This window comes from Burkholderia catarinensis, assembly GCF_001883705.2.
GTDB lineage: Bacteria > Pseudomonadota > Gammaproteobacteria > Burkholderiales > Burkholderiaceae > Burkholderia > Burkholderia catarinensis.
On the sequence record NZ_MDEQ02000005.1, the window covers coordinates 339,727 to 393,947 of the forward strand.

A 54,221-nucleotide genomic window follows, 5' to 3' on the forward strand; every position below is an offset into this window, starting at 1 on the left:
CGTCCGGGTATCGGCATTCGACGCATAGACCACGTCCCCCTTGCTGAAACGGTGCTGAGTCAGCGCGTCGGCAAGTACCGCGAGATCCGCGTCGTCGAGATTCGAGAACAGCTCGACCGCGCGCAGCAGGCGCTGCCGGTGCGATACCGACGGTCGAGCGACGAGCGGCGCCGCAAGCGGGCGCAACACGACGTCCGCCGCGGACAGGTGACGATGGACGAGATCATAGAGCTGGTTGCGCACGGACGTCTTTTTCTGAATCGCGTCGACATAGCAGATGAGCTCGTACTCGACTGAACTGGTCCGGAATGCCCGGACCGACGAGATGGGCGCGGGGTTCGCCAGCACGTCCTGCGACGTCGCGGCAGCGCGTTCGAGTGCATCGAGCACGACGGAGGGCCTGACTTCGGGGTCGATTTCGAGCACGAGCGTCACGCCGTGCGTGCTCGCCGGTTCGCTCAGGTTGACGATCGTCGCCTTGGCCGCAGCGCTGTTCGGCACGACGACCAGATTGCCGAGACCGTTGATCAATTTGGTCGCACGCCAGTTGCTCTCGATGACCCGCCCTTCCAGATCGCCGATGGCAACGGTGTCATTCAGGCGAAACGGCCGCGTGGTGTTGAGCACCAGGCCGGAAAACACGTCGTTCAGCGTGTTCTGGATGGCCAGGCCCAGTATCACGGCCATCGCACCGGAGGTGGCCATCAGACCGCTCAGGGGCAGGCCGAGCACATACCCCAGCGCCGCGATCCCTGCGGCGCCGAAGATCGCGCCGGCCGCGATGTCGTGAAAGAGCCGCTGCGTGCGCCACGATCGTGGCAGCAGCAGATGATCGAGCATCAGGCTGATGACGATCGCGCATTGCAGCCACCACGCGACGCAAATCGCCTGAATCGCGAGGCGCACGGGCAGTTCCTGCGCGACGGGAACGGCAACGGGGCTGACGCCGTTCGTGAACAGCACGTAGGTCAACGCCGCAAATGCGGTACACCGCCAGATCGTTCTGCCGATGGAACTGCCGCGCCCCAGCAAGCGCCACGCGACGACATCCGCCATGACGATGGGGGCACCGTAGAGCACTGCGTGAGAGAAAGTCAGCATGTTGGGCCGGTGCTGATGCAGGAATGGCAATCGGAGCGCATGCCGCCAATACCGCCTCGCCTAATCGCGGCGGCGGACGATGGCTGTCAGCGAATAACGGCCGGCACCTGCAATCGCGATCGTGCCGAACAGGATCAGCAGCATCCACGCGAACTGTGCTTCCCGAACGGGCCAGTCCGGATGGACGAACACCAGCGCGATCATCGTGACGATCATGATCGGCAGCGCGGCGAGGCGCGACCACAGGCCGACGATCATGAAGATCGGGCAGACGACTTCCGCGAATATCGCAAACAGGATGGACACCGTCCTGCCTATATGGAACGGATCCTCGATCGCCGCGGCTTCGGCCGCGTAATGTACGACTTTCGGTATGCCGTGAACGATCAGCACGAGCACGCTCGCGCCGACGCGCAGAAACAGCAAGCCGAGATCGGTCGCCTGGCCGAAACGGCTGGACTGAACGGTATTCATGATGTGCCTGATCGATCGACGATCCGAATGATTGTCCAGGGCGCAAGCCCTGCGCTCTCGCCAGCCGACGACCGGATTCCGGTTGCGTCGTGCGATCTCCAAGCCTCTACTGTAGGGTCGGGCTTGACGAATGTCCTGTCTGCCGCCTGAAATGTTCTTAATTCCGGCCGGAACAGGACCACCGTCCTTGCGACGATCCGGCGCCTCCCGATGGCATGCCGTGCAGGGCTCGACGTCGGCTATTCGTGGCCGCCCCCGCGGCTGTCGTCGCTGACTTCGAGCCCCAGAGCGTGGACGTCCGACCAAGCGTCGTGCGTGTCCTGATTCGGACCGGCGGTGTGCGCCAGCGCCGCCGCATAGGCGGCAAGCAATCTCACTCGGGTATCGGCCGAAATCGACGCCAGTTCCGGATCCTGCGTCGCATCGAGTGCGGCACGTGCCCGCTCGCGACATTCGTCGACCAGCGACAGGTCGAACAGGCACGGCACGGCGACAGCAGCAAGTGCAACGCCGATTCGCCGGTCGCCGCGTGGCGAAAATGCCCAATCGAGCGCAGCACGCAGATTGCCGAGCTCGCAGTGCACCGCGTCGAGACGGGTCAGCGGCCGGCCATCCGCTCCTCCGGCCGGCGCCTGCTTGAACAAGGTCAGGAAATAGTGTGCGTGGGCCAGCGCAGCGGCCTGGCATTCGCCATTGTTCTGGAGCTGTTGCAGCGCATACGCACGTGTGGTCGCGAGCAGGCGGTAGCGCGGCCCGCCGCTCGTATTTTCGAAGATGACGAGCGATTTCGACACGAGCCCGGCAATCGCATCGAGCAAGTCCAGGTCGGGCAGGTCTTCGGCATCGATGATGTCGCGAACGGCCTCGAGCGAGAAGCTGTCCCGAAACACACCTAGCCGGCGGAGCAGCAGGCGCTCCGCGTCGTCGAGCAGCCGATAGCTCCAGTCGTACATCGCCCGAAGCGTCTGGTGGCGCGGCAACGCGGTCCGGAACCCACCGGTCAGGAGCCGAAAATGGTCGTCGAGATTCGCGGCGAGCACTTCGAGGCCCAATACGGCTGCACGAGCCGCGGCAAGCTCGATCGCGAGCGGCAAGCCGTCGAGGTGACGACAGATCGACGCCGTCAGCGACAGGCTATGCGGATCGAGCGGAAAGCGCGGATCGGAGGCACGGGCGCGGGCGACGAACAGTTGCACCGAACTCGCATTCATGATGCCGCCGCACTCTTCGTCCTCGCTCGGCACATCGAGCGGCGGAATCGGGCGCAGTCGTTCTCCGTTGACGCGCAACGCCTCTCGACTGGTCGCCAGGACCGATATCCCTGCATTCGCGGCGGTCAACGCTTCGGCGATCTGCGCGCACGCCTCGATCAGGTGCTCGCAATTGTCGAGCACGACGAGCGACCGACGCCCTGCCAAGCGCGCGACCACGGTCTCGATCGTCAGCGATCCGGCAGCCTGCACGATGCCCAGCGCCGCGGCGAGCGTGTCGAGCACGAAACGCGGATCCGACACCGCCGCGAGTGAAACGAGCACAACGCCGTCAGGAAAACGTGCCGCTGCCTCGGCAGCGGCCTCGATCGCAACGCGCGTTTTACCGATCCCTCCCGCGCCGACGAGCGTAACCACGCGAGCACCATCAAGGGCGGCCAGTACATCGGCAACCGTGTGTTGTCGCCCGATCAACGCGTTCGGTGCGGTCGCGGCACGCAAGGACAACGCGTTTTCGCCGTGGACGGCCGGCGACACGGACGGCGCGACCTGCAAATCGTCGTCGCAGCCGCCGACGAGACGATAGCCGCGCCCGGGGACGGTCACGATCAGGTTGCGGTCGCCGGCGAGCGCCTTGCGCAGCGCGGCAATATGCACCTGAAGATTGTTTTCCTCGACCACCGTATGCGGCCAGACGCGCTGCATGATCTCGTTTTTCGATATCAATGCGCCGTCTGCCCGAATCAGCAGCTCGAGAATCTCGAATGCGCGACTACCGATGCGTACCGGTTTGCCATTCGAGCGAATTTCACGCCTGTCGAGGAAGACGTGAAGCGTTCCAATGCGAATCATGAGGGAGCGTAGTACTGATGCGATATATGGCGTCCGGCGCGAGGACCAGCACCGGTTCGGGCCAATGCTACGTCATTTTCCAAGCCCAATGATTTAAATAATCAGAAGCTATATGTCTGATTTTTTGAAGCGATTCCCCTATTGGGTCAACTGCTCGATTCCCCCGCGTGTCAAGCTTCGCGTCAGCACGTCTTATACGACGAAATTCAAAAGAAACTTTTACATATAAATTCCCGCCGAATCATCGACACGTCATTTTCGGCATGTTTCGAAGCAAATACCCGACAAGCAAATGAGCGGCTCGATGGTGCAATCTCGGGCGCAATCGCGGATGCAGGGAACCGACCCGCAAGACGTCGATCCGGCGTGTAGTCGTAGTACGCGCGTCGGTACCTGCCCGATCCCCTGCCTTTCAGAACGTTTCAGCCTCGGCTCAGGACATTCGGTCCACGATAGCGCGACGATCCAGGGTAACGACAGCGCGTAGACGCGCCACCATCGTCTCCTATCGCCTGCGGGATTTCACGAGAATCGCACATGACGACCATCACGAATGTCACAACCATCGCCAAACGCCGGCTCCGTTCCCGGCACATTGCGGCATCCGGCGATGCGCAACCTTTCGAAGCCGTCATGTCCGTGTCGTGAGGGACACATTCATGGACAACCGTATTGCCGGCGTCCGGATTCCGGACGGCCCGGTCGCTCGGGCAGCCGTCGCGACCGTGCTCGCCGAGATGCCAGAGATTTTGTATCGACATGCGATGCGCGTGTTCTTGTTCGCGTCGATCATCGGCCTGCGCCGCAAGCTCGTTTTCGACAGCGAACTGCTTTACGTCGCCGCGCTGTTCCATGACATGGGATTGACCGAGCGCTACCGGCATTCGCGCAAGCGTTTCGAGGTGGACGGAGCGAATGCCGTGCATACGTTTCTCGACGAAAGCGGCGTCTCGCCCGAGCATACCGCCGATGCCTGGCACGCGATTGCACTGCATACGACGCCCGGCATTCACCCGCACATGACGCCGCTGACGGCACTGCTCGGCGCCGGCGTCGAGACCGACTTGATGGGCCTGCACTTCCACGAAATCAGCCGCGCCGAGCGTGACGAGATCCTGCAAGCGTGGCCGCGCGGCGCAGGCTTCAAGGAACTGATCCTCGAAGCGCTTTCAAATGGCATTGCCGAACGCCCCGCGACGGCGTTCGGCAATGTATGCGCCGACGTGCTCGAGCGCTTCGACCCGAACTACTGCCGCACGAATTTCTGCGGCCTCGTGCTCGGCTCGAGCTGGAAGGACTGAAGCGCGCCGGCGCGCACTCATTCCCGCACGAAGGCCAGCAGATCATCGTTCAACCGATCTGCATGCGTCAGATAAAGGGCATGCGGGGCGCCCTCGTACACCTTCAGCGTCGCGTTTGGCACCCGCTTCGCCGCGGCGGCACCTGTCAGCGCGAGCGGCACGGTCTGGTCGTCGTCGCCGTGAATCACGAGCGTCGGTACGTCGAACCTGTCGAGGTCTGCCCGGAAATCCGTCTCCGAGAACGCGCGCACGCAGTCGAGCATCCCCTTCAGTCCAGCCTGCGACGCCATGATCGTCGTCCAGTCTAGCGCCGCCTGCGAGATCGTCGTGCCGGGACGATTCGAGCCCGTGAATAGCGGCCAGAATCCCTCGCAGAATGCCGCGCGATCGGCCGAGATACCCGCCCGGATACCGTCGAATACGGCGACATCGACGCCTTCCGGATGATCGTCGCGTCGCACGATCAATGGCGTGACGGAACCCAGCAGCACCGCCTTTGCGACACGCTTCGTGCCGTGCCGGCCGATGTAGCGCGCCACCTCGCCGCCGCCCATCGAAAAGCCGACGAGCGTCACATCGTGCAGGTCAAGCGCCTCGATCAAGTCCGCCAGATCGTCGGCGAGCGTGTCGTAGTCGTAGCCGCTCCACGGCTGATCGGAACGGCCGAACCCGCGGCGATCGTACGCAATGCATCGAAAGCCCTGCAGCGCCAGGTGGTGCATCTGCACATCCCACATGTCGGCACTCAGCGGCCAACCGTGAATGAAGACGACCGGGCGGCCGGCACCCCAGTCCTTGTAGTACATCGAAACACCGTCGCGAGTCTTGAACGTGCTCATGATTGTTTCCTGCGAATGACACATGAAAAGGTCGATCGACTGCGTGCGCACCACGTGTCACGCAAGCTCCATGCGGACGATGAAGCGCTCCATTTCGACGGCGAGAATCATCTCCGCACTGTTCGCCGGGCGTCGCTCCCCACGCCACTGCGGCTTGTAGATCGCATCGCCGGTATGAATGGCCTGCCCGGTCAGCGCACAGTTGCCGCTTCTGCGGCACTTCGCGCTGATCCACCGCTGCTCGTCGTATCGGCAGCGGGTCGGGTCGCTCCACGACACGAGCACCGAGGAATCGGTCTGCCGCTCGGCCGTGACGATGGACGATCGACGTCGCAGGCTCCCGCTCGACGGCACCGGGCCAGCATCGCGATGAGGTCGCGAAATACCGCCCGCCCCCCGGCCGGACGTGATCATCCGGAATCCCGCAGCGGGGGGGGCGCCAAGCAGCGTAATCATCTGTTCCCAACGATTGAATTCGTCCATGGCTGCAAGTCCTGGCAAATGATGCGGGTCCCGACGCAACGCCGGCATCGCCCCCAAACGGGAGTCGACGCCGCAACGGCTCGGGACGCGTCGAGAATGACGATAGCGCGAACCCACTGAAGAGTCTTGACGCCGCGCTTAAATTTCCTTGCATCGCGAACGGCACGCGCCAGCCCGGGACCGTTCAAAACAATTCAGCCCGATTTCAGTACGTGCCGCCCGGCTGGAAGGTAGGCTCCCTTCCGTGTTCGCCGGCATCACGCGTCACCCACGCATCACGGCGCGCGCCTGCCGGTCGTCGGCCGGTATCACTGCCGTACGACGGGCAGCCACAACAATCATTCGACGCGGCACCGTTCAGCCGCACGCACAAGGAGTCCCGATGCGTTCCGCATCCACTGATGCCGTTCCCTCGACCCGGCGACGCGAGATGCTGCTCGCCGGCGCTACCGCCGTTGCCGCTGCAGCACTTCCGAGCGCGGCGGCCAATGCCGCCGCGACGAAACACGTCACTGCCTCTTCTGCCCATCATGGAGCCCACGCGATGAACACGATCACCACGAAAGACGGCACGCAGATCTACTACAAGGACTGGGGCACCGGCCGTCCGGTCGTGTTTTCCCACGGCTGGCCGTTGTGCTCCGATGCGTGGGATCCCCAGATGCTCTTTCTCGTGCAGCACGGCTACCGCGTGATCGCGCATGACCGTCGCGGGCACGGCCGGTCGAGCCAGCCGTCGCAAGGCAACGACATGGACACCTATGCCGACGACCTCGCCGCGTTGATCGAGGCGATCGACCTGCGCGAGGCGACGCTGGTCGGCCATTCGACGGGGGGCGGCGAAGTGGCGCACTACATCGGCCGGCACGGCACGAAGCGTGTCGCAAAGGCGGTGCTGATCGGTGCGGTGCCGCCGCAAATGGTCAAGTCGCCCACCAATCCCGGCGGCCTGCCGATGGACGTGTTCGACGGCATCCGCAAGAACGTCGCCGAGAACCGGTCGCAGTTCTACAAGGATCTGGCCGTCCCGTTCTTCGGCTTCAACCGGCCGAATGCGAAGGTGTCGCAAGGCACGATCGACGCATTCTGGGCGCAGGGCATGATGGGCGGCGCCTACGGTCAGTACCTGTGCGTGAAGGAATTCTCGGAGGTCGACTATACGGAAGACCTGAAGAAGATCGACGTGCCGACGCTGATCCTGCACGGCGACGACGACCAGATCGTGCCGATCGACGATTCGGGCCGGTTGTCGGCAAAGATCGTGAAGCACGCGCAGCTCAAGGTGATCGAAGGCGGAGCGCACGGCATGTGCGTGGTCGACGCCGATCGGATCAACGCAGAGCTGCTCGCCTTCCTGAAGGCGTAAGCGCCCGCATCGAGCGCCGGATCAGCCGGCCCGGCGCTCGAACCGGCGCACCTCGGCGGCGCCCTGATTGCGCGCGCCGGCGTCGCTTTCCCGAAATTTCAGGAAAATTCAGGTCACCGCGATTCCCTTTCAAACGCCGACCGCCAATATCGACGGCGCGATTCGCGCCACGCCACCGCGCCGGCACTCATGCCGGACGCGGCGAGCGAAGCACCAGCCCGATCAGCGCACCCACGAGCGCGCACGCCATGGCCAGCCGGAAATTGTCGGCGAGCGCGAGCGTCGTCGCCTGCACGCGTACCGCTCGGTCGAGCAGCGCATAGGCGCCGGCATCGCCGGTCGCGAACGTCGCCCCATGCGCGACCAGCGACGCCGCGCCAGCCTGCAATCGCTCGAGCGTGGCCGGATCGGACATCGACACATGCAGACCGACGAGATTCGAATGGGTTGCTTCCATGACGCGCTGGACTACCGAGATCGACGTGGTGCCGAGTTGCCCGCTGAGCAAGCGGGTCGTTTGTACGACCGCACCGAACGTCAGCGCGTACTCGGCCGTCACGTGCTTGCCGAAGAAGAACACGACCGACGTGAGTGCCATGGTCTGCCCGAGCGCCTGGATCAGTTGCGACGGGATGAAATCGGGCTCGGCCCAGACGGACGTCAGGCGCGAGCCCAGCGCGAACGCAATCGCGATCATCACGAAACCGATCACGATCAGCCGCCGCGGATCGAATCGCTGCAGCAGCAGCGCGACGCAGGGGGCGAACAGCAACTGCGGCATGGCGATCCAGCGCAGCGTGTCGCCGATCTGCAGCGGACGCAACCCGTAGACGTTCGCGAGAAAGGCCGACGGAATGAAGCTCGTGTTGAGCACCGTGAAGCGCACGAGGCCGACGAGCAGGATCAGCAGCGCCACGTTCGGCCGCAGGAGATAGCCGAGATCCAGGCCCGCCTGCCTCGACGCGAGTTCGTGAATCAGGAAAGCCGCGATCATCAGGATACCCGCGCAAAACAGCGCGACGATCAGCGGCGACTGGAGCCAAAACAACCGTTCGCCCTGATCGAGCGCAATGCACAGGCACGTGAACCCGCCGGCGCCGAGCAGCATGCCGCGATAGTCGGTGCCGGACGCGAAGCGCTTGATCGGTTCGTCGGACAACGACATCAGCAGGCAGATGATGAACGGGAGGGTCAACAGTGCGTTCTGCCAGAACAGCCAGCGCCAGCTCAAATGCTCGCTGTACCAGCCTTCGAGCGTGGCCGACAGGTTCAGCGACATCTCGAGATTCATCGCGTACGCCGCGATGCCGAATGGAATGAGGCGCGGCGGAAGCGTACGGACGACAAAACCGACCGTCAGCGGCACGAACACGCCGGACGAGAGTCCCGCAATGCACTGGCAAATCATGAACGAGCCGAAGCCCCGGCAAAGCGGCAGAATGCTCTCCGCGGCGAGGAACACGACGGCGCCTGCCAGCAGCACGCGGCGCGTCCCGAACACGAAAGCGGCCGCGATCGCGAGCGGGCCGATGAACATCTGCGACGCGATAAACGCGGTATTGATCCACGCCCCGTCGTCGAAACCGATGCCGAGCGCACCGCGCACATCGGCCAGCCCGAGCGACGTGATGCGCGACGTGAGCGTCGCGATCATTGCGCCGAGCAACACGGCGACAATCGCCGCGATGGCGCGGAGCGGCGGCACATCCGTGGCTGGCGCCGCGCCGCCCGAAACGAGCATCGTGTTCATTATCGAACGACTCCCATGCATGAAAGTCGCGCAAGCATAACGCGATGTTCCGAAACCCGTCTGTTCGATGGAGTGCCCCGATCGTGACCCCGACGCCCCCGAATCAACCCTCACCGACCCCACCCAGGCGCTGGTTGCCGATCGCGCTGATCGCCGTATTCGCGGCCACGCTCGCGACCGTGCTGATCTACGAGTTCCAGGTACGCGATCTCAGCACGGACGACGCGTACGTCACCGGCCACCTGCACGTGATTTCGCCGCGCGTGACCGGCACGATCGAGCGCGTACTGGTGAACGACAACCAGTTCGTGCATGCGGGAGATCCGCTCGTCCTGCTCGACACGCGCGACTTCGACGTGCGCGTTGCGCTGCAGCGCTCGCGGGTCGCGCAAGCCCAGTCCGATACGAGCCGGGCCCAGGCGCTGCTCGAACAGGCCGGCGCGGCACTGGTTTCCGCACATGCCGACGCCGAGCGGGCCGAGCTCGACTACGCACGTGCCAGCGAGCTGACGCGGGAAACGCCAAGGGGATTGTCGAAACAGGAGTTCGATGCGGCCGACGCGGCGCGCAAGTCTGCACGCGCCCGCGTCGTCGCGGCGCAAGCCCAGCAACGCAGCGCACTGGCCGCGACCACGGCGGCCGATGCCGTGTCGCGGCAGAACGACACGGAACTGCACGATGCGCTGCTGCAGCTCGGCTACACGACGGTCATCGCGCCGTCGGACGGCCGGGTCGGCAAAAAGACCGTCGAGACCGGCGAGCATGTCGCACCGGGCCAGGCGCTGCTCACGATCGTCGAACCGCATCCGTGGATCGTCGCGAACTTTCGCGAAACCCAGCTCAAACACGTACGCGTCGGCGACAAGGTGCAGCTGCATTTCGATGCGCTGCCCGACGTGGCCTATCAAGGGCACGTCGACAGCCTGTCGCCGGCCACGGGTTCCCAGTTCGCGCTGCTGCCGCCCGACAACGCGACCGGCAATTTCACGAAAGTCACGCAGCGGGTGCCGGTCAAGATCCTGCTGGACAATGCGGCCGCCACCGAACCGCGTATCCGGCCCGGGTTGTCGGTCGTCGTCACGCTGCAACGCGAGCCATCATGAAGTGCGCCCCGCTCCTGATCGTGCTGTGCGGCTTGACCGCATGCACGATCGCCCCTCAGCCGATCGCGCCGGTGCCGGTCGGGCAGGATGCCTTTCGTCATGCGGACGCGCTTGCAGCGCGTCCCGCCCCGTTAGCCGGATGGCCGTCGCTGTTCGGCGACCCGGGGCTCGAAGCGCTGGTGGATGCGGCACTCGCGCACAACCACGAAATTCGCGCCGCCGTCGCACGCATCGACCAGGCGCAGGCGCTGCTGGGTGTGCGCGAGGCCGCGCTGCTGCCGACGGTCGGAATCGATCCGTCGTTCAGCCGCGCCCGTGTGTCGGGTACCGTCGACAACGCATTGCCGAAGCGCACGATGCATAACTGGTCGATGCCGGTGAATGCCAGTTACGAAATCGACCTGTGGGGGCGCCTGCGCGGCGACACGGCGATCGGCAAACAAAGCGTGCTGCAGGCGGTCGCGGAGCGCGACACGATCCGTCTGCGCGTCGCGACGGAAGTCGCGAGCGATTATCTGACACTCCATTACGTCGACGAGGATCTTGCCGCCCTGGCCAGCGCGATCGACCTGCGACGCACTGCGCTCGACGTGATCGCATCGCGTGTCCGGGCCGGCGCGGCGAGCGATCTCGACGCATTGCGCGCGGCCGCCGATCTCGATACCGCCCGAGCCGATCATGCGGAAAGCGTGCGACTGCGCGAGAATCTCGTCGACGCAATCGCCGTCCTGACCGGCGCGTCTCCGACGACGATCGACATCGCGCCCGCATCGGCCGCCCTTCGCGTGCCGGACATACCGGCCGGCCTGCCCTCGACGCTGCTCAACCATCGCCCCGACGTCTTTGCCGCGGAACGCCGGGTCGATATCGCGTCGCTGCAACTGGGCATCGCGCATACCGCGTGGCTGCCGACCCTGACGCTGACCGCGCAAGGCGGCTTCGCCAGCCGCGATCTGCACACGTTCCTCGATCGCAACAGTTCGCTGTGGAGTCTCGGGCTCAGCGTCGCCGAAACCGTTTTCGACGGCGGCAAACGCGATGCTGCGGTGGCCGCGGCTCAAGCTGGTGTCGTTGCCGCGAATGCGAACTATCGCGAGGTCGCCATCGGCGCATTACGCGAGGTGCAGGACGCGCTCAACGACATCGTCGCGCAGAAGGAGCGGATCGTGCGCTTCGACAGCGCAACCCGCGCGACCGATGCCGCGGCACGGCTATCGCTGAGCCGATATGCGCACGGCTACGTGAGTTATCTCGAGGTGATCGACGCCGATCGGGACGCACTCAATACGCGGCGTCAGCTGATTCACAGCCGCCAGGCGTATGCGATCGCGACCGTCAGCCTGGTCCGCGCGCTGGGCGGCGGCTGGACTGCAGCCGCGTCGCCGCTCGACGCGGGCCGCGTAAATTGACGTTAATTCGGAATCGCTCGACGACGAATCCGAGCCCGTCCGGGCGCATCGCCGCATCCGGCGCCGGACGGTCCGCCCCCCGTTTCGAGGGTTAACACCGCGCTTCCCACCCTTGCCGCCGCGTCCGTTTCCGCTACAATTTATCGAACGATAACTTATCTTTCGATAAATAGCGAGGCGCACCTGATGCCTGTCACCCGACTTGCCCACTACTCGATACGTACGCTCGATCTCGAGAAATCATGCCGGTTCTACGAACGCGTCCTCGGCTTCAGGCGCGGCTACCGGCCGCCGTTCGATTTTCCCGGCGCATGGCTCTACAAGGGCGACGACGAAGCCGATTTCGGAACCGTTCACATCATCGGCATCGACCCGGACAACCCCGAGGGCCTCGCCGCCTATCTCGGCGACAAGGACCTGCCGGCGGCCGGCACCGGCACGGTCGACCACATCGCGTTCCTGGCGACCGGCGTCGAGGCGATGTGGCGCACGCTGCGCGCCGAGCACATCGCATGGCGCGATCGCACCGTGCCGAGCCTCGGACTGCACCAGGTCTTCATCGAGGATCCGTCCGGCGTCACGATCGAACTCAATTACCCGGCCGCGGAGGTTGCTCACCTGAGCGCCCCTGAAGCAGCAGCGGCGCGCGGCATCGAAAAACAGGAAGGCTGACATGCACACCCGCACTTCGACGAACCGGAAAGCCGCCATCATCGGCGGTTCGCTGGGCGGACTCTTTGCCGCCAATCTCCTGCTGCGCAACGGCTGGGACGTGGACGTCTTCGAACGCGTTCCCGAAGAACTGTCCGGCCGCGGCGCGGGCATCGTCACCCACCCCGAGTTGTTCGAAGTGCTGCTCGCCGCGGGCGTTCGCATCGACGAATCGATCGGCGTGAAAGTCGAATCGCGCATCACGCTCGCGCAGGATGGCTCGGTCGCCTCCGAGCGCCGTTTGCCGCAGACGCTGACCGCGTGGAGCAAGATGTATCACGTACTGCGTTCCGCACTGCCGAGCCAGCACTATCACGCCGGCGCGATCGTCACCGATGTAACCGACGGGCCGCAGCGCGCCGCAGTCACGCTGTCCGACGGCTCGGTCGTGCATGCCGACCTGGTCATCGCCGCGGACGGATTCCGTTCGGCGGTGCGCGAGAAGCTGCTGCCGGAAGCCGGTCTGCAGTATGCGGGTTACGTGGCATGGCGCGGCCTCGTCGACGAAGCCGATCTGTCGGCGGCGACGCACGCGGCGCTCTTCGAGCATTTCGCGTTCGGCCTGCCGCCTCGCGAACAAATCCTCGGCTACCCCGTCGCGGGCCAGGGCAACAGCACGAAGCGCGGCGAGCGGCGCTACAACTTCGTGTGGTATCGGGCCACCAGCGCCGATACCGACCTGCCGAACCTGTTGACCGACGCCACCGGCAAGCAATGGAACGGCGGCATCCCGCCCGCGCTGATCCGGCGCGACGTGCTCGCCGACGTCGAAGAGGCCGCGGACGCACTGCTCGCGCCGCAGTTCGCCGAGGTCGTGTCGCGGGCAAACCAGCCGCTGTTCCAGCCGATCTACGATCTCGAAGTTCCACGGATGGCGTTCGGCCGGATCGCACTGCTCGGCGACGCCGCGTTCGTGGCGCGTCCGCACTGCGGGATGGGCGTCACCAAGGCAGCCGGCGATGCGATGGCACTCGTGTCGGCGCTCGCGACACGCAGCGACACGCTCGACGCGCTATCGGAATACAGCGAAGTGCGCACGCAATTCGGAACGGCCATTGTCCGGCATGCGCGCCACCTCGGCGCTTACATGCAGGCGCAACTCAAGAACGACACCGAGCGCGAGATGGCCGAGCGCTACCGGACGCCGGAAGTCGTCATGCGCGAAACCGCCGTTCCGCCCAGCTTCTGATCGCGCCCCGGGGAGTGCCGGCCGTCGCTCCCGCGCGCCATCCGCACACCTCGACATCAAGGAGACATCGTGAACCATTCGATCCCGGCCGCCGCCGGCGCCGCCATGAACATGGAAACGCCGGCTGCCTCGACGCACCCGCTGCTGAGCGACCCGCGTTTCCGCCATCTGGTCAGAAAACGCCGCGCGTTCGCGTGGCTGCTGACGACCGTGATGCTCGGCATCTATTTCGCCTTCATCCTCACGCTCGCGTTCTCGCCGCGGCTGCTCGGCGAACCGATCGTCCAGGGCCGGCCGACTACCTGGGGCATCCCCGTCGGCTTCGGCATGTTCGCCGTCACGTTCGCGCTGGTCGCCGTCTATGTGTTCCGGGCCAACACCGTGCACGATGCAGGCGTCGCGGCGATTCGCCAGGGAGATCAGCCATGAAGCGCCTGTTTCCCGGGGCCGCAGCCGCACTCGCGGCGTTCCCGGCCGTCGCAGCCGGTCCGGCATCGGCCGTGCATGGACACAACCCGATCGCGATCGGCATGTTTCTGCTGTTCGTCGCGTCGACGCTCGTCATCACGCGCTGGGCCGCGCGCAAGAACCACAGCGTGGCCGACCACTATGCCGCCGGAGGCAAGATCACCGCGTTCCAGAACGGCTGGGCGATCGCCGGCGACTACATGTCGGCCGCTTCGCTGCTCGGCATCTCCGCGCTCGTCTTCACCAGCGGCTACGACGGCCTGATCTACTCCATCGGCTTTCTCGCGAGCTGGCCGATCATCCTGTTTCTCATCGCCGAACCGCTGCGCAACCTCGGCAAATACACGCTGGCGGACGTCGTGTCCTACCGCCTTCGGCAGCGACCGATCCGCGCGTTCGCGGCGTCGAGCTCGGTCGTCATCGTGCTCCTGTACCTCGTGTCCCAGATGGTCGGCGCGGGCAAGCTGGTCGAGTTGCTGTTCGGCCTGAACTACACGGTCGCGGTGCTGATCGTCGGCTTGCTGATGGTCGTCTATGTGTTCTTCGGCGGCATGCTGGCGACCACCTGGATACAGATCGTCAAGGCGGTCCTGCTGCTCGCGGGGGCCGCGTTCATGGCGCTGATGGTGTTGAACCATTTCGGCTTCAGCCTGAACGCGCTTTTTTCCCAGGCCATTCTCGAACACCCGAAACACGCGGCCATCATGCGGCCGGGCGGCCTCGTTTCGGACCCGGTCTCCGCCGTGTCGCTCGGCCTCGCGCTGATTTTCGGCACCGCCGGCCTGCCCCACATCCTGATGCGCTTCTTCACGGTCGGCGACGTCAAGGCCGCGCGCAAGAGCATCCTCTACGCAACCGGCATCGTCGGCGTCGGCTATGCGTTGATCATCGTCATCGGTTTCGGAACGATCGCGCTGGTCACGTCGGATCCGCAGTATCACGACGCGTCGGGCGCCGTCATCGGCGGCGTCAACATGGTGGCGATCCATCTCGCGCACGCGGTTGGCGGCAACCTCTTCCTCGGCTTCATCTGCGCGGTGGCGTTCTCGACCATACTCGCGGTGGTCGCCGGCCTGACGCTGGCCGGCTCGTCGGCGATTTCGCACGATCTCTATGCGAATGTCCTGCGCCGCGGCCACGCGTCCGATCGCGACGAAATGCGCGTCGCACGCATGACCACGCTCGTGCTCGGCGTGCTGGCGGTCGTGCTCGGCATCGCCTTCGAAAAGCAGAACATCGCATTCATCGTCAGTCTCACGTTCTCGATCGCCGCGAGTTCGAACTTCCCGGTGTTGCTGCTTTCGGTCTATTGGCGCGGCCTGACGACACGGGGCGCCGTCGCCGGCGGGCTGCTCGGTCTCGCCACCGCCGTCACGCTGACGATCCTGAGCCCGACGGTCTGGGTGCAGGTTCTGGGTCATCCGCATGCGCTTTATCCGTACGAATACCCCGCGCTGTTCTCGATGGCGGTTGCGTTCGCCGGAATCTTCGTGTTCTCCGTCACGGACCGCTCGGCCCGTGCCAGGCACGAACGCACGATGTTCGATACGCAACTCGTCGAGTGCGAAATGGGCATGACACAGCGCGGCTGAATCGACCAGGAGAAAAACATGAAAACACGTGGAGACACCACGATGCAGTGCGCCTGTTGCCTGTCGCCTGCCCGCCGCCGGCTGCTCGGTGCGTTCGCCGCGATGGCGGGTGCGGCGGTTGCCGCGCGCCCGTCCGCAGCGGTCGAGCCCGAGCGCCCGGCGACGGTTCTTGCGCCGCATCGCACTCGATCGATCGACATTCACGCGCACTACTACCCCGAAAGCTTCTGCGACCTGGTGGGCGGCGAGGGAAAGCCGTTCGGCGGATCGTTCACGTGCGACGACACGTCGTTCACGTTCCGGACACCGGCGGGCGGTCTCGGCCCGTTGCCGATGAAGTTCATCCATGTCGACGAACGACTGAAGGACATGGATGCGTCGGGCGTGGATATCCAGGCGCTGTCGCTGAGCGTGCCGATGGCGTACTGGGGCGACCGCAAATTCAACGCCAGGCTCGCGCGCGACTGGAACACGGCGGCGTCAAGCGTCTACCGCCAGCATCCGGCCCGCTTCGTCGTGCTCGCGACCCTGCCGATGCTGAACGCGACCGACGCCATCGACGAACTCGAACGCGCGTCGCAGCTACCGGGCGTTCGCGGGGTATACATGGGGACGAACATCGATAACCGCGACCTCGACGATCCGCTGTTCGCGCCCGTTTTCGCGCGCATCGAACAGCTGAATCTGCCCGTGTTTCTCCACCCGCAGCAAACGGTCGGCGGCTCGAGGCTGGGCGACTTCTACCTGAGCAACCTGCTCGGCAATCCGTTCGATACGGCGATTGCGGGATCGCACCTGATTCTCGGCGGAGTGCTCGACCGCCACCCGACCCTGCAGGTCACGCTGCCGCACGCGGGCGGCGCACTGCCGATCCTGGCCGGCCGCCTGGACGCGGGCTGGACCGCGCGGCCGGAAACGCGCCGGCTCGCGCAGAAACCGAGCAGCTACCTCCGACGGTTCAGCTACGACACGGTGTCGCATTCCGGCGCCGTCCTGAACTTCCTGATGGAGAACGTCGGCATCGACCGACTGGTACTGGGCAGCGATTACTGCTTCGACATGGGCTACGAACAACCCGTGCGTTTTCTCGACCGTCTCGATCTGACCGCTGAGCAACGCGCGATGATCCTCGGCGGCAACGCGAGCAAACTGCTGCGGGTCTAGTGCATGTCCGCGCGGTCACGGCAATCGAATCGACCGGGCGGATGCACGCTCGGCGCGAGATCGGACCGACAGTGGCAAGATCCGGTCGTTGATGCAGGCGCATTCCGAAGCGCCCCGAACCCGCAGATTCGCTCGCCCGCGCGCCGCCCCTCTTCGGCGGCCCTGCTTGCGCCCGAAAACGGCGACGTTCGTGCAACGTGCATTGCACCCGTCGACACCAGAGGACCACGATGAAAGTAGTCATTGCCGGCGGATCGATCGCCGGCCTCGCCACCGCCCTGACGCTGGACTGTATCGGCCACGACGTGGCGATCTACGAACGCTCGCCCACACCGTTACGCGGCCAGGGCGGCGGCGTGGCGGTCCTGCGCCGCATGATGGCGTTCCTGGAGCAGCACGGACACCACTGCCGCGACATGATCAGCGTGCCGACCCGTCGCCGGCGCTGGATCGATCGCGATGGCACCGTCATCCGCGACGAGCCGGAGATGCTGCCGTTCTCGTCATGGGATGCGGTCTATCGTTCGCTGTGCGGCACGCTGCCTCAAGGCCGCATTCATTACGGTCGTTCGGTCACGGGATTCGTGCAGGACGCCGAAGGCGTGGACGTTCACCTCGGCGATCAACGAATTCGCGCCGACGTGCTGATCGCCGCGGACGGTACCGGCTCGGGTCTTCGTGCACAAATCTTTCCCGGCCATGCGCCGTCGTTCGCCGGTTATGTCGCCTGGCGCGGCATCGTCGACGAAGCCGATTTCGATCCCGACGCCATCGCCGCGCTGGTCGAGAACATGACGCTTCACAAGGCGCCGGGCGAGCTGTTCATGGCCTTCCTGATCCCTGCCCTCGATGGCTCGCTCGAACCGGGGGCCAGGCGCTTCAACTGGCTCTGGTACCGCAACGAATTCGATGCAACGGCCCTGCGCAGCCATCTGACCGATCGGGACGGGACAATCCATCACGCATCGATACACCCCGGCCAGCTTTCCGATACGTCCGTTTCGACGCTCCGGCAGCTCGCCGGCGAACGACTGCCCGCGCTTCTCTCCCAACTCGTTCTGGCGACGCGCGCCCCGTTTGTCCAGGCCATCTACGATGCGTTGAGCCCGGATTTCGTGCAGGGTCGCGTCGCGCTCGTCGGCGATGCCGCCTGCACCGTGCGCCCGCATACGGCGTCGGGTACGTCGAAGGCCGCGGGCGACGCGGTCTCGCTCGCGGAATCCTTGCCCGCCAACACAATCGACGTCGCCCGGCAGTTGGCCCGATGGTCGAAGGATCGCCGCGCGGAAGTCACGTCACTGCTTCAGAAAGGACCTGAATTGGCCAACTCGTTCGGCCTCGGCAAATCGCTGTGAGGAGCCCTGACCACGCCGGCACCACAACCGCTGGCCAACTCGCCCACCCCGATTCAGCCTGAATTCGATGACGATCGAAACACGAATTCAGAACAATTCACTTACGGAAATCGAGCTCATCTTCATAGACTCGTCGTTACGGCAGACCTCTCCGTATCGAGTCCGGTCTGCCGAACACTGAGCGGCATCCCGTTACCGGGTGCCGTCAGCCTTACTTGAATGTCCAGTCGAGGTATCGAATCATGCGTAACCCGAATCTTGAAGTTTTGACGCCCAGCAACAGCCAGATCATTTTCATCGACTTCCAGCCGCAGATGGCGGCGGGCGTCCAGTCGATCGACCGTCAGACGCTGAAGAACAACGTCGTCGGGCTCGCCAAGGCCGCGAAGGTCTTCGACATCCCGACCACGATCACGACGGTCGAAACGGAAAGCTTCTCCGGCTACGCGTTTCCGGAACTCCTCGACGTGTTTCCGGATCATCCGCTGCTCGAGCGGACGTCGATGAACTCCTGGGACGACCAGAAGGTGCGCGACGCGCTGGCGAAGAACGGCCGCAAAAAGGTCATCGTGGCCGGCCTGTGGACGGAAGTCTGCAACAACACGTTCGCACTGTGCGCGATGCTCGAAGGCGACTACGAGATCTACATGGTCGCCGATGCATCGGGCGGCACGTCGAAGGATGCCCACGATTTCGCGATGCAGCGCATGATCCAGGCCGGTGTCGTTCCGGTGACCTGGCAGCAGGTGCTGCTCGAATGGCAGCGCGACTGGGCCCGCCGCGAGACCTACGATGCAGTCATGGCGATCGCCAAGGAGCACTCGGGGGCGTATGGGATGGGTGTCGACTATGCGTACACGATGCTCCACAAGGCACCGCAGCGCACGACGAACCAGCACGAGATTATCGCGCCGGTACCGGCGCCGATCTCCCAGAAGTAACATCGACGCAGAGATCGGGAGCGGTGCGGCCTGACACGCGACGGACATGTTTTCGTCGCATCCGGCCGCGCCGCTCCCCTCGCAGGTTCAGAACGTTTCAGAGAGACTTCAGGACTTTCGCGACGTGCCTGCCTAGACTGCCCGGATAAGCCGCCGCGCAGACCTTGCAGGTACGGCAACACAATGCAGGTCGCATTCCCGGGATCACCCACATGAGCTTCGCCGCCAATCGCTGCCGCCGCGCCCCGACTGTCGCCACGCGCGACCGGATCGACGCACGCGCGCGCCGGTCCGTCCGTTGCGACGATCGCATCAGCGGCGTGCGCTGCTCAATCGACGCGAGACCGGCATGACGCGTCGTGCATCGAATCGCCTGGAGCATGCATGAAACATAAACGACTCTGGTTCGGCGCCGCCGGGCTCGCGCTCGCCGGCCTCGCGATCGCCATCGGCATCATGTTCGAGCCGTCGATCGCACCGATCGAACCGCCACCGCAAGCCTCATTCGATCGCGAACAGGTTCGCGCCGGCGCGAAGGTCGTCGCGCTCGGGGATTGCGTCGTCTGTCACACGGCAAAGGACGGCAAGCCGTTCGCCGGCGGGCTGCCTCTCGCAACGCCGTTCGGCACCATCTATGCAACCAACATCACGCCCGACCCCGATACCGGCATCGGCCGCTGGTCGCAGGAGGCATTCGCCCGTGCGCTGCGCAGCGGGATCGCGCGCGACGGGCATCAGCTCTATCCGGCTTTTCCGTACGTCCACTTCACACGCATGTCCGATCAGGATATCGCCGCGGCCTACGCGTACTTGATGACCCGAGAGCCGGTTCATGCTTCCGCGCCCGCGAACGATCTGATCTTCCCGCTCAATTTCCGCCCGCCCGTCGCATTCTGGAACATCCTGTTCCTGAAACAGGGCGAGTACCGGCCCGATCCTGCGCAATCCACCGAATGGAACCGTGGCAAGCAACTGGTCGACGGCCTCGGCCATTGCGCGTCCTGTCACTCGCCGCTGAACGCGATTGGCGGGGAACAAACCGGAAAGGCGTTCGACGGCGGGATCGTCGACGGCTGGGAAGCGCCCCCGCTCAACACGCTCGGCCATGCGGCGCGCCCGTGGACCCGGGCGCAGCTCGTCACGTACCTGCGCACCGGCCGCGCGAGCGAACACGGCGCGGCGGCCGGCCCGATGCTGCCCGTCACGCGAGATCTCGCAACGGTGCCGGTCCAGGACGTCGAGGCCATCGCAACGTATCTTCTCTCGATCCAGAAACCGGCCGCCCGTCCCGCGCCCGTGGCCGTCGCCAACCACGCGACGTCGCCGGACGCGCAGCGCGGCGCGGTGCTGTTCCAGGCATCGTGCGCGCAATGCCACGGGCCCGCGTCGCCGATGCAGTCGATCGGCGAGCGGCCGACGCTCGCGTTCAGCACGGCCGTCAATGCCGACACGCCGCGCAACGCGATCCAGATGATGTTCAACGGAATCGGCTGGCACGGCGAGGACACGCTCAACTACATGCCGTCCTTCATCGACCAGTTCGACGATCGGCAAATCGCCGATCTGGCCGCGTACATCCGCGGCACGTATTCCGGGCACCCCGCATGGAACGACGTCGAAGCGATGGCGGCCAAGCTCAGAAAAGAGGACAGCGCGCGATGATTACGCTCACCGTCAATGGCGTCCGGCACTCGCTGGACATCGATCCCTCCACGCCCCTGCTCTACGTGCTGCGCAACGATCTTCACCTGCACGGCGCGAAGTTCGGCTGCGGTCTCGGACAATGCGGCGCCTGCACCGTCATCGTCGACGACAAACCGATGTTCTCGTGCCTGATTCCGGTCGCGTCGATCGGGCAGCGCGCGGTCAGAACCATCGAAAGCCTCGGCACCGCCGAGCATCCGGGGCGGCTGCAGCGGGCGTTCATGGATCACCAGGCCGCGCAGTGCGGTTATTGCATCGCCGGCATGATCATGCGCGCTCAGGCCCTGCTCGAACGCAACCCGAAACCGACCGAACGCGAGCTGCGCACCCACATGGAACCGAATCTGTGCCGCTGCGGCACCCATCTGCGGATCCTCGCGGCCGTGCGCCAGGTCGCCGGCCTGCCGGACCCCGAACCGGCCGACGCTCCGGTCATGATCAGAAAAGGCCTCTGATGAACCATCAAGACGACATCGATGAAAGCCGCCGTCACTTCATGGTGTCGGGGGCGTTGTTCGTCGCCTTCAGCCTCGCGCCGGCCGCTCGCGCACTCGCGGACGTCGTCATCGCCGACGAAGGCGCCGCGGTCCGTGTCGGGAAGGCAACCGAAACGCTCGCCGGCAGCCTGAAGACCAACCCGTTGCTCGATGCATGGATCAAGATCACGCCGGAAGGCAAGGTCACCGTGTTTACCGGCAAGGTCGAGCTCGGCACCGGTGTACGCACGGCGCTGCTGCAAGTCGCCGCCGAAGAACTCGACATGACGCCATCGCTGATCACCTTCCTGACGGCGGACACCGGCGCCTCGCCGGACGAAGGCCTGACGGCCGGCAGCCACACGATGGCCGACAGCGGCTCCGCGCTGCTGAACGCCGCGGCTCAGGTGCGCGGGCTGCTGGTCGACGCCGCCGCGAAGCAATTCGGCGTCGAAGCGCGCCTGTTGAGTGTCGCCGATGCCGTCATCAAGGCACCGGACGGGCGCACGATGCGCTATGGCGACGCGGTGCGGATGGTCGACCTGCATCGCAACGCGTCGCCGACATCGCCGTTGAAGGATCCCGCCACCTTCAAGGTGATCGGTACGTCGCTCCCGCGGGTCGACATTCCGAACAAGGTCACCGGCGGTGTCAGCTATGTGCAGGACATGGCGCTGCCGGGCATGCTGCATGCGCGGGTCGTCATGCCGCCCGTCTACGACGCGAAGCTGCAGTCGTTCGACGAGGCGACGATCCTGAAGATGCCGGGTGTCGTCAAGATCGTCCGCAACGGCAGCATGCTCGCGGTCGTCGCACGCGGCGAATGGCAGGCAGTCGTCGCGCAGCGCGCGCTCGCCGCCAGCAGCCAGTGGTCGGCAGGCCGCCCGCTGCCGGATCGCGCGACGGTTCATGAAGACCTGAAGCACATCGCCGTGCAGAACATCGAGATCGCGAATACGCACGCGTCTACCGCGCCGGCAACGAAGACGCTGACGGCGACCTTCCTGAAGAATTACCTGCTGCACGGCTCGATCGGGCCGTCCTGCTCGGTCGCGCTGCTCGACAAGGGCATCCTGACCGTCTGGACCCACTCTCAAGGCGTTTACCCGCTGCGCGATGCACTCGCCGAGATGCTGTCGATGCCGAAGCCGAACGTCCGCTGCATCCACACCGAAGGGTCCGGCTGCTACGGGCACAACGGCGCGGACGACGCGGCCGCGCACGCGGCGCTGATCGCCGCCGCGATGCCCGGCCAGCCGATCCGCGTTCAGTGGATGCGCGAACAGGAACACACGTGGGACCACTTCACGCCGGCAATGGTCACCGAAGTCAGTGCATCGCTCGACGCGACCGGTCATATCGTCGACTGGAAATACGCGCTGTGGAGCAGCTCGCATAACGAGCGGATCGTCAACGCCGGCCGCTTGCTGCCCGCGAGAATGATCGAGCCGCCGTTCGTGCCCGCGCCGTCGACGCCGATGCTGCAACCCGAGGGCGGCGGCGACCGCAACGCGATTCCGCTGTATGCGTTGCCGAACATGCACATCGTCAATCACTTCTCGCCGACGATGCCGCTGCAGACATCGGCGATGCGCTCGCTCGGCGCGCATACGAACGTGTGGGCAATCGAGAGCTTCATGGACGAGCTCGCACACGCCGCCGGCGTCGATCCGGTCGAATTCCGTCTGCGTCACATGCAGGATCACCGCGCGCAGCAGGTGATCCGGCTCGTCGCGTCTCACTTCGGATGGCCGCGGCCGCCTCGCGCACGCAACCGCGGTGTCGGGTTCGCGTTCGGCAAGTACAAGAACCTGATGGCCTATGTCGCGATGGCGGTTGAAATCACCGTCGTGCCGGAAACCGGACAGGTGATTCTCGATCGCGCGGAGGTCGCTGTCGATGCCGGTCAGGTTGTGTCACCGGACGGTATCCGCAACCAGATCGAGGGCGGCATCATCCAGGCCGCGAGCTGGACGCTGTACGAGGAGCTGAAATACGATACGCAGCGCATCCGCAGCTTCGACTGGAGCAGCTATCCGATCCTGCGTTTCTCGGCCGCGCCGGAAAGCCTGAAGGTCCACCTGATCAATCGCCCCGGCGCACCGTTTCTCGGTGCGGCCGAAGCGTCGATGGGACCGACCGCCGGCGCGCTCGCCAATGCGATCTTCGACGCGACCGGCCAGCGCATGCGCGAAATGCCGTTTGCCGGCGACAAGCTCAGGGCCCGTATCGACGCATAGACGGCCGGCGCAACGACACGCCGGCCACGACCGGCGCCGACGACTCACCAGAAGGAAACAGGCAACGCATGGATACACTTCTTTCGATGCGCGTATTCGCGCGGATTGTCGAAACGGGCAGCCTCACGCGGGCGTCCGATACGTCGGGACACACGGTGCCGCGGGTCTCCGCACTGCTGCGCGGGCTCGAACAGCACCTCGGCTGCCGCTTGCTGAACCGCACCACGCGCAGGCTCTCGCTGACCGAGGACGGGCGCCAGTACTACGAGCGCTGCGTCGCCGTGCTGCGCGAAATCGACGACATGGAGGCGTCGATGTCGCACTCGCGCAGCTCGCCGCGCGGGCGCATCCGGGTCAACCTGCCGCCGGCGATGGCAAAACAGGTCGTGGCACCCGTCCTGCCGGCGTTCCTTGAAGCCAACCCCGATATCTCGATCGAACTCGGTGCGACGGATCGCCAGATCGACCTCGTCGGCGAAGGCGTCGACTGCGTCGTACGGATCGGCGCGCTCGACGATTCCGGGATGATCGCGAAGCGGATCGGCAGCCTCACGACCTGCACGTGCGCATCCCCCGCCTACCTCGAACGCTACGGCGAGCCGGAAACGATCGACGATCTCACCCGACACGTCGCGGTCAGCCACGTGTCGGCCGATACCGGGCGGCCGCGCATGTGGGAATACATCGTGGACGGCGAAACGCAGGTGGTGCAGATGTGCGGCACCGTCGCCGTCAACGACGCCGACACGTACATCGCGTGTGGCGCCGCGGGCATCGGCCTGATCAAGACTTCGCTCTATCTGGTCGAGCCGTATCTTGCGGCCGGCCAGCTGCGCGAAGTCCTGGTCGCCTATAACTCGCCGCCCCGCCCGATTTCCGTGCTGTATCCGCCGAATCGCCACATGCCGGCGAAACTGAAGCTGTTCGTCGACTGGCTCGCCGATCTGTACGCTCAGATTCCCACGCTGCAGGGCAAGCGCTGTTGAACTGCCGGAACGGCGCGGCCAGCCGTCGCGCAAATGCGAACCGGCCGCCCCGCTCCCGTGCAGCTCAGTGATGCGGGTAGGCCGATCGCGCGACAGGCAAAGCCCGCACGCGCGCATACTGGAATGCCGGCATGGCCTTGATCGCTTCGCGCGTGCCGCCCGCGAGCGTCAGTTTCCCGTCGACGAAATCAAGCTGGCCGACCGGCACGGCGACGTCGTGCTGCGAAATCCCGGCGAACTGATGCGCCGCGACGATCACGAACGACGCCGACGCGTCCGGCGCGATGATGATGTCGTGCACGACACCGATCGTCTGGCCGCTGTCGTTGACGACGGGCTTGCCGAGAAACGACTTCTTGACGCTCCACCCGCGAACGATCAGTTCGGCTTCCGAAACGCTTATTCCTATCGGCTGCGCGCCCGCAATCTGTGCCGCCGCATGTAGCGGGACCCCGCTCAACGCAAAGGCAGCCAGCATCGCCGTCAGGACAGGTGTTCTGTTTCTCTTCATGATCAATTCCCGGTGGATGCGTCAAATTCGGTTCTTTGCCTGCCGAAAGCGTAGTCGATCGCACGAGCCATCGCGCTGAATCGTCGCTGAATCGTTCTGAACCGCGTTGCCGACGATCTATCAGGCCATGCAAGCAGGCAAATAGCGGGAATTAAGACCTCGCCTGGGACATTTCAGCCGCCACCCGACAGACTGGAACGCATCGGGCACCACGTTCATGGCGTCGAATCGACGGGTCAGGCGCCTGCGTTTCCTTCGCGTTGCGTCCGCCTATGACGTGGGAGCGTTCCGCCCCCTTTGCGTGACGCGCAATGCTCGATTGCGCGGTGCGGGTATTCCGATGTTATCGATCGATCAATAAGATTGTCGTCAATGCGGCAGGCATGTGCAGCGACGTCTTCCGCAACGCAACGCAATCGGAACGCCCGATACGACCGAGGTCCGGGCATTCCGGCATCAATCATTCCAGGAGTCGACCATGTCAGCAGATTCAACTTCGCTCGCGGCAAGCGGACACGCCGTGAAGCTCACGCAGGGGCTGATCCTGCTCTTCGCATTCAGTTGCGGCGCGATCGTCGCCAACCTGTACTACGCGCAACCGATCACCGAACTGATCGCCCCGCGCCTGCACATGTCCAGCGAAACGGCGAGTCTCATCGTCTCGCTGACGCAAATCGGCTACGCATTCGGCCTGTTCTTCATCGTGCCGCTCGGCGACTTGCTCGAGAACCGCAAGCTGATGATCACCACCGCCGTCATCTCGATCGCGAGCCTCGCGGCCGCAGCCTTCGTGCAGACGCCGGGCCTGTTCCTGGCGATTTCGCTGCTGATCGGCTTCAGCTCGGTCGCCGTCCAGATCCTGATCCCGCTCGCCGCCCATCTCGCACCGGATCATTCGCGTGGCCGCGTGGTCGGCACGATCATGAGCGGACTGCTGCTGGGGATCCTGCTGGCACGTCCGATCTCCAGCGTGGTCGCCGACGCGTTCGGCTGGCGCTTCGTGTTCGCCGGCGCCGCCGTGCTGATGACGCTCGTGACGGTCGTGCTCGCACTGACGATCCCGTCGCGCCAGCCCGAACACAAGGCGACCTATTTCGAACTGATCGGTTCGCTGCTGCATCTGGTTCGCACGATGCCGGTGCTGCGCCATCGCGCGCTCTATCAAGGCCTGATGTTCGCGTCGTTCAGCCTGTTCTGGACCGCCGTCCCGGTCGAGTTGACGCGCCACTTCGGGCTCTCGCAAACCGCTATCGGGCTGTTCGCCCTCGTCGGCGCGATCGGCGCGACGTCGGCGCCCGTGGCCGGCCGTCTGGCGGACGCCGGCCATACCGTCCGCGCGACGCTGATCGCGCTGGTCGCCGGCACGCTCTCGTATGCCGTGGCGTTGATCCATGGTGCGGGGCTGTATGGTCTCGTCGTCACCGGCATCGTGCTCGATTTCGCGGTGCAGATGAGCATGGTGCTCGGCCAGCGCGAAATCTACGCGCTGCATGCGGCGAGCCGCAACCGGCTCAATGCGCTCTACATGACGAGCATCTTCGTCGGCGGTGCGATCGGCTCGGCGCTGGCGAGCCCGTTGTACGAACGCGGCGGCTGGCCGCTCGTCGCCGCGGTCGCGGCGGTATTCCCGATCATCGCGCTCGCCCACTACCTCGCAATCGGACGCCCGCACGCCGAGCGTCACGCGCAGGCCTGAACCGGAGCCGGCAGCGCTTTGCGCGAAGCCTGCCGGCACCGCCCTTGCATCGTCTCGCGGCACTCACGATCGCCATCGCATGACGTCGAGGCGCTCGCCGCATGCGTCTGCCCAACCTGAAAGGAACGCCATCATGTCCACCTTGCTCAACGACTACGATCTTCGTGGCCTCTCGCTGTCAAACCGCGTCGTAATGGGGCCGATGACCCGCTCCCGCGCGCCACAACACGGCCTCCCGACCGACCTCATGGTCGAGTACTACGCGCAGCGCGCGTCGGCCGGACTGATCGTGACCGAGGCGACCAACGTCAGCCCGGCCTCCGCTTCGTTCGAACTCACGCCGGGCCTCATCACCGACGCGCAGGCCGCAGGCTGGCGGAAAGTCACGGATGCCGTCCATGCGAATGGCGGCCGCATCTTCGCGCAGCTCTGGCACGGCGGGCGCGTCGGCTCGATGACGCTGCTCGGCGGCCAGGCGCCGCTGTCGCCGTCGGGCGTGAACGACGACCTCGAGCAACTGCAGGTCTGGGCCCAGTTGCAGAACGGGTACTACACGAAGATCCATGCAACGCCGTCTCGTGCGATGACGACTGCCGAAGTCGTCGAAACCGTCGACGAATTCCGTCGCGCGGCCGCCCACGCGGCTGCGGCCGGGTTCGACGGCGTCGAGATTCATGCGGCCAACGGCTACCTGCCGCATCAGTTTCTTTCTTCGACGCTGAACCATCGCGACGATCGCTATGGCGGCTCCGTCGCCAACCGTGCACGCTTCCTGGAGGAAATCGTCGCCGCTGTCGGCAGCGTGATGCCCTTGAGTCGGGTCGGCGTGCGCATCTCGCCCTACGCGAAATACAACAACGTCCGCGATGCCGATCCCGACACGACCTACGGCTACGTCGGCCGCATGCTCGACGAGGCCGGCGTCGCCTATCTGCACGCGGCCGACACCAACGGCTGGAGCGGCGAGCCGGATCTGCCCCGGATCATCGAGCATGCACGCGAAACGTTCCGCGGCACGCTGATCGTCAACGGCGGCATTTCGCCCGATGCCGCGGACCGGCTGATCGCGGCCGGCGATGTGGATCTCGTCGCATTCGCACGCGCGTATATCGCCAACCCCGATCTCGTCGAGCGCATCGCGGCCAATGCTCCGTTGGCGGCACCGCAAACCATCGGCTGGTATGGCGGAGACCGCAGCGGCTACGTCGATTACGCGCGCCACGAAGTGGCCTGAGCGCCGGCCATGCCAGCGGTCGGGCGCCGGACCGGTTCCGGGCCCGACCGCGCATCATTGCCGGGCAAGATCGAACCCGACATGGCGGGCCTTAGCCTTCAGGCATCGTCCCAGCGCGAGCCGAGCACCCGTCCGCAGAAGTTCGGCCGGTGAAACTCGGGATCGATCCGGTCGAGCACGTCCGCACTCCAGGTGCCGAACGTCGACGCCGGGCGGTGCGCGACGCCACGCGCGATCGCGTCGAGCATGGCCTCGCTGAATCCATCGCCACGCGGATAGGCAGCAAGCAACGCGTCGCGCTCGGCCGCCGAGTAGGTGTCGAGATCGGTTCCCATCAGATCGGTGGACACGGCCGCCGCCAGCACGCGTGCGAGCGGCGACAAGCGTGCCGAAATACCGGGCGTCGTATGCAGCGCCACGGCTCGCCAGACGTCGTCCCGCACGCGTTGCGGCATGTCATGGCGCAACAGAAGCGCGCTCGCGGCATCCGCACTGTCGAGTTCGTAGCGTGCGGTCGATCGGCAATACGCCGCGCTCAACCCCATGTTTGCGTACATCGCAGCCACGTACAACGTATCGGCATCGTACGTATGGTCCTCCCGGCGCGCAGCCAGCGATGCGAGCACGAACACGCGGCTCGCATGATCGACGACGATGCCCGGCAATGACGCGCGCGCCGCTTCCGCGGCGTCGACCGCAACGGACGTGACCGGGATTCGAACGCCGGCCACTTCGTGCCCGGCCGTCGGTGTTCCCGGGTGTGCTAGGTTCATCTTGTCTCCTACCGTGCCGCCGTCGAATCATGATTCGTTGATCCGAAGCCGATGCGTTTTTGTCGACGGCAAGCAAACGCATCGATCGGAGAGGCCTAGACAGTAGAAACGCAACTGCGATTCAGTGCGGTCAGTCCGGCGGCATCATGTCCGGCGGGCCCCGCGTGACATCGCGTCGGTGGCATCGCGTGCGCGTTCGCGCCGCTCCCATTCGCAGGTGCGTCGGCGCGCATGCGCGTGGATGCGACCGGACGGTAGCGGCTGTAACCGCCAAATTCGGCGACCGGCGACCACCCGGGGCTGACCGGCAACGGCGGCGGCGCCAGCGGTGCGAACTCATCGTCCGCATGCACGACCTTGCCGTTGACGACCGTCAGCACCGACGACAGGTACTTGATCTCCGTCTCGCCGATCGTGAAGTAGTCGTCCGTCAACGCGGCGAAATCCGCGTACTGGCCCGGCACCAGCGCCCCCTTGCGATCGTCCTCGCTCGAGAACCACGCGCTGCCGACCGTGTAGCGGCGCAGCGCCTCCATCCGGTCGAGCCGGTTACGCTCCGGATACAGCGCGGTGCCGCCGACCGTGCGCCCCGACACCATCCAGTAGAGCGACACGAACGGATTGAAACTCGCGACGCGCGTCGCGTCGGTTCCCGCGCCGACCGGCAGGCCGGCCGCGAGCATCGCCTGGATCGGCGGCGTGTTCATGGCCGCCTGGGGCCCGTAGCGCGAGATGAAGTATTCGCCCTGATAGGCCATCCGGTGCTGTACCGCGATCCCGCCGCCAAGTGCGGCAGTACGTGCGATGTTCGCTTCCGAGATCGTTTCGCAATGGTCGAAGAACCAGCGCAGCCCGTTGAACGGAACCTCGCGATTGACGGCCTCGAACACGTTCAGGAAACGGCTGATCGACTCGTCGTAGGTCGCGTGCAGCCGGAACGGCCAGCGGTTCTGCACCAGCAGCCGCACCACGCCGGTCAGTTCTTCCTCGAGCGAGGCCGGCAGATCGGGACGCGGCTCGAGGAAGTTCTCGAAATCGGCGGCGGAAAACACCAGCATTTCGCCCGCGCCGTTCACACGCAGGAATTCGTCGCCGTCGCCGGGCTTCGTCATCTTCACCCACTTGGCGAAGTCCTCGAGTTCCCGCTTCTCGTTCTGTGCAAACAGGTTGTATGCGATACGTACCGTCAATTCGTCGCGCTTCGCGAGTTCCATGATCACTGCATAGTCGTCGGGATAGGCTTGATACAAGCTCCCTGCATCGATCGCGCTCGTGATGCCGAGGCGGTTCAGCTCGCGCATGAAGTGCCGCGTCGAATTCATCTGATCGTCGTAGCCAAGCCTGGGGCTCTTCGCGAGCGCAGCTTCCAGGAGCTGCACACCCGAACGAGCGATCAGCATCCCGGTAGGCCGTCCGTGGCGATTGCGCTGAATCTCTCCGCCCGCTTCTCCCGACGAGTCGCGACAGAGTCCGGCCGCATGCAGCGCCGCCGCATTCAGCAGTGCGCTGTCGTACAGATGAAGGACGAAGACGGGCGTATTGGGCGCAATCGCATTGAGCTCGGCGAGCGTCGGACCACGCTTTTCGGCGAACTGGAATTCGTTCCAGCCGCCGACCACGCGCACCCAGTACGGCGCCGGCGTGCGTTCGACCTGGCGACGCAGCATGTCGAGCGCGTCGGCAAGCGTCGGCACGCCGTCCCAGCGCAGCTCCATGCTGAAGTTCAAGCCGCCGCGAATCACGTGAAGATGTGAGTCGTTCAGGCCCGGGACCACCGTGCGGCCGTTCAGGTCGATGCGCGTCGCATCGCTGCGCGCATGGGCCAATACGTCCCGGTCGCTCCCGGTCGCCAGAATGCGTCCTTCGCACACCGCGAGCGCGGTCACGAACGAGCGCTTGTCGTCTTGCGTCGCGATCTTGCCGTTGTACACAACGAGATCCGCCATTCGCACGGGTTCCGTCGCCTTATGCATCGATTGCCCTCACGCTCACGCTAGATACCGGACCGCGGCCGCGCAGCCGCAGGCGTCGGCATGCTGCTTCTTCCGGCCGAGGCCGCCGCGGGCAAAACGTGCTGCGTTGTCATCCGTCGACGATGAACCGACCATCAGACACTCCCTTGAGGATTGCACAACGACGAAGCTTGCCGATACCGTTTGACGGGGGGGCTTCGTCGCGAATGTTTCACTCGCATGCCGTTTCTCACGGATGCGCCCGACACACCTTGCGCCGCTACATCACCGTCTGCGCAGCATCCGCCGTCGCTTCGAAGCGCATGCGTTGCCGGTGCGACCTGGGTTCCTCGTGCGCACGGACGAAGTTTTGCAGACGCACCAGCCGGCGAATGTCGGACGCGCGTGAGCACAGATCGAAGCGCCCCGACAGGCCGGCCACCAACGACGCAGCCTGCCCGACCCCGCCGCGCTCGATCAGGTAGTCGGCAAGATCGGCGGTGGCGCGCAATTCCCACATCCCTGCCCCCTGCGCCTTCGCTGTATGGATCGCAGCGAGCAACTGGCGGCGTCCTTCCGCTTCGTAGGCAACCGCGAGATCCGCCGCGGCATTGCGCGCCTGCTCGAGCGCGGTCAGCCCTTTCACGCGAAGCAGCTCCGGTATGAACAGATGCTCGCCGCGCGACCGGCAGCGGGCCATCATGGCATCGAGCTTCGCGTTGGCTTCGGTCGCGCGCCCGGTGCGGACCAGTCCTTCCGCATACGCGCCGACCAGCGGCGCGAGCAGGTGCCGGAATCCGCTCGCCTCGATGTGCCGCAACGCGGGTTCCAGTCTCGCCAGCCCGGTACCGGGATGCCCGGCCTGAATGTCGAATTGCCCCGTCAGGCATTCCGCATGCCAGTGCCAGATGTCGAACCCGCTCGCGTCGGACGCCGATCGCAGCGTCGCGAGGTAGTCGGATATCACGTCGTGATCCCCGTAGTCCAACGCGATCGGCACGGCCGCCGCGCCGAGCACCACGCAAAGCGCAAGCCCTGACCGGTCGCTCCGCGCGGATTCGACTGCCTGCGCGGCGAGCCGCACCGCATGCTCGGGTTCGCCCTGCATCCACGCGAGCCGCGTGAGCGTCGTTTGTCCGAGCGTCGCCACGTCGATGCCGAGGGCGGATTCCGCGCGCCGCGGCTCGCCGGTATCGGCGAACGCCGCCATGGCGGTGTCGAGCCGCTCGCGCGCCTGGGCGTGCTCTCCGAAGTAGTGGAGCGAGGTCGCGACCATCGCGGTCGCGAGCCGGCGCTGCGATTGCACGCCGCTGCGTTCGGCCGCGCGCTCGAACCGCATCGCGTAACGCAGCGATTCGTGAACGTCGGACATCGCCAGCGCGGTGTGCCATTGCCCGGCCAGCGCGTGCGCGTCGAACCCGTCGTTACCGGCATCGCGCGCGAGCCCGAGCGCCCGGCTCCACATCGCGGCGGCAGCATGCACATCGCCCGCGGTATGCAGGAGCGCCGACGCATACGCGGCGCGCAAGTGCATTTCGTCGTCCGGGTCGACGCTCGACGACCCGGTGTCGATTTCGTCGAGGAGCCGTTTCGCCTGCGCCCCGCATTCGCTCATTCCCGACGGGTCGAGCAACTCGCGCGCGAACACCCTCGCGCACGGCACCTGCGTCGCGAGAGTCGCGGCGACCGGGAACCGGCTTGCATCGATCGCCGTCGACACCTGATTCGACAGCGGTTCGACCGCCCCGATGGCCGCCCTCGCAGTCGCCTGCTCTTGCTCGTAGCGCATGTGACGCGCGACGACGCGTTCGAACTCGCCCTCGTTGCGCAGCTTTTCCAGCGCATACGCACGGGTGGATTCGGACAACCTGTACCGCGCGTTCGCGTGGGAAAACTCGACGTTCAACAACGATTTCGCGACGAGTTCGCCCAGCCCGGCGATCAACTCGGCGATCGTCGTATCCGCCTCTATCGCGACCGCTCGTACGGCATCGAACGAGAATGCGGACGTGAAGCAACCCATCCGGCGAAACAGCGCGCGCGCCGCCGGATCCAGCAAGACGTAACTCCAGTCGAAGGTCGCCCGCAACGCCTGATGACGCGGCAGCGCGGATCGCAGCCCGCCCGTCAGCAGGTTCAGGCGATCGTCGAGGCGCGACGCGACGCCTTCGATGCCGAGCGTCGCGACCCGCGCAGCCGCGAGTTCGATCGCCAGCGGAAGGCCTTCGAGGCGCCGGCAAATGTCGCCGACGACACGGATTCTGCTTTCGTCAACCGCGCAATCGGGCGTCGCCGCATGGACCCGGCACAGGAACAGTTCGACCGCGGAGCATGCCGCGATCGCTTCACAGTCCGCGTCGCGTTCCGGCACGGTCAACGGATCGACGCGGAACACCGATTCCACCGAAATGTGGAGCGGCTCGCGGCTCGTCACGAGCACGCGCACCGTGTCGGTACGCGCAACGAGCGCTTCGACGAGGTTGGCGATCAGGTCGATGACATGTTCGGCATTGTCGAGCACGAGGAGGCACCGCGTTCCGGCGATGGCGCGGGCGATCTCGTCGATCGACGGCGCGTCGCCGATTTGCAGCGCCAGCGCGTCGGCCAGCGTGCCCAGCACGTCACCGCCTGTCGTTGCCTGAGCGAGTTCGACGACATGCGCCCGCTCCCCGGTCCGGCGCATCAGATCGTGGGCGATCCGGACAGCGAGCGTGGTCTTGCCGATCCCGCCGGCGCCGACGAGCGTGACAACCGGCGTCCGGTCGAGCATGTCGACGATCTCGCCGATTTCGGCCTCACGGCCGATCAGCGGCGGCACCTGCAAACGCTCTCCGCCGACCGCGGCCGGCGCATCCGCCGGCTCGCACATCCGAGCGCCGGCATGCATGCCGCAGACCAGCACGTAGCCCCGGCCCGGCACCGTCTTGATCAGGTTCCGATGCACGCCGAGCGCCTTGCGCAACGTGGCGATATGGACCTGGAGCCGGTTCTCCTCGACGATCAGCCCGGGCCAGACGGCATCCATGATGTCGTCCTTCGAGACGATGGAACCGCTCGCGCGATGCAGCACCTCGAGAATGTCGAATGCCCGTGCGCCGACGCGCAGCGACAGGCCATCGCGGCGAATATCCCGTTGCTCGAAGTCCACCGACAAACTACCGATCTGGATCATGGCTGCCTCCAGGTGCTCCTTGATGACTGCCATGTGAACGAAGTCGTTCGCCAGGCCTAAAACCGGCGTCCGGCCAAATGCCAGCCGGACTCGTAATCTCAAGATTCAGGCGGAGTGTAAACAGCGTATAAACGCGCGTCTTGAATGAAAATGCGCTCGACGTCGCGTCAAACACGCGACGCCGGAGGCCGTTCCGCATGATAAAAAACCCCTCTCGATCGACCGGGATCGCACCTGACAGGTGGATGCGGCGAACGGGCTGTCGGACCGGACGACGGCGCGATGTGTGGAAATTCATCCAAATTAATTTGGGACCGTCACTTGCCCCGTATAAAATTGCCGTAAATTTTTTGCGACTCAAGTGCTTTCCAGGACCTCGCGTCATGCCTCAATCACGCCTCGCTCCGCCCGCACCGCCGTCGAAAGATGCGCTCGGATGCGCGCCGAGCCTGCTCAGCAAGGATATCGAAAGGAATGCGGATGGTCTGACGCTCTTTCGCAAATGCATGCCCGATCCGCATTTCGAGCGTATCGTCATGCCCGCCTCCGACCGCGGCTTCCTGGTCGGTATTTCGCTGAACGGCGGCCACCATCGCACGATATTCCGCGGCGCCAGAAAGTCCGAACGGCAATTCCAGCAGGATTCGATCTACATCCGGGATTTCTCCGACGATTTCCGCGCCGATCTGTACGGAGAATTCGATTTCGTCCTCGTGGAATTGTCGCGGCAGTACCTCGATCGGCTCGGCGAGGAACACGATACAGCGCTCGGCGGCGGACTGATCTGCGGAATCGACCAGCGGGATCCGGTGCTCGGCCATCTCGCGCACGCGGTCGCCGGCAGCCTCGATGAGCCGGGCACGCTGACGACGCTGTTCGTCGAGCAGATGGGGCTGGCGATCGGCACGCATCTCGTGCAACGTTATGGCAACGCGCGCACGCGCGATCTGCCGGGAAAGGGCGTCCTGTCGCCGGCGAAGGCCGCGCGCGCCAAGGAACTCTTGATGGAAAAGGGCAACCTGGGCGTGTCGATCTCGGATGTGGCAAACGAATGTGACTTGTCGCGCGGCTATTTCATTCGCGCATTCTCGCGAACGACCGGGCGCACGCCGCACCAATGGCTGCTCGAACAACGCGTGGCTCAAGCGCGCGAGTTGATCATGTCCTCCGACCTGACGCTGGCAGAAATTGCCGATGCTTGCGGATTCGCGGACCAGAGCCATCTGAACCGCGTGTTCGTCAAGGTAGTCGGTCATCCACCCGGCGCGTGGCGCCGCGAAACATCCCGCTGATCGGTCCTTGCCGGTCGCGCTTGATCTCGTCCTTCGAGATGCCTCGGCCCGGCCGGTCATCCGTGCGCAGCGACAAGCGCTTCGCGAAACACCGATGCCGGCTGCGCGCCGCTGATGGCCACCGCACCGATCCGGGTCGCCGGCACCGACGCGACACCGCTGCGTACCGCGTCCGCCTCGAGTTCCAGCACGGCCTCAAGGCCCGCGTCCGACGCGAGGAACGCGCGAACGGCGTCGGCATCCAGGCCGGTGCCGGCCGCAACGTCGACGAGCACCTCCGCGTCGCCGAGATCGCGCCCGTCGTGGAAATACGCGGCGAACAGCGCATCGACGAGCGCGACCGCGCTGCCCCGCTGCTGCGCGAACCATACGAGCCGGTGCGCGAGCCGGGTGTTCGGCGTCCGCGCGATCCGCGCATGGTTGAACGTCAGGCCGGCGGCGCGACCGGCTTCCGCGACCTGCGCATCGAGCATCTGCGAACGTGCCCAACTGCCGAATTTCGCGCTTCGGTAGGCCTTGCGGTCCATCCCGGCAGCCGGCATGGCCGGATTCAGTTCGAAAGGAACGAAGCGGATGTTGACCGCATCGGCCCGATCCACTTCGGCAACAACCTCGGCCAGCCTGCGCTCGGCAATCCAGCACCACGGGCAGACGAGATCGTAGATCACCGTCACATCGAGCGTATTCATCGCAATCTCCTGTGCATTTCCGTATGACAAGATAGCGCCTGCGACCCGACGCTAGAATGCGAACGGCATGCAAAGCTCTATTGCGACTCGAACAAAGGCCACCCGATGGACAGATTTTCCACGCTGCGCGCATTCGTCGAAGTAGCGGAAGCCGGCGGCTTCTCGAGCGCGGGACGGCGTCTCGGTCTCGCGGCCTCGTCCGTGGTCCGTGCCGTCGATGCGCTCGAAGCGTCGCTCGGCACGGTCCTCCTGAACCGCACGACCCGGCAGGTGACGCTATCGGACGCAGGGTCCCTCTACTACGCACGCGCCAAGCGGCTGCTCGAGGATCTGGCCGAGGCCGACGCGCTCGTTTCGGATCGCGGCGACGAGCCGTCCGGGCCCCTGCGCGTGTCCGTCCCGGTCGTCTACGGCATTCGTCGCATCATGCCTCACGTATCGGCGTTCCTCGCGCGTTATCCGAAGCTCGACCTCGATCTGCAACTGACCGACGAGCGCGTCGACCTCGTGCAAGGCCGGATCGACGTCGCGATCCGGCTAGGCGAAGCGGCGCCGTCGGCCGACGTCGTCGCGAAGCCGCTCGCGACGTTCCGGCGCTACGTCGTCGCGAGTCACGACTATCTGGATGCGCACGGCACGCCGACGACGCCCGGCGAACTGGTCGATCACGCGTGCCTGCGTTTTCATTTCGGCAGCGATCAACAGGTGTGGACGTTCACCGATGCGCGCGACACGACGAAGGTGATCGTCACCGGGCGGCTGAAGTCGAACCACAGCGAGGTGCTGCGGGGCGCGGTGCTCGACGGCGCGGGCATTGCGTTGCTGCCCGACTGGCTCGTCGACGAGGACGTGCAGGCCGGCCGCCTGCGCAAACTGTTCGAGCAATACGACGTGACGCCCGATGCGGTGCGCTCCGTCGTCACCGCGCTGTACCTGCCGAACCAGCGCGGTTCGAAGCGCGTGACCGCGTTCATCGATTTCGTCACGTCGCTCGCGGCCCTGCCCGGCTGACAACGGGCCGCCCGCGCGGCGGCCTCACCAGCCCAACTTCGCTTCCACGCCGACATAGTCGGCATTGCGTGCACCGAGCGCGCGGATCGAACTGCCGAGCTGGAAATGCACGGCTTCGACCGCCAGCGCGAGATTCGCATTGACGAGCCAGTCGGCCCGCACCTGCGCATACATCCCCGTCCAGGCCGAGCCCTTTCCGGCCGTGCCGGGCACCGCCGCCATCCCTTGACCGTAGATCGCGTCGGCCGTCGTCGCGCGCCACTGGAAACCGACCGCGGTCATAAGCGTCACCGCAGGATCGGGCTTGAAGGTCAGCGACGGCTTCACGTGGATCAGGTTGCTGTACCCGGTATAGCCGGCCAGCGTGAAGTAGTAGCCGTTCGGGAACAGCGGATTGAACGTGCCCACGCGGCCATCGCCGGGATGCGAGTCGCCCGATGCACCGTCGACCTGGATGCCGATGCGCGGCGTGCCCGGCGTCGACGCGAACGTGTAGCCGCCGAGCGCCCCGAACGCCCAGGCATCGATCGTGCTCCGGCCGACGTGCCCGGTCTGGATCATCGTTTCCGCGTCCCAGTCGAACTGGTGCGATTTCCCCGCGTAACGCACGTCGAACACGTCGCGCCGCTCGGTCCCCGCCCCGTCGAGATAGCGTGCGTTGTCTCTCGTGTAGCGCGACCAGTAGGCCGACAGGTCGCCGGGGCCGACCCCGCTTCGCTCGATACGCGCGCCGTCGAATCGCAGGTGGCGGTTCGATACGTCGTCGAACGGCGCGTCGTTGCGATACTGCACCGGGCGCGTCACATAGCCGATCAGCCGCCACTTGCCGATCTCGTAGTTGGCCCACAATGCGTCGAACGCCTGGCGCACGTTCGGGCCATCCCGCACCGACACGAAACGCTGCAAGTCGAACGCCATCTCCTGCCGGCCGACGCGCGCCTTGAACGTGCCGCTGCCGATCTGGTCGACGTACGCGACGAACGCCTGCTCGACGTCGAGCGTATTGCGGTCCACCGTCGAAACGGCATTCTTGCCGAACGGCCGCGCATCCGCGAACTGGAAGAATGCCTGCCAATGCCCGCGGTAGCGCAGGTCCGCATGCACCTCGGTACGCTGGATCACGTAGTTGTCGTCGTGTGCAGGACCGAGACCGAACAGCGGTGCGTTGTTCAGCTCGAAGCGCTCGCGCAGGTTCGCGCCGAGCGACAGGTAGGTGGACGGGTCGCTGCCCAGCGGTATGTACTTCAGCGCATCGAGCGGCTTGCGCGCGACGCAGGGATCGGCGAGCACCGACCAGTCCTCCTGCCAGCGATTGAACAGCACGGTGGGCCGCTTAGCGGTGCACGCGGGGCTCGCGGCCGCGGCGGGCGCCGCGGCAGAGGCGCTGCCGCCGTTCAGCAGCAGGCCGCCCGCCATCACGGCGCCTGACAGTGTCTCCAGCCAGGATTTCATCCGCGGGCGCTCCGTTACTTCGCTGCTTCGTGGATTTCGGCGACATAGCCGCCCGGGAACTCCACCATCGCGCCGCGCCCGTCCAAGGTCGTGCCGGGCTCGGACAGCACCTTCGCGCCGGCGCTGCGCGCCTTCGCGAGCGTCGCATCGAGATCCGCGACCAGATACCCGGTCGTTTCATGACCGTACGGATACGGGAGGTGCCCGTCGGTGACGAACACGAGCATGTTGCCGAAGCCGGACTGGATCCGCACGCGGCGAATCTTGTCGCCCGGCCGGCCGATTTCGGCGCCGTCCGCATGACGGTTGTCGGAGACGACCGTCCCGCGCGAGAAGCGCACGAAGCGCTTGATGAAGTTGTCGGCCACGTACGGCGACACATAGACCCGATTGTCCGGTACCCGCTCGAGCGGCGCGTACGACGGCGCCTTCGTGTGCCAGTACAGCTGCATCGTGAGGCCACCCGGCCACTGGATCACCGCGTCCTTGCCGATCGGGTCGTCGAACGTGTCCACGACGACGTCGGCACCCGCGCCGCGGGCCGCGCGCACGGCCTGATTGATGTCGGTCACGAGATAGCCCGTCCGCTCGTTGCCGAACGGGTAAGGCACGGGCGTCTCGAACGCGAACACGGACAGCATGCCGACCGGCGTCTGCACGTATTGCGACGCCGTCTTGCTCGGCGTCGGCGTGACGGTGAAGACCGCGCGCGGCGATGCCTTGCCGCCGAACGTCGCGAGGAAGCTTTCCACGAACGCGTCGAGCTTGTCGCCCGGCACGTAGACGTGCGTCGTCGAATATTGCGGAGCGACCGACACGACCGGCATGCGCGCGCTGGTCTCGAGATGCGTGACGTCCGCCGCTGCCGGCGTCGCGACCGACACCGTACCCAGCACGGCCAGCGAGACCGCCGCGAGACGCAACGCGCGTTGCCATTTCATTGAAATCATAAAACCCTCCTTGTAATCGATGTGCGCAGCGGCACGCTGCGCGGTATTCAGTACGACACCGGTTCCGTCTCCGGCCTGCCGCTCCAGTAAGTCAGGAAGCACAGTGCCGCGAGCGGCGCCAGCAGCGCCCAGAAGGACGCCAGAACATAGCCGGCCGCGCCTGCCCCGGCGCCGAGTGCGAAGCCGACGACGGGCGGCAGCATGCGCCACAGCCGCGCGCGGGCAATCGCGCGCTCCGACGGCGCGGCAAACGGCGTGAGCCAGTCGAATGCGTCGATGACGGCTTGCGTGACGTTGCCCGTCATCACCGTGTTCGCGACGACCGAACGGGCCGTGAGCCGCCCGTGCGCGTTTTGAACGCCCATCGCGGCCGCGCCGAACAGCCCGCATGCGATCGTCAGCGGCGCATCGGCGTCGCCGATCGGCGACGATTGCACGCCCACCAGCATGAACGCGGCCAGCAGCACCGTCTGTAGCGCATACAGCGCGCGGGCGCGCACGCCATGCCCTAGCTGGCGCATGTGGTGATCGAGCAGGCGCGCGACGACAATGCCCGTGATGAATGCGGGAAAGGCGAGCCATTTGATTACGAGACCCTGCCCCACGCCTGCCAGGCCCGAACCGATCAAGATGAAGTTGCCGGTGACATGCGCGGTGAAGAGACCGAACAGCGCGACAAAACCGAGGGTGTCGACGTAGCCCGCGATCGTCGCGAGAAACGTGTCCTCGCCGCGCACGCGGTCCGCTATCGGCGCGGCCGCGCTTACTTGTCCTGGCTGCATGGGATGGCTTCGGTGCATTTCGCGTTGGCGGGCGCATCCTGCACCTGCACGACAGGCGGCCGCAGCTGTGCCTGGACAAACGGGATCGCGTGTTCGCCCAGCACGATGCCGAGCAGGCCTACAAGCGCGATCAGCGGCGGCGCGGGCGATTGCACCCGCACCAGCGAATACAGCAGGCCGACCGCGAGGCCGGCCGCCAATGAAATCAGATAGGGCATGGTCCGCTCCGTGTTCGTCGCCCGTGACGGCGGGCGGATTGCCTCGTGCCGTGCAGGGCTGACAGTTCGTGAGCAAGACTAGTGAAGGCCGATCTTAAAGTCATGGCCATTGACTGAAAACTTCTGAATTCGCCGGATGCTCGCGCCTCGCCGCCCCCGGCCGTCGCCTTGCTATTTTTCGATCGATAGGTTAAGAATGCCCGCAATCAGGAGTTCATGAATGAGCGAACGAAAGCGCAGCAAGCCGTCCCGCACGCCCGCGACGGACAGCCTCGGCGACGCCGTCACGCCCGGCCGCCGGCTCACGCCGGAGGCGCGTGAACGGCAGATCGTCGAGAAGGCGATCGAGCATTTTGCGACTCACGGCTTTTCCGGCAGCACGCGCGAGCTCGCACGGCAGATCGGCGTCACGCAGCCGCTGCTCTACCGGTATTTTCCGAGCAAGGAGGCACTGATCGACCGGGTCTACGACGAGATCTACACGTGGAACCCCGAATGGGAAAAGCTGATCGCCGACCGCACGCTTCCACTTCAGGAGCGGCTCGTCACGTTCTACCGCTCCTACGCGCAGACCATCCTGCGGCGCGAATGGATCCGTACGTTCATCTTTGCGGGACTCAGCCGCGAGGGCTTCAACACGCGCTATCTGTCGCGCCTCAGGGAACGCGTGTTCCTGCCCGTGCTGCGCGAACTCCGCCACACGTATGACATCGCCGCGCCGGCACCCGCCGCGCAGCGCGATGCCGAGATCGAGCTGATCTGGAGCCTGCATGCGAGCATCTTCTATCTCGGCGTCCGGAAATGGGTCTACGGCTTGCCCGTCCCCGAGGATCTCGACGCAGAAATCGCCCGCCAGATCGATGCGTTCCTGCACGGCACGCCCGCGGCGCTGAAGCAGCTCGCGGCCGACGCGTCCGGCAGGCGCCGCAAGCGCGTCTAGGCCCCTGCGCGACGTCGGCTACAGCGCAGCGGCCATCCTGTCAGACCGCCTTCGCGACCGGATTGCGCAGCACGCCGAGCCCTTCGATCTCGACTTCGCAAACATCGCCCGGCTTCATCCAGAGCTGGGGCTCGCGCGCCATGCCGACGCCGGCCGGCGTGCCCGTGACGATCACGTCGCCAGCCTGCAGCGTCATCACCTCGCTCAGCAGCACGATCAGCGTCTCGACGTCGAAGATCATGTCCGACGTCGACGCCTCCTGTACGACCTTGCCGTTCAGCCGTGTCTGGATGCATCGCCCGTTGCAGCCCTGGGGCAATTCGTCGGCCGTGACGAACCAGGGCCCGAATGCGCCCGTTCCGTCGAAGTTCTTGCCCATCGTCCATTGCGGCGTGCGGAACTGGTAATCGCGCAGCGTCGCATCGTTGAACAGCGCGTAGCCCGCCACGTGAAACCGGTCACGCCTGCCGGAACGCGTCTTCCGGGCAGGCGATTCAGAACAATTCATGCGACCGCCCAGGTTGCTTCGCCTATGCTCTAACAGCACTCCCACGCCCTTCGCCCCGATGGCGCGTCGTCCGAACCGAAACGGGAACCGACACATGTCCGCCACTACGCCTTCGATCGTTCACCACACCGTCACCGCGAACGGAATACGACAGCATTTCATCGACGCGGGCAGCGGGCCCGTCGTGGTCCTGCTGCACGGCTTCCCGGAAACCAGCTTCGCATGGCGCTTCCAGATCCCCGTCCTGGCACAACGCTACCGCGTGATCGTGCCCGACCTGCGCGGCTACGGTGAAACCGACAAGCCGGCCGCCGGCTACGACAAACGCAACATGGCGCGCGACCTGGTCGCATTGCTCGACACGCTCGGCATCGGCCGCATCGCACTGGTCGGGCACGACCGCGGCGCCCGCGTCGCGACGCGCTTCGCGAAGGACTTCCCCGAGCGCCTCGAGCGCCTCGTCGTGATGGACAACGTGCCGACCCGCGTCGTCGCGCAGAACATGACGGCCCAGACCGCGCGCGCGTACTGGTTCTTCCTGTTCCATCAGGTCGCGGACCTGCCCGAAGCACTGATCGCGGGCAAGGAAGCCGAGTGGCTCGGCCACTTCTTCTCCGACTGGTGCTATAACCCGCACGCCATTTCCGGCGAGGCGTTCGACACGTATGTCCGGGCCTATCGTCGTCCCGGCGCCGTACGCGGCGCGCTCGCCGATTACCGCGCGAATGCGGAAGACGTCAAACAGGATCTCGTCGACGCCGATGTGAAGATCGCATGCCCGACCATGGCGATCTGGGGCGAGGATTTCTACGCAGTCGGCAAGATGTTCGACATGAAATCCGTCTGGGAAAGCATGGCGACGGATCTTCGGGCCGAGCCCATCGCGCAATGCGGCCACCTTCCGCAGGAAGAACAGCCGGAACGCGTCAACGCGCTGCTGCTCGATTTCCTGAAGAGTTGGGAAGGTTGAGTCCGCAGCGCACCGGCGTCGCGCGCGGCAGGAAATCGAACGCTGCGGTACACGCGATCCGCTGGCCAACAGGAGCACAAACAGGAGCACATCATGAATGACGTATCGAGACCGCGAGCGGTCGTGATCGGCGGATCGGTAGGTGGCCTCTTCACGGCGACCGCGCTGCGCGCGGCGGGATGGCGCGTCAGCGTGTTCGAACAGTCGCCAAGCGAGCTCGACAGCCGCGGCGGTGGCATCGTCCTGCAGCCGCCGATCGTCCGCGCGTTCGCCTTCGGCGGCGTGCCGGTGCCGAGCGATACCGGCGTCGATTCGGTCGACCGGATCTATCTCGACGAAGGCGACCGGATCGTGCAGCGCCTGCACATGCCGCAAACCCAGACTGCGTGGAATGTGATCTACACCGCGCTGAAGCGCGCACTGCCAGCGGACGTCGTCCACGGAGGCGAGACGTTCGAGCGACTCGATTCCGATGGCGCGCGCGTGACCGCGCATTTCGCGAGCGGTCGGGTGGAACACGCGGATCTGCTCGTCGGTGCGGATGGCGGGCGCTCTCGCGTGCGCGCGCAACTACTGCCCGATACGCATCCCGCCTATGCGGGTTACGTCGCGTGGCGCGGGCTCGTCGACGAGCAGGACCTGCCCGATCAGGTGCTGCGCGTGCTGCGCAACCGCTTTACGTTTCAGCAGGGCGACGCGCATCTTTTCCTGACCTACCTGGTACCCGGCCGCGACGGCACCGTGGAACCCGGAAAGCGGCGCGTGAACTGGGTATGGTATCGGCGTCTCTCGCACGACAAGCTGCCTGCGCTGTTTCTTTCCCGGGACGGCACGCAGCGCGACGGATCGCTGCCGCCCGGTGCAATGCGCGACGACCATCGGCTGGAACTCGTCGACGCGGGCCGCAACCTGCTCGCGCCGACGCTCGCCGCGCTCGTCAACGCGACGCACACGCCGTTCGTGCAAACCATTCAGGATCTTGCCGTCAAGCAGATGGTGTTCGGCCGCACGGTGCTGCTTGGCGATGCGGCTTGCCTCGTCCGCCCGCATACCGCCGCCGGCGTAGCGAAAGCGGCGGACAACGCGGTTGGGCTCGCCGAAGCGATGCAGGCCATCACGCGCGGCACGGCATTCGACGCCGCACTGTCGCGTTGGGAAAGCGATCAGCAGAAGATCAATGCGTCGCTGTCGGCGCTCGGTATTTCACTGGGTACGCGCATCATGGGATCTGAGTAACCACATTGGCAATGCCTTGGGCACGCGCTTCGCACCAGCGCCGCGCGCGCGATCTGCGATCTGAAACAGGGCTTTTATAACCAGGCGCATAGCCGCTCGGTGCAATGCTTAGCACCTCGTACATTGTCCGAACAGGGTGGCCCTTACTATGCGTCTCGATGAATTCGTACGCGAGCGTGGCCTTCGAATTTCGTGATGGCGTGGCCGCTTCCACCTCCGGGCCGACCTTCCTACCAGTTGGCTAGACTGCCCGCGAAACCCTCGGAACTCCAACTTGCGCCCTTCATTCCCACCTGCTAGACTCAAAACTATTCGCCGATTAGTTTGACGCACAACCCCCAAAAAAATAAGCGTCACGGCTCCCGCGCAACACTGAATTGCGCATCAGGAGACATCATGATTCCGACGTTATGGTTTAACGGTCGACAGTATTCGACGGAGTGGATGAGCAGTGAAATCGCGCGCATTCTCGCAGGATTGAATAGCCTGCAATGCAGCGAAGGAGACACGGTGGCTGCCATGATGCGAAACAGCCCGCAATACGTCGCCCTTATCCTGGCCTGTCGTGAGGCGGGCCTCTATCTCGCATCGATCAACTGGCACTTCAAGTCCCTCGAGGCCAACTACATCCTCACGGACAGCGGAGCCCGCGCGTTGTTTGTCGATGCCGATCTGCTCGACCAGATCCGCGACGGGATTCCCGAGGACATCGAGGTAGTCACGGTGGCGCGCGACGAGGTCACTCCGGTTGACGCGCACGCGCGCGACTGGGCTGGCTTCGGCGTCGGCCTGCCGCCCATGCCTCCCCGAGTTGGCACGCCGCACGGCGCCATTACCTATACCTCCGGCACCACGGGCAAACCCAAGGGCGTGCGCCGTATTCCCTGGCCGGCTGACGAGCAGGCGGACAAACAAGAGCACCTGCAACGCGTGGTGGACATCGTCTACGGCACGGGTACCGATCTCACTGCCTATCTCTCTGCGCCGATCTATCACAGCGCGGCGATGGCCTATCTCGCGCACTTCTGCCAGCTTGGGGCTACGCTGATACTCGAGCCGCGTTTCGACGCGTTGCGTGCGCTCGAGCTGCTCGCGCAGCATCGCGCCACCCATGCGTATCTCGTGCCCACCATGTACCAGCGGCTGCTCGCGGTAGATCCCGCAATACGCAAGCAGTACGATTTATCTTCGTTGCACCAGGTTGCCTCCACGGGCTCGCCATGTCCCGCGCCACTCAAGCGCGCCATGATCGAGTGGCTTGGGCCCATCATCACCGAAGCCTATGGATCAAGCGAGGCGGGTTATACGACCTTCATCGATTCCGCCACCTGGCTACACCATCCTGGCTCGGCCGGCAATCCGCTGCCGCATGCCGAGGTTCGCATTCTGGATGAAGCCGGGAAGACGCTGCCGCCGCATGAAGTCGGCCTGATCTACGTGCGCCAGTACGCGTTGCCCGACTTTACGTACATCAACCGCCCCGATGCGCGCGTCGCCATGGAACGCGAGGGCCTCATTACGCTGGGAGACGTCGGGTACATCGACGAAGACGGTTTTCTCCACATCTGCGACCGCAAGGCGGATATGGTTATTTCGGGCGGCGTCAACATCTACCCGGCCGAAATCGAATCGGTACTTCTGACGATGCCGGGTATCGAGGACTGCGCCGTATTCGGCATTCCCGACATGGAATTTGGGGAAAGTCTGGCCGCAGCCGTCCAGCCGCGGGCGGGCCATGCGATCGAAGCAGCGGCGGTTCAGGCATTCCTGCGCGAGCGCATTGCCAACTACAAGGTACCAAGCCTCATCGAAATCCACGCATCCCTGCCGCGAGAGGACAGCGGCAAGATATTCAAACGGCGGCTGCGTGAACCACACTGGCAAGGCCAGGATCGCGCTATCTGACACGCATCGCGCTTAGCGCACGTCCGCCGCACCCTGCAGGGCAGCAAGACAAAACCGGACGACGCAATCGGCAAGCTTCTGCGCGGTAGCATGCCGGGTGGCCGAAAGCATCACCCGCTGTCGGTCCAGCGTCAGCACCGCGAGCCCGTGCGTGGCCGACCAGACCGCGAACGCGAGTTCCTCTTCGCGCAGCGCCGCCGCATTGGCACCTTGCAGACAAGGAACAATGGCGCTGCGCAGCATCTGGAACGAAGCCAGGCCCGCTTCCACGAGTTCGGGATACTGCTCCCGGTTCTGGATTTCCGGACCGAACATGAGATGGAAACGCGCGGGATGAGCCTGGGCAAACTCGACATAGGCCAGCATGACGGCACGCAGCCGCGCGGGCGCATCGTCCAGCCCGATCTTTTCGAGACGCCCGCGACGGAACGCCACGAGATCACGAAACGCCTGGGCGGCAATAGCAGCAAGCAGCCCATTCCGGTCCTGAAAATGATGCGCCGGCGCCCCTGGTGAAACCCCAGCGAGCTTGGCGGCCGCGCGCATACTCATTCCAGCAATCCCCTCACTATCAAGGAGATGTGTACCCCACGCAATCAGCGATGCACGCAGGTCGCCATGGTGCCATTGTCCCTCGGGCTTGATGGCCCCTCCCTTCGTCGCCCTGAACTTGCGACTGTTCGGGTCACGCCGGATTTTCTTGGTTGGTAGCTCGCTCATGGCCAAGAAGTGTAGCAGGTTGTCAGCTCGCGGCGGCGCGCTCTCGGCAGCGCGGAAGCGCCTGCGCTCCAGGCATCTGCATACCCAGGACCGATCAGAAACCGAAGGAGTCAACAGGCCGCGTCACTCTTCCGGGCACCGAGTGGCTCGGGCTGTTTGGCTCGACCGATGCGCGACGCCTTCAAGACGACCCGCGACGGCGTGCAAGGCGATCGATCGTCTCGTGAAATTGCGCGACAGTCTCGTCGATGATCTGGTGGACCGGCAGAACTGCGTCTATCCGCCCGCATACCTGCCCCGTCAGCGGCACGGCTGCCTCCATATCCCCACCGAAATACAGCTCCTGGACACCGGCAAATTCGGCCATGATATTGCCCGGCAGCGTCTGCTCGATACGCGAAGTGCGTGCCGTTCGCAGCGCACGCAACGCCGGTCCATTTCCCCCACGATTAAGGAGGATCGTGTCCGTCTCCTGTGCGCTCACAATCGCACGCTTCCAGTTCTCGTGCACCGGTGACTCCTTCGAGCACAGCATGCGCGTGCCCATCTGGATGCCCTCGGCACCCAACGCGAACGCTGCGGCCATGCTTGCTCCGTCACAAAAACCGCCAGCAGCGATGACCGGCACAGAAACCCTTGAGCACACCAACGGCAGGAGCACGATTGACGCGACGTCACGCTGATTCTTGAATCCGCCCCCTTCCCCACCCTCGACGATCAGGCCGTCGACTCCAGCGGCAACCGCCTTGAGAGCGGCAGCGAGAGTAGGGACCACATGGAAAACAATCAGCCCGGCTGCCTTAAGTTCCGCGCAATAGCGGGACGGATCTCCCGCCGAAGTCGTCACGAACCTGATGCCCTGATCGACGACGAACTGCACAATGCCCGGATCGCGGACATAGGTCAGGGCGATATTGACCCCAAACGGCTTGTCAGTCAGTTGGCGCATCCTGCGGATCTCGTCGCGGATAGCATCAAGATCGCCCGACGACGTCTCGATGATGCCCATCGCGCCTGCGTTCGAAACTGCAGCGGCGAGTTGCGCCCTCGCGATCCAGCCCATCGGCGCCTGGACAATGGGATGCACCACGCCTAGCATGGCTGTCACACGGTTGACAATTGTCATTCGCTAGCTTCCCTCGATACGGGACATCAAACAGCCCCCATCTTTGACGCGTCCAGGCATGACGTCTGCTATTGGCACAATCGTTACACCCCCTGTTTGGGGCATGCGCGCATTCGTCTCTATCTGGCATCCCGTCTCGGTCAGTGGCCACCCTCTGGAATCCGATAGCTCAAGTCGTCCTCCATCGAAACGCACCAGGCGCAGACGATGCAGCCCTGTCGACGAGAGGAATCTGTGTCGTCTCCGGCACCGGCCCTTCGAGCGATACATGCCCCTGCCGGACAACGACGAAGACATTCGAGGTCGTGAGCAGGGCCTCCTTTACCAGAGCGCTCCGCACTTCTTGTGCGATTACGTGATCCGACTGCCGGTCGCCGCTAGCTGCTGGCGACTTCGCCGTAGGTGCATGCTCCGTTCCTGGCGGAGAATCTTTAAGACATACGAGCCCGCCTCCCCCCAAACCCTTCTCTCTTCGGTACATGCGAGTACTCACCGTCAAACTATTCATCGAATAGTTTGACTCGCTTTCCTGTGCAACGCAAGCATATCCCGGATATCCGCAAGTTTCCTGCGACGCATCCACAAGATAAAGGAAGCAACACAGGAGCGCACTGAGCACACCGACTGCATACGCAGCGTAGATCATCGAAACGACGGTCGACGTCAGTCCATCGTAATGCTGATAGTGTCCGTAGATCGCAGTCGGCAGCGTCGTCCCGCTCATGTCGATCGCAAACGCGACGACCAATGCCACGAAAGAAGTGACCTGACGCCGTTCCCATCAAGTTGTTTTCATCGCGTTTCCGTCAATCGTTGACGCGCACCTTTTCGGCTGGCTTGATCGGAAAATCTCGCGTCAGCGCGTCTAGCATCGCTTGATCACGCGCAATGACCACCGGCAAATATTTTCGAAGAAAGTCGACCCACGTCCGGGTCCTTGCATCGACGAACTTTCGCGATGGGTACAGCGCGTAGATGTCCTTCTTCTGCAAGAGATAATTGGGTAGGACGCGAAACAGCGAGCCGTCGCTCAATCCATCGACCGCGGCATAAACCGGCAACATCCCGATACCCATCCCTTCCCGGATTGCGACTGCCAGCGACTCCGCGATATTGACCTGAACCGGTCCATTGATTGTTCTCCGCTCTGCTCCATTCGGCCCTTCGAGCAGCCACTCGTGTGCCGCAAAGGTTGGGGAATCGAGGATCAGGCATTCATGCTTGTCCAGATCCTCAGGGCGTTCCGGCATGCCGTGTTCCGCCACGTATTCCGGCGACGCGCACAAGACGTTGTAAGTCGATCCCAGCCGATAGGCCAGGATATCCGAATCAGGCAACGCGGAAACCGCGACCACGGCGACATCGCTCGACCCGTCAAACAGATCGGGAATCTGCTGCGATAACGTCAGTTCGACTGCCACATCGGAATACAGCTTCCGATACCGCGAGATCGCGGGCAAGATGTAGTGCTGCCCGATGCTGGCGAAACTCTGCATCTTCAACACGCCTTTTGGCGATTCGTGAGCTTCGCTCACGTCTTCTTCGGCGCACGCGATGTCGACAAGAATCTGCTGGCAGCGTTGCAGATAGCGTTCCCCTGCCGTCGTCAGGGCAAGTCGGCGAGTCGAGCGGTTCATCAGACGGGCTCTGAGATGCTCCTCGAGATCCGAGACAGCGCGGGATACCGCGCTCGTCGTCATATTGAGCGACTGCGCCGCGGCCGTGAAGCTGCCGGCTTCCACGACCCGGACAAACGCCCTCATGTTTTGTAGCGTATCCATTGATATTTCCACATGCTGGCCAGATTCCAGGCACGGCCACTGCATTCACATCTATCGGGTCGATTTGCCATCAGTGTCGTTGCACGCAGCTTCGCGCCGCCGCATCGCCGCGATATCGGCCTGATTCGACGGCGGTGACGGATAGGTCGCCTTCATATCCTGCGGTAGTCGGCCGTCGAGGAAGGCCCGATACAGATCTGCCCTAACCTGCTGCCTCGTCAAGGCACCGTTCGTTTCCGCGATAGCTGGCGCTATCCCGCAAGACAAAACCCCGACAATCAATAGCATCTTGGCGCTCATTACCTTGCCTCATTGAAACGCCACGGTGAGCCGCATCGAAGACCTGCACACCGTGGCGCTTGGTTGCCGTGCCGATCTACGCCGTCGCCACGTCGACCGCCGTCAGCACCTTCACCACCGGCGGCTCCGCCAACCAGTCGGCCGCTTTCGCGCGGTATGCGGTGTAATGCTCGCTCGCTCGATGCGCTGCGATGGCGGCCTCGTCGCGATAGATTTCGAACAGGTGAAATCCCGGCTTGCCGTCGGTCTGCCGAAACAGGTCGTAGCGGAGATTGCCCGGTTCGGCACGCGTCGCCGCCACCATCCGCTGCAGTTCCGCCTCGACGGCCGCCGCATGCTCGGGCTTCGGCATCAGGCTCGCGAATACGTAAATGCTCATCGATACACCTCGATTCAATCAGTCAATGGATCGTAAATGCGGGTCATCCGGCATTCACAACAGCTTGAACGCCAGCGCCGACAACGCGTCGCGCAAACGATCGCGACCGCTCAGCGATTCAGGGCCTCGAACCCGCTCGACCGCTGCGTCGGTCCAGGTTCCGCCGGCATTGCCGCGTTCGTTCAGGTAATCGGAAACGCGCCGATCATAGACGCCGATCGAATCGTGCTCGGCCGCAACATCGTATTGCTCGCGGTGCAGCACGACCGCCTGCGGGAGACGCGGCTTGATGGCCGGCAGTCGATCGGGATCGGGATAACCGACGCACATGCCGAACAGCACCATGCTCGATTCGGGCAGGCCGAGTTCCTGAGCAACTGCTTCGGGGCGGTTACGCATCCCGCCGATATAGACCAGCCCCAGGCCAAACGACTCGAACGCGACAGCCGCGTTCTGGGCCGCGAGCGTCGTATCGACGGCGCCGACGACAAAGCTCTCGAGATAATCGAGCCCGTCGGTGCGCTTGCGCTTCGATTCTCCCGCGCGTCTGAGCCGCGACAGATCCAGCACCCACGCCAGAAACAGCGGCGCCTCCTCGACATGTCGCTGCTTTCCCGCGAGCGCAGCCAATCGCGCTTTCCGCTCGGGATCGGTCACCGCAACGACGCTCCACGCCTGCAGATTCGACGAAGTCGACGCGGACTGCGCGGCCGCGATCGCCGCGACGAGCACATCGTCGGGCACCCCTCGTTGAAGATACGAACGCACCGAGCGATGGTCGAGCAGGTTGCGCACGACTTCGTTGGTGGCAACTGGTGCATGCGGTATCTGTTCGTCCCGGTAGCGCGCCGCCCAGAGCGCTTGAAGCGCGCTTTCTTTATCCACTGCCATCGTTCAGCCCCGCTTCAGTTGTTCGAGCAGCGCGTGCGCGACACGCTCCGACGACGCCGGGTTCTGCCCCGTGATCAGCGGACCGTCGACGACCGCATAGGGTTGCCAGTCACCGGCCTTCGTATAGATGCCGCCGTTCGCCTTGAGCATTTCCTCGACGAGGAACGGCACCACGTCGGTCAAGCCGACCGCCTCTTCCTCGGTATTGGCAAAACCCGTGACCGACTTGCCCTGCACGAGCGGCTTGCCGTCCGGCGCCTTCGCATGGCGCAGCACGCCTGGCGCATGGCAAACCGCCGCCACCGGCTTGCCGGTCGCGATGGCGCGCTCGATCAGCGCGATCGAGTTCGCGTCCTCGGCGAGATCCCACAGCGGGCCATGCCCGCCCGGATAGAACACGGCATCGAATGTGTCGATCGAGACATCGGACAGCTTGAGCGTCGTCGCCAGTGCCGCGCGCGCGGCCGCATCCGCTTCGAAGCGGCGGGTCGCGTCGGTCTGGAACGCCGCATCGTTGCTTTTCGGGTCAAGCGGCGGCTGGCCGCCCTTGACGGATGCCAGCGTGATATCGACCCCGGCGTCCTTGAGCACGTAGTACGGCGCAGCAAACTCTTCCAGCCAGAATCCAGTCTTCTCCCCCGTACTACCCAGCGTGTCGTGCGAAGTCAAAACGATAAGAACTTTCATGATCGGTTTCCGTTGAGTTGATTCAATCGTGTCCGTCGGGGCTCCCAGGCGGTGACGCACCGGCCAAGCCGCCGGCGAACGCGATCCCGTGGTCGTCTGCCCCGGACTGACCGCATACATGCCATCCGTCCGGGACGCTTCCGCTTCAATTACAGCGCCCCTTCCAGCACGCGCCGGCTCACATCGAGCGTGACGTCCCTCTGCTCGCCGAGCTGCGTCATCCCGTGTTCATCCAGCTGCGCGACGAGCTGGTCGATCGCATCCGCACCCACCCCGTAATCGGCAAGGCGCGTTTTCACGTCGAGGCTCTCGAAGAATGCACGGGTGCGAGCGATCGCCTCGTCGATGCGCGCATCGTCCGAGCCGGAGGTGATATTCCACACACGCGTCGCGTACTGGAGAAGCTTCGCCCGCTTGCTGTCGCGCCGCACCTGCAGCATGGAGGGCAATACGACCGCGAGCGTGCGCGCATGATCGATGTCGTAGCGGGCCGTCAGCTCGTGGCCGACCATGTGCGTTGCCCAGTCCTGCGGTACGCCGGCACCGATCAAGCCATTCAACGCGAGCGTCGCGACCCACATCAGATTCGCGCGCACCGCATAGTCGTGAGGCTCGGCAAGCGCCTTCGGGCCGATCTCGATCAGCGTCTGCAGCAGACCTTCCGCAAAGCGGTCCTGCGCAAGCCCGTCGGCCGGATAGGTCAGGTATTGCTCGACGACATGCGTAAACGCGTCGACGACGCCGTTTGCGATCTGCCGCGGCGGCAGCGTGTAGGTCTTCGTCGGGTCGAGGATCGAGAATGCCGGGAATACATGCTCGCTACGGAACGCGAGCTTCGCGTGCGTCGCGCGACGCGTCACGACGCCGCCGTTGTTCATTTCGGAGCCGGTCGCGGGAAGCGTGAGGACGCTGCCGAACGGCAACGCGGCATGCACGTTCGCGCCGTGCCTTTCCATGATGCTCCAGGGCTCGCCCTCGAACAGCGCGGCGGCCGCGACGAACTTCGTGCCGTCGATCACCGAGCCGCCTCCCACTGCGAGCAAGAAATCGATCCGGCTCGCGCTTACCTGCGCGACCGCTTTCATCAGCGTCTCATACGCCGGATTCGGCTCGATACCGCCGAACTCCTGGACCTCACGTGCGCCGAGCGCGGCCCTGACCTCGTCGAGCGTTCCATTTTTCCGGGCGCTCTCGCCGCCGTAGAGCACGAGGACCCGGGCATCGCGCGGGATCAGGTCATTCAGGCGAGACACGCTGCCTTCGCCGAAAACAATGCGGGTCGGGTTGTAGTAACTGAAATTCTGCATTGTCGCTCCCGAAAGAATAGACCAGTCGTCTAGAAACGTGTCCAAAAAAAATGCGTGAGTCCACACATTCATCGACGCTCAATCACGGACCGCTTTCTCACTTGATTGCATCCCCGTTCGTACGACATGACAGTCATATCTCCCTAACGATTTCTATCGCCAGCACCGAGTTTATGGAGCAAATGCTACACCCATATTAGACCGGTCGTCTAGACGCCCTCAAAAAATTTCTCGACTACCGTCTGCACGTTCCGGAAAAGCAGGGTGACGTGCACGTCGATCCCGCCCGCGTCCCACCTTCCCTCACCCGGCCGCCGCATTCGCACCGGGCGGCACGACTTCGATGAATTTTCATGGCAACAACGTTCAACTTGTTCCGTAGATTACCAAGTGGTCCTTTTTTGCAAGATACCAGGGAGATGACGTATCGGCACCCCGATTTCGCAAGGTCAGCGGTTCTCACCCAGGGGAAGCGGCGCTGGAAGCTGTCACTGCCAGATTCCGCACGATTCGGACGATTACCCCTGGAAGCGTCTATGCTCCCGTGACGCCTACAGGTAGCAGTTCCCGTCGACGTAGGCCTTGCGCCAGCGAACGATCTTCACTCTCTCGAACAGCCCGACCAGCGTGAACGGATCCTGCGCGATGAAGCGCTCGGCTTCCTCGCGCGTCTCGACGTCGACGATAACCCATTGCAAGAATTACCGCCATTTGCGTGGTAAACGCGAGCAGCGCCCAGAAGCCTTGCCCCAACTCGTGGTGAGTGCCGTGACCACCTGGCCTTGCACGATCACGGCAAGGGCCATCGTAAACAGCGTGAGGCCGATCGCGAAGACGAACGGATCGGGCAAATACCGGCGCATTAGCTCGGTAAAGAAAGCGGTGACTTTCTGCATGGGTGGGTCTCCTTCCACATCGTAATAGTTGTCGGGTCTCGCTTGGTCTCATCTCGCACGCTTGGGGCGCTTATGGGTCGCCGCGGGCGGTGGTCTTGCGAAGGCGGGCGAGTTGCATGAGCCGCCGG

Annotated in this window: 48 protein-coding genes and 2 pseudogenes (1 of these 50 running past the window's edge); 23 read left to right on the top strand and 27 right to left on the bottom strand. The window is 64.8% G+C overall.

The features are described 5' to 3' along the window. The 3 genes from BFF94_RS10675 to BFF94_RS10685 form a co-directional block, all read right to left on the bottom strand. Window positions 1-1,101, bottom strand: the 5' portion of a protein-coding gene (locus BFF94_RS10675; RefSeq protein WP_128848098.1) for a mechanosensitive ion channel family protein. 363 nt of this gene lie to the left of the window's left edge; 1,101 of the gene's 1,464 nt are visible here — the first part of the coding sequence; the start codon lies at window positions 1,099-1,101; its stop codon lies off the left edge, out of view. Between the two features lie 60 nt (window positions 1,102-1,161). Further along, window positions 1,162-1,575, bottom strand: a complete 414-nt coding sequence (locus tag BFF94_RS10680) for a DoxX family protein (protein WP_128848095.1) — start codon at window positions 1,573-1,575, stop codon at window positions 1,162-1,164. Window positions 1,576-1,814: 239 nt separating this feature from the next. Beyond that, a complete protein-coding gene (locus BFF94_RS10685) occupies window positions 1,815-3,638 on the bottom strand; it encodes an ATP-binding protein (RefSeq protein ID WP_128848092.1) in 1,824 nt (607 codons plus the stop codon). A gap of 659 nt (window positions 3,639-4,297) precedes the next feature. On the opposite strand from BFF94_RS10685, the gene BFF94_RS10690 reads away from it, so the two are divergent. Next, window positions 4,298-4,939: an HD domain-containing protein gene (locus BFF94_RS10690; protein WP_128848090.1), complete on the top strand. Its 642-nt coding sequence runs from the start codon at window positions 4,298-4,300 to the stop codon at window positions 4,937-4,939. Between the two features lie 17 nt (window positions 4,940-4,956). Here the strand turns inward: BFF94_RS10690 and BFF94_RS10695 are convergent, their stop codons facing one another. Next, the gene (locus BFF94_RS10695; RefSeq protein WP_128848087.1) at window positions 4,957-5,778 is read right to left on the bottom strand and encodes an alpha/beta fold hydrolase; all 822 of its coding nucleotides are present in this window, start codon (window positions 5,776-5,778) and stop codon (window positions 4,957-4,959) included. Window positions 5,779-5,835: 57 nt separating this feature from the next. Then, entirely contained in the window at window positions 5,836-6,261 is a 426-nt protein-coding gene (locus BFF94_RS10700; RefSeq protein ID WP_128848085.1) for a DUF3331 domain-containing protein, read from the bottom strand. A 382-nt stretch (window positions 6,262-6,643) separates the two neighbouring features. Between BFF94_RS10700 and BFF94_RS10705 the strand changes: the two genes are divergently transcribed. Then, complete coding sequence (locus BFF94_RS10705; protein ID WP_201260444.1) at window positions 6,644-7,627, top strand: alpha/beta fold hydrolase; 984 nt, start codon at window positions 6,644-6,646, stop codon at window positions 7,625-7,627. Window positions 7,628-7,814: 187 nt separating this feature from the next. Here BFF94_RS10705 and BFF94_RS10710 read toward each other — a convergent pair whose 3' ends face one another. Then, window positions 7,815-9,398, bottom strand: coding sequence for an MFS transporter (locus BFF94_RS10710; RefSeq protein ID WP_246637268.1), 1,584 nt, complete (start codon window positions 9,396-9,398; stop codon window positions 7,815-7,817). Between the two features lie 59 nt (window positions 9,399-9,457). Between BFF94_RS10710 and BFF94_RS10715 the strand changes: the two genes are divergently transcribed. From BFF94_RS10715 to BFF94_RS10775, 13 genes are all read left to right on the top strand, one after another. Continuing rightward, on the top strand, window positions 9,458-10,480 hold the full coding sequence (locus BFF94_RS10715; protein WP_372454178.1) for an HlyD family secretion protein: 1,023 nt from the start codon (window positions 9,458-9,460) through the stop codon (window positions 10,478-10,480). Continuing rightward, window positions 10,477-11,889, top strand: coding sequence for an efflux transporter outer membrane subunit (locus BFF94_RS10720; RefSeq protein ID WP_128848074.1), 1,413 nt, complete (start codon window positions 10,477-10,479; stop codon window positions 11,887-11,889). The genes BFF94_RS10715 and BFF94_RS10720 overlap by 4 nt, the downstream gene beginning before the upstream one ends. A 186-nt stretch (window positions 11,890-12,075) precedes the next feature. Continuing rightward, a complete protein-coding gene (locus BFF94_RS10725) occupies window positions 12,076-12,561 on the top strand; it encodes a VOC family protein (RefSeq protein ID WP_128848072.1) in 486 nt (161 codons plus the stop codon). A gap of 1 nt (window position 12,562) precedes the next feature. Then, entirely contained in the window at window positions 12,563-13,789 is a 1,227-nt protein-coding gene (locus tag BFF94_RS10730; RefSeq protein ID WP_128848069.1) for an FAD binding domain-containing protein, read from the top strand. Between the two features lie 69 nt (window positions 13,790-13,858). Further along, window positions 13,859-14,218, top strand: a complete 360-nt coding sequence (locus tag BFF94_RS10735) for a DUF485 domain-containing protein (RefSeq protein WP_128848067.1) — start codon at window positions 13,859-13,861, stop codon at window positions 14,216-14,218. Next, complete coding sequence (locus BFF94_RS10740) at window positions 14,215-15,849, top strand: cation acetate symporter (RefSeq protein ID WP_128848064.1); 1,635 nt, start codon at window positions 14,215-14,217, stop codon at window positions 15,847-15,849. Before BFF94_RS10735 ends, BFF94_RS10740 begins: the two co-directional genes overlap by 4 nt. Window positions 15,850-15,867: 18 nt before the next feature. Beyond that, window positions 15,868-17,013, top strand: a complete 1,146-nt coding sequence (locus BFF94_RS10745) for an amidohydrolase family protein (protein WP_246637269.1) — start codon at window positions 15,868-15,870, stop codon at window positions 17,011-17,013. A 230-nt stretch (window positions 17,014-17,243) separates the two neighbouring features. Further along, the gene (locus BFF94_RS10750) at window positions 17,244-18,368 is read left to right on the top strand and encodes an FAD binding domain-containing protein (RefSeq protein WP_128848062.1); all 1,125 of its coding nucleotides are present in this window, start codon (window positions 17,244-17,246) and stop codon (window positions 18,366-18,368) included. A gap of 242 nt (window positions 18,369-18,610) precedes the next feature. Next, window positions 18,611-19,309 carry a hydrolase gene (locus BFF94_RS10755; protein WP_128848059.1) on the top strand — a complete coding sequence of 233 codons (699 nt, stop codon included), beginning with the start codon at window positions 18,611-18,613 and terminating at the stop codon, window positions 19,307-19,309. A gap of 384 nt (window positions 19,310-19,693) precedes the next feature. Next, window positions 19,694-20,971: a c-type cytochrome gene (locus BFF94_RS10760; RefSeq protein WP_219139307.1), complete on the top strand. Its 1,278-nt coding sequence runs from the start codon at window positions 19,694-19,696 to the stop codon at window positions 20,969-20,971. Continuing rightward, a complete protein-coding gene (locus tag BFF94_RS10765) occupies window positions 20,968-21,468 on the top strand; it encodes a (2Fe-2S)-binding protein (protein WP_128848054.1) in 501 nt (166 codons plus the stop codon). The genes BFF94_RS10760 and BFF94_RS10765 overlap by 4 nt, the downstream gene beginning before the upstream one ends. After that, window positions 21,468-23,729 carry a xanthine dehydrogenase family protein molybdopterin-binding subunit gene (locus tag BFF94_RS10770; RefSeq protein ID WP_128848052.1) on the top strand — a complete coding sequence of 754 codons (2,262 nt, stop codon included), beginning with the start codon at window positions 21,468-21,470 and terminating at the stop codon, window positions 23,727-23,729. The genes BFF94_RS10765 and BFF94_RS10770 overlap by 1 nt, the downstream gene beginning before the upstream one ends. Window positions 23,730-23,797: 68 nt before the next feature. Further along, on the top strand, window positions 23,798-24,715 hold the full coding sequence (locus tag BFF94_RS10775; RefSeq protein ID WP_128848050.1) for a LysR family transcriptional regulator: 918 nt from the start codon (window positions 23,798-23,800) through the stop codon (window positions 24,713-24,715). Between the two features lie 64 nt (window positions 24,716-24,779). Here the strand turns inward: BFF94_RS10775 and BFF94_RS10780 are convergent, their stop codons facing one another. Next, window positions 24,780-25,226: a PRC-barrel domain-containing protein gene (locus BFF94_RS10780; RefSeq protein ID WP_372454174.1), complete on the bottom strand. Its 447-nt coding sequence runs from the start codon at window positions 25,224-25,226 to the stop codon at window positions 24,780-24,782. 478 nt (window positions 25,227-25,704) lie between these two features. On the opposite strand from BFF94_RS10780, the gene BFF94_RS10785 reads away from it, so the two are divergent. Next, window positions 25,705-26,922 (top strand): MFS transporter, encoded by a 1,218-nt coding sequence (locus tag BFF94_RS10785; RefSeq protein WP_128848047.1) that lies wholly within the window; start codon window positions 25,705-25,707, stop codon window positions 26,920-26,922. A gap of 133 nt (window positions 26,923-27,055) precedes the next feature. Beyond that, a complete protein-coding gene (locus BFF94_RS10790; RefSeq protein WP_128848043.1) occupies window positions 27,056-28,156 on the top strand; it encodes an alkene reductase in 1,101 nt (366 codons plus the stop codon). Window positions 28,157-28,254: 98 nt separating this feature from the next. Here BFF94_RS10790 and BFF94_RS10795 read toward each other — a convergent pair whose 3' ends face one another. The 3 genes from BFF94_RS10795 to BFF94_RS10805 all read right to left on the bottom strand — a co-directional run bounded on the left by BFF94_RS10795 (window position 28,255) and on the right by BFF94_RS10805 (window position 34,086). Further along, on the bottom strand, window positions 28,255-28,929 hold the full coding sequence (locus BFF94_RS10795) for a phosphohydrolase (protein WP_128848040.1): 675 nt from the start codon (window positions 28,927-28,929) through the stop codon (window positions 28,255-28,257). A 95-nt stretch (window positions 28,930-29,024) separates the two neighbouring features. Beyond that, window positions 29,025-30,902, bottom strand: coding sequence for an amidohydrolase (locus BFF94_RS10800; protein ID WP_219139308.1), 1,878 nt, complete (start codon window positions 30,900-30,902; stop codon window positions 29,025-29,027). A 259-nt stretch (window positions 30,903-31,161) separates the two neighbouring features. Beyond that, complete coding sequence (locus BFF94_RS10805; protein ID WP_504740286.1) at window positions 31,162-34,086, bottom strand: ATP-binding protein; 2,925 nt, start codon at window positions 34,084-34,086, stop codon at window positions 31,162-31,164. 350 nt (window positions 34,087-34,436) lie between these two features. Here BFF94_RS10805 and BFF94_RS10810 point away from each other — a divergent pair, with 350 nt between their 5' ends. Continuing rightward, window positions 34,437-35,345, top strand: a complete 909-nt coding sequence (locus BFF94_RS10810; protein ID WP_128843952.1) for a helix-turn-helix domain-containing protein — start codon at window positions 34,437-34,439, stop codon at window positions 35,343-35,345. A 56-nt stretch (window positions 35,346-35,401) separates the two neighbouring features. Here BFF94_RS10810 and BFF94_RS10815 read toward each other — a convergent pair whose 3' ends face one another. Then, on the bottom strand, window positions 35,402-36,034 hold the full coding sequence (locus BFF94_RS10815; protein ID WP_128843949.1) for a DsbA family oxidoreductase: 633 nt from the start codon (window positions 36,032-36,034) through the stop codon (window positions 35,402-35,404). A 105-nt stretch (window positions 36,035-36,139) separates the two neighbouring features. On the opposite strand from BFF94_RS10815, the gene BFF94_RS10820 reads away from it, so the two are divergent. Continuing rightward, window positions 36,140-37,045: a LysR family transcriptional regulator gene (locus BFF94_RS10820; RefSeq protein ID WP_128843950.1), complete on the top strand. Its 906-nt coding sequence runs from the start codon at window positions 36,140-36,142 to the stop codon at window positions 37,043-37,045. Between the two features lie 24 nt (window positions 37,046-37,069). Here the strand turns inward: BFF94_RS10820 and BFF94_RS10825 are convergent, their stop codons facing one another. The 4 genes from BFF94_RS10825 to BFF94_RS10840 are packed head-to-tail and all read right to left on the bottom strand — an operon-like array spanning window position 37,070 to window position 40,447. Continuing rightward, complete coding sequence (locus BFF94_RS10825; RefSeq protein WP_219139309.1) at window positions 37,070-38,497, bottom strand: alginate export family protein; 1,428 nt, start codon at window positions 38,495-38,497, stop codon at window positions 37,070-37,072. A 14-nt stretch (window positions 38,498-38,511) separates the two neighbouring features. Next, window positions 38,512-39,447, bottom strand: coding sequence for a VOC family protein (locus BFF94_RS10830; protein ID WP_128844179.1), 936 nt, complete (start codon window positions 39,445-39,447; stop codon window positions 38,512-38,514). 47 nt (window positions 39,448-39,494) lie between these two features. After that, window positions 39,495-40,229, bottom strand: a complete 735-nt coding sequence (locus BFF94_RS10835) for a YoaK family protein (protein ID WP_128844177.1) — start codon at window positions 40,227-40,229, stop codon at window positions 39,495-39,497. Then, on the bottom strand, window positions 40,211-40,447 hold the full coding sequence (locus BFF94_RS10840; protein WP_128844174.1) for a DUF1427 family protein: 237 nt from the start codon (window positions 40,445-40,447) through the stop codon (window positions 40,211-40,213). The genes BFF94_RS10835 and BFF94_RS10840 overlap by 19 nt, the downstream gene beginning before the upstream one ends. A gap of 220 nt (window positions 40,448-40,667) precedes the next feature. Between BFF94_RS10840 and BFF94_RS10845 the strand changes: the two genes are divergently transcribed. Further along, window positions 40,668-41,387: a TetR/AcrR family transcriptional regulator gene (locus BFF94_RS10845; protein ID WP_128844172.1), complete on the top strand. Its 720-nt coding sequence runs from the start codon at window positions 40,668-40,670 to the stop codon at window positions 41,385-41,387. Window positions 41,388-41,427: 40 nt separating this feature from the next. Here BFF94_RS10845 and BFF94_RS10850 read toward each other — a convergent pair. Next, window positions 41,428-41,838 (bottom strand): annotated as a pseudogene (locus tag BFF94_RS10850) (fumarylacetoacetate hydrolase family protein); the annotation flags it as partial. Window positions 41,839-41,989: 151 nt separating this feature from the next. Here BFF94_RS10850 and BFF94_RS10855 point away from each other — a divergent pair. The 3 genes from BFF94_RS10855 (at window position 41,990) to BFF94_RS10865 (ending at window position 46,006) form a co-directional block, all read left to right on the top strand. Next, entirely contained in the window at window positions 41,990-42,865 is an 876-nt protein-coding gene (locus tag BFF94_RS10855) for an alpha/beta fold hydrolase (RefSeq protein ID WP_128844169.1), read from the top strand. A gap of 93 nt (window positions 42,866-42,958) precedes the next feature. Then, window positions 42,959-44,101, top strand: coding sequence for an FAD binding domain-containing protein (locus BFF94_RS10860; RefSeq protein WP_128844166.1), 1,143 nt, complete (start codon window positions 42,959-42,961; stop codon window positions 44,099-44,101). Window positions 44,102-44,497: 396 nt separating this feature from the next. After that, on the top strand, window positions 44,498-46,006 hold the full coding sequence (locus tag BFF94_RS10865) for an AMP-binding protein (RefSeq protein WP_219139310.1): 1,509 nt from the start codon (window positions 44,498-44,500) through the stop codon (window positions 46,004-46,006). 12 nt (window positions 46,007-46,018) lie between these two features. Here BFF94_RS10865 and BFF94_RS10870 read toward each other — a convergent pair whose 3' ends face one another. The 11 genes and pseudogenes from BFF94_RS10870 to BFF94_RS10920 form a co-directional block, all read right to left on the bottom strand. After that, the gene (locus BFF94_RS10870; protein WP_128845875.1) at window positions 46,019-46,726 is read right to left on the bottom strand and encodes a TetR/AcrR family transcriptional regulator; all 708 of its coding nucleotides are present in this window, start codon (window positions 46,724-46,726) and stop codon (window positions 46,019-46,021) included. Between the two features lie 181 nt (window positions 46,727-46,907). Continuing rightward, window positions 46,908-47,852 (bottom strand): NAD(P)H-dependent flavin oxidoreductase, encoded by a 945-nt coding sequence (locus BFF94_RS10875; RefSeq protein WP_128845877.1) that lies wholly within the window; start codon window positions 47,850-47,852, stop codon window positions 46,908-46,910. Window positions 47,853-48,021: 169 nt separating this feature from the next. Then, the gene (locus BFF94_RS38425; protein ID WP_372454179.1) at window positions 48,022-48,576 is read right to left on the bottom strand and encodes a BON domain-containing protein; all 555 of its coding nucleotides are present in this window, start codon (window positions 48,574-48,576) and stop codon (window positions 48,022-48,024) included. A gap of 82 nt (window positions 48,577-48,658) precedes the next feature. Further along, entirely contained in the window at window positions 48,659-49,633 is a 975-nt protein-coding gene (locus BFF94_RS10885) for a LysR family transcriptional regulator (RefSeq protein ID WP_128845883.1), read from the bottom strand. Between the two features lie 51 nt (window positions 49,634-49,684). Next, the gene (locus BFF94_RS10890; protein ID WP_128845885.1) at window positions 49,685-49,933 is read right to left on the bottom strand and encodes a DUF4148 domain-containing protein; all 249 of its coding nucleotides are present in this window, start codon (window positions 49,931-49,933) and stop codon (window positions 49,685-49,687) included. Window positions 49,934-50,009: 76 nt separating this feature from the next. Further along, the gene (locus BFF94_RS10895) at window positions 50,010-50,312 is read right to left on the bottom strand and encodes a putative quinol monooxygenase (RefSeq protein ID WP_128845889.1); all 303 of its coding nucleotides are present in this window, start codon (window positions 50,310-50,312) and stop codon (window positions 50,010-50,012) included. Between the two features lie 54 nt (window positions 50,313-50,366). Then, window positions 50,367-51,203 (bottom strand): NADPH-dependent oxidoreductase, encoded by an 837-nt coding sequence (locus BFF94_RS10900; protein WP_128845892.1) that lies wholly within the window; start codon window positions 51,201-51,203, stop codon window positions 50,367-50,369. Window positions 51,204-51,206: 3 nt separating this feature from the next. Then, window positions 51,207-51,890 (bottom strand): type 1 glutamine amidotransferase domain-containing protein, encoded by a 684-nt coding sequence (locus tag BFF94_RS10905; protein ID WP_128845894.1) that lies wholly within the window; start codon window positions 51,888-51,890, stop codon window positions 51,207-51,209. 149 nt (window positions 51,891-52,039) lie between these two features. Further along, window positions 52,040-53,197 carry an iron-containing alcohol dehydrogenase gene (locus BFF94_RS10910; RefSeq protein WP_219139314.1) on the bottom strand — a complete coding sequence of 386 codons (1,158 nt, stop codon included), beginning with the start codon at window positions 53,195-53,197 and terminating at the stop codon, window positions 52,040-52,042. A 551-nt stretch (window positions 53,198-53,748) separates the two neighbouring features. Further along, the gene (locus BFF94_RS10915; protein ID WP_128850020.1) at window positions 53,749-53,895 is read right to left on the bottom strand and encodes a YciI family protein; all 147 of its coding nucleotides are present in this window, start codon (window positions 53,893-53,895) and stop codon (window positions 53,749-53,751) included. Then, window positions 53,882-54,093: pseudogene (locus tag BFF94_RS10920) on the bottom strand (TIGR00366 family protein); the annotation flags it as partial. The pseudogene BFF94_RS10920 and the gene BFF94_RS10915, both read right to left, overlap by 14 nt. Window positions 54,094-54,221: the final 128 nt, after the last annotated feature.

Coding starts and splice junctions, on each gene's coding strand:
- BFF94_RS10730 (WP_128848069.1), top strand. CDS start 12,563: ATGCACACCCGCACTTCGACGAACCGGAAAGCCGCCATCATCGGCGGT.
- BFF94_RS10870 (WP_128845875.1), bottom strand. CDS start 46,726: ATGAGCGAGCTACCAACCAAGAAAATCCGGCGTGACCCGAACAGTCGC.
- BFF94_RS10810 (WP_128843952.1), top strand. CDS start 34,437: ATGCCTCAATCACGCCTCGCTCCGCCCGCACCGCCGTCGAAAGATGCG.
- BFF94_RS10905 (WP_128845894.1), bottom strand. CDS start 51,890: ATGAAAGTTCTTATCGTTTTGACTTCGCACGACACGCTGGGTAGTACG.
- BFF94_RS10815 (WP_128843949.1), bottom strand. CDS start 36,034: ATGAATACGCTCGATGTGACGGTGATCTACGATCTCGTCTGCCCGTGG.
- BFF94_RS10840 (WP_128844174.1), bottom strand. CDS start 40,447: ATGCCCTATCTGATTTCATTGGCGGCCGGCCTCGCGGTCGGCCTGCTG.
- BFF94_RS10745 (WP_246637269.1), top strand. CDS start 15,868: ATGAAAACACGTGGAGACACCACGATGCAGTGCGCCTGTTGCCTGTCG.
- BFF94_RS10790 (WP_128848043.1), top strand. CDS start 27,056: ATGTCCACCTTGCTCAACGACTACGATCTTCGTGGCCTCTCGCTGTCA.
- BFF94_RS10795 (WP_128848040.1), bottom strand. CDS start 28,929: ATGAACCTAGCACACCCGGGAACACCGACGGCCGGGCACGAAGTGGCC.
- BFF94_RS10845 (WP_128844172.1), top strand. CDS start 40,668: ATGAGCGAACGAAAGCGCAGCAAGCCGTCCCGCACGCCCGCGACGGAC.
- BFF94_RS10740 (WP_128848064.1), top strand. CDS start 14,215: ATGAAGCGCCTGTTTCCCGGGGCCGCAGCCGCACTCGCGGCGTTCCCG.
- BFF94_RS10710 (WP_246637268.1), bottom strand. CDS start 9,398: ATGCATGGGAGTCGTTCGATAATGAACACGATGCTCGTTTCGGGCGGC.
- BFF94_RS10700 (WP_128848085.1), bottom strand. CDS start 6,261: ATGGACGAATTCAATCGTTGGGAACAGATGATTACGCTGCTTGGCGCC.
- BFF94_RS10895 (WP_128845889.1), bottom strand. CDS start 50,312: ATGAGCATTTACGTATTCGCGAGCCTGATGCCGAAGCCCGAGCATGCG.
- BFF94_RS10825 (WP_219139309.1), bottom strand. CDS start 38,497: ATGAAATCCTGGCTGGAGACACTGTCAGGCGCCGTGATGGCGGGCGGC.
- BFF94_RS10875 (WP_128845877.1), bottom strand. CDS start 47,852: ATGACAATTGTCAACCGTGTGACAGCCATGCTAGGCGTGGTGCATCCC.
- BFF94_RS38425 (WP_372454179.1), bottom strand. CDS start 48,576: ATGAGCGGGACGACGCTGCCGACTGCGATCTACGGACACTATCAGCAT.
- BFF94_RS10725 (WP_128848072.1), top strand. CDS start 12,076: ATGCCTGTCACCCGACTTGCCCACTACTCGATACGTACGCTCGATCTC.
- BFF94_RS10760 (WP_219139307.1), top strand. CDS start 19,694: ATGAAACATAAACGACTCTGGTTCGGCGCCGCCGGGCTCGCGCTCGCC.
- BFF94_RS10680 (WP_128848095.1), bottom strand. CDS start 1,575: ATGAATACCGTTCAGTCCAGCCGTTTCGGCCAGGCGACCGATCTCGGC.
- BFF94_RS10885 (WP_128845883.1), bottom strand. CDS start 49,633: ATGGATACGCTACAAAACATGAGGGCGTTTGTCCGGGTCGTGGAAGCC.
- BFF94_RS10855 (WP_128844169.1), top strand. CDS start 41,990: ATGTCCGCCACTACGCCTTCGATCGTTCACCACACCGTCACCGCGAAC.
- BFF94_RS10865 (WP_219139310.1), top strand. CDS start 44,498: ATGATTCCGACGTTATGGTTTAACGGTCGACAGTATTCGACGGAGTGG.
- BFF94_RS10890 (WP_128845885.1), bottom strand. CDS start 49,933: ATGAGCGCCAAGATGCTATTGATTGTCGGGGTTTTGTCTTGCGGGATA.
- BFF94_RS10720 (WP_128848074.1), top strand. CDS start 10,477: ATGAAGTGCGCCCCGCTCCTGATCGTGCTGTGCGGCTTGACCGCATGC.
- BFF94_RS10900 (WP_128845892.1), bottom strand. CDS start 51,203: ATGGCAGTGGATAAAGAAAGCGCGCTTCAAGCGCTCTGGGCGGCGCGC.
- BFF94_RS10860 (WP_128844166.1), top strand. CDS start 42,959: ATGAATGACGTATCGAGACCGCGAGCGGTCGTGATCGGCGGATCGGTA.
- BFF94_RS10705 (WP_201260444.1), top strand. CDS start 6,644: ATGCGTTCCGCATCCACTGATGCCGTTCCCTCGACCCGGCGACGCGAG.
- BFF94_RS10695 (WP_128848087.1), bottom strand. CDS start 5,778: ATGAGCACGTTCAAGACTCGCGACGGTGTTTCGATGTACTACAAGGAC.
- BFF94_RS10800 (WP_219139308.1), bottom strand. CDS start 30,902: ATGCATAAGGCGACGGAACCCGTGCGAATGGCGGATCTCGTTGTGTAC.
- BFF94_RS10805 (WP_504740286.1), bottom strand. CDS start 34,086: ATGGCAGTCATCAAGGAGCACCTGGAGGCAGCCATGATCCAGATCGGT.
- BFF94_RS10765 (WP_128848054.1), top strand. CDS start 20,968: ATGATTACGCTCACCGTCAATGGCGTCCGGCACTCGCTGGACATCGAT.
- BFF94_RS10690 (WP_128848090.1), top strand. CDS start 4,298: ATGGACAACCGTATTGCCGGCGTCCGGATTCCGGACGGCCCGGTCGCT.
- BFF94_RS10750 (WP_128848062.1), top strand. CDS start 17,244: ATGAAAGTAGTCATTGCCGGCGGATCGATCGCCGGCCTCGCCACCGCC.
- BFF94_RS10820 (WP_128843950.1), top strand. CDS start 36,140: ATGGACAGATTTTCCACGCTGCGCGCATTCGTCGAAGTAGCGGAAGCC.
- BFF94_RS10685 (WP_128848092.1), bottom strand. CDS start 3,638: ATGATTCGCATTGGAACGCTTCACGTCTTCCTCGACAGGCGTGAAATT.
- BFF94_RS10830 (WP_128844179.1), bottom strand. CDS start 39,447: ATGATTTCAATGAAATGGCAACGCGCGTTGCGTCTCGCGGCGGTCTCG.
- BFF94_RS10755 (WP_128848059.1), top strand. CDS start 18,611: ATGCGTAACCCGAATCTTGAAGTTTTGACGCCCAGCAACAGCCAGATC.
- BFF94_RS10780 (WP_372454174.1), bottom strand. CDS start 25,226: ATGAAGAGAAACAGAACACCTGTCCTGACGGCGATGCTGGCTGCCTTT.
- BFF94_RS10910 (WP_219139314.1), bottom strand. CDS start 53,197: ATGCAGAATTTCAGTTACTACAACCCGACCCGCATTGTTTTCGGCGAA.
- BFF94_RS10785 (WP_128848047.1), top strand. CDS start 25,705: ATGTCAGCAGATTCAACTTCGCTCGCGGCAAGCGGACACGCCGTGAAG.
- BFF94_RS10775 (WP_128848050.1), top strand. CDS start 23,798: ATGGATACACTTCTTTCGATGCGCGTATTCGCGCGGATTGTCGAAACG.
- BFF94_RS10835 (WP_128844177.1), bottom strand. CDS start 40,229: ATGCAGCCAGGACAAGTAAGCGCGGCCGCGCCGATAGCGGACCGCGTG.
- BFF94_RS10770 (WP_128848052.1), top strand. CDS start 21,468: ATGAACCATCAAGACGACATCGATGAAAGCCGCCGTCACTTCATGGTG.